Source organism: Nocardiopsis quinghaiensis (assembly GCF_008638365.1).
In the GTDB taxonomy this organism is placed as follows: domain Bacteria; phylum Actinomycetota; class Actinomycetes; order Streptosporangiales; family Streptosporangiaceae; genus Nocardiopsis; species Nocardiopsis quinghaiensis.
Genome location: NZ_VWVU01000006.1, coordinates 168,828 through 226,498, shown reverse-complemented (window position 1 = coordinate 226,498; position 57,671 = coordinate 168,828). Strand labels below are relative to the sequence as shown.

Annotated in this window: 45 protein-coding genes and 1 riboswitch (2 of these 46 cut by a window edge); of the genes, 26 read left to right on the top strand and 19 right to left on the bottom strand. The window is 71.6% G+C overall.

What is annotated here, in order from left to right:
* Positions 1-967, top strand: partial view of a histidinol-phosphate transaminase gene (gene hisC, locus FYX01_RS14945; protein WP_150241729.1) — the 3' portion only. Its footprint begins 116 nt before the window's first position; only the last 967 of its 1,083 coding nucleotides appear in the window; the start codon falls outside the window, past its left edge; its stop codon occupies positions 965-967.
* 270 nt (positions 968-1,237) lie between these two features.
* On the opposite strand, the gene FYX01_RS14940 is transcribed toward hisC, so the two are convergent.
* The 11 genes from FYX01_RS14940 to fbaA form a co-directional block, all read right to left on the bottom strand.
* Complete coding sequence (locus tag FYX01_RS14940) at positions 1,238-2,488, bottom strand: transcriptional regulator (RefSeq protein ID WP_223830471.1); 1,251 nt, start codon at positions 2,486-2,488, stop codon at positions 1,238-1,240.
* 265 nt (positions 2,489-2,753) lie between these two features.
* Entirely contained in the window at positions 2,754-4,049 is a 1,296-nt protein-coding gene (murA, locus tag FYX01_RS14935; protein ID WP_150241921.1) for a UDP-N-acetylglucosamine 1-carboxyvinyltransferase, read from the bottom strand.
* A 378-nt stretch (positions 4,050-4,427) separates the two neighbouring features.
* Positions 4,428-5,333, bottom strand: coding sequence for a phosphoribosylaminoimidazolesuccinocarboxamide synthase (locus FYX01_RS14930; protein WP_150241727.1), 906 nt, complete (start codon positions 5,331-5,333; stop codon positions 4,428-4,430).
* 71 nt (positions 5,334-5,404) lie between these two features.
* A complete protein-coding gene (purD, locus tag FYX01_RS14925) occupies positions 5,405-6,655 on the bottom strand; it encodes a phosphoribosylamine--glycine ligase (protein WP_150241724.1) in 1,251 nt (416 codons plus the stop codon).
* Positions 6,656-6,696: 41 nt separating this feature from the next.
* The gene (locus tag FYX01_RS14920) at positions 6,697-7,980 is read right to left on the bottom strand and encodes an adenylosuccinate synthase (RefSeq protein WP_150241723.1); all 1,284 of its coding nucleotides are present in this window, start codon (positions 7,978-7,980) and stop codon (positions 6,697-6,699) included.
* A gap of 310 nt (positions 7,981-8,290) precedes the next feature.
* Complete coding sequence (locus FYX01_RS14915) at positions 8,291-8,707, bottom strand: DUF3151 domain-containing protein (protein WP_150241721.1); 417 nt, start codon at positions 8,705-8,707, stop codon at positions 8,291-8,293.
* A gap of 49 nt (positions 8,708-8,756) precedes the next feature.
* Entirely contained in the window at positions 8,757-9,416 is a 660-nt protein-coding gene (locus FYX01_RS14910; RefSeq protein ID WP_150241718.1) for a hypothetical protein, read from the bottom strand.
* Positions 9,404-10,717: an ABC transporter permease gene (locus FYX01_RS14905; RefSeq protein WP_223830470.1), complete on the bottom strand. Its 1,314-nt coding sequence runs from the start codon at positions 10,715-10,717 to the stop codon at positions 9,404-9,406. Before FYX01_RS14905 ends, FYX01_RS14910 begins: the two co-directional genes overlap by 13 nt.
* The gene (locus FYX01_RS14900) at positions 10,714-11,475 is read right to left on the bottom strand and encodes an ABC transporter ATP-binding protein (RefSeq protein ID WP_150241716.1); all 762 of its coding nucleotides are present in this window, start codon (positions 11,473-11,475) and stop codon (positions 10,714-10,716) included. Before FYX01_RS14900 ends, FYX01_RS14905 begins: the two co-directional genes overlap by 4 nt.
* Before the next feature lie 57 nt (positions 11,476-11,532).
* The gene (locus tag FYX01_RS14895) at positions 11,533-11,943 is read right to left on the bottom strand and encodes a hypothetical protein (RefSeq protein ID WP_150241714.1); all 411 of its coding nucleotides are present in this window, start codon (positions 11,941-11,943) and stop codon (positions 11,533-11,535) included.
* A gap of 243 nt (positions 11,944-12,186) precedes the next feature.
* Positions 12,187-13,209, bottom strand: coding sequence for a class II fructose-bisphosphate aldolase (fbaA, locus tag FYX01_RS14890; RefSeq protein ID WP_150241712.1), 1,023 nt, complete (start codon positions 13,207-13,209; stop codon positions 12,187-12,189).
* Positions 13,210-13,616: 407 nt separating this feature from the next.
* On the opposite strand from fbaA, the gene FYX01_RS14885 reads away from it, so the two are divergent.
* Entirely contained in the window at positions 13,617-13,994 is a 378-nt protein-coding gene (locus FYX01_RS14885) for a RodZ domain-containing protein (protein WP_150241710.1), read from the top strand.
* Positions 13,995-14,148: 154 nt separating this feature from the next.
* Here FYX01_RS14885 and pyrE read toward each other — a convergent pair whose 3' ends face one another.
* On the bottom strand, positions 14,149-14,682 hold the full coding sequence (gene pyrE, locus FYX01_RS14880; protein WP_150241707.1) for an orotate phosphoribosyltransferase: 534 nt from the start codon (positions 14,680-14,682) through the stop codon (positions 14,149-14,151).
* A gap of 65 nt (positions 14,683-14,747) precedes the next feature.
* On the opposite strand from pyrE, the gene cutA reads away from it, so the two are divergent.
* Both cutA and FYX01_RS14870 read left to right on the top strand, forming a co-directional pair.
* Positions 14,748-15,086 (top strand): divalent-cation tolerance protein CutA, encoded by a 339-nt coding sequence (gene cutA, locus FYX01_RS14875; protein WP_150241705.1) that lies wholly within the window; start codon positions 14,748-14,750, stop codon positions 15,084-15,086.
* Positions 15,083-15,673: a hypothetical protein gene (locus FYX01_RS14870; protein WP_150241703.1), complete on the top strand. Its 591-nt coding sequence runs from the start codon at positions 15,083-15,085 to the stop codon at positions 15,671-15,673. Before cutA ends, FYX01_RS14870 begins: the two co-directional genes overlap by 4 nt.
* Positions 15,674-15,715: 42 nt before the next feature.
* On the opposite strand, the gene FYX01_RS14865 is transcribed toward FYX01_RS14870, so the two are convergent.
* The 3 genes from FYX01_RS14865 to eccCa form a co-directional block, all read right to left on the bottom strand.
* Positions 15,716-16,312 (bottom strand): hypothetical protein, encoded by a 597-nt coding sequence (locus tag FYX01_RS14865; protein ID WP_150241701.1) that lies wholly within the window; start codon positions 16,310-16,312, stop codon positions 15,716-15,718.
* 93 nt (positions 16,313-16,405) lie between these two features.
* A complete protein-coding gene (locus tag FYX01_RS14860) occupies positions 16,406-16,912 on the bottom strand; it encodes an RDD family protein (protein WP_223830469.1) in 507 nt (168 codons plus the stop codon).
* A gap of 420 nt (positions 16,913-17,332) precedes the next feature.
* Positions 17,333-21,331, bottom strand: a complete 3,999-nt coding sequence (gene eccCa, locus FYX01_RS14855) for a type VII secretion protein EccCa (protein WP_150241696.1) — start codon at positions 21,329-21,331, stop codon at positions 17,333-17,335.
* Between the two features lie 666 nt (positions 21,332-21,997).
* Here eccCa and FYX01_RS14850 point away from each other — a divergent pair.
* The 10 genes from FYX01_RS14850 (at position 21,998) to FYX01_RS14810 (ending at position 35,223) form a co-directional block, all read left to right on the top strand.
* Positions 21,998-22,327, top strand: a complete 330-nt coding sequence (locus FYX01_RS14850) for a hypothetical protein (RefSeq protein ID WP_150241694.1) — start codon at positions 21,998-22,000, stop codon at positions 22,325-22,327.
* A 19-nt stretch (positions 22,328-22,346) separates the two neighbouring features.
* Positions 22,347-22,643, top strand: coding sequence for a pore-forming ESAT-6 family protein (locus FYX01_RS14845; protein WP_150241692.1), 297 nt, complete (start codon positions 22,347-22,349; stop codon positions 22,641-22,643).
* A 50-nt stretch (positions 22,644-22,693) separates the two neighbouring features.
* A complete protein-coding gene (locus FYX01_RS14840; RefSeq protein WP_150241689.1) occupies positions 22,694-23,671 on the top strand; it encodes a TNT domain-containing protein in 978 nt (325 codons plus the stop codon).
* A 92-nt stretch (positions 23,672-23,763) separates the two neighbouring features.
* Complete coding sequence (gene eccD, locus FYX01_RS14835) at positions 23,764-25,089, top strand: type VII secretion integral membrane protein EccD (protein ID WP_150241687.1); 1,326 nt, start codon at positions 23,764-23,766, stop codon at positions 25,087-25,089.
* Between the two features lie 10 nt (positions 25,090-25,099).
* Positions 25,100-26,020, top strand: a complete 921-nt coding sequence (locus FYX01_RS14830) for an ATPase (protein ID WP_150241685.1) — start codon at positions 25,100-25,102, stop codon at positions 26,018-26,020.
* Positions 26,021-27,358: 1,338 nt separating this feature from the next.
* Complete coding sequence (locus tag FYX01_RS26185) at positions 27,359-27,526, top strand: hypothetical protein (RefSeq protein WP_223830468.1); 168 nt, start codon at positions 27,359-27,361, stop codon at positions 27,524-27,526.
* Positions 27,527-28,314: 788 nt separating this feature from the next.
* Complete coding sequence (locus FYX01_RS14825; protein ID WP_150241683.1) at positions 28,315-30,057, top strand: NYN domain-containing protein; 1,743 nt, start codon at positions 28,315-28,317, stop codon at positions 30,055-30,057.
* A gap of 27 nt (positions 30,058-30,084) precedes the next feature.
* Positions 30,085-30,657 (top strand): hypothetical protein, encoded by a 573-nt coding sequence (locus tag FYX01_RS14820; RefSeq protein ID WP_150241681.1) that lies wholly within the window; start codon positions 30,085-30,087, stop codon positions 30,655-30,657.
* 421 nt (positions 30,658-31,078) lie between these two features.
* A riboswitch (cobalamin riboswitch) is annotated at positions 31,079-31,259 on the top strand.
* Positions 31,260-31,416: 157 nt separating this feature from the next.
* Positions 31,417-33,960, top strand: a complete 2,544-nt coding sequence (locus FYX01_RS14815; protein ID WP_150241679.1) for a ribonucleoside-diphosphate reductase subunit alpha — start codon at positions 31,417-31,419, stop codon at positions 33,958-33,960.
* Positions 33,961-34,140: 180 nt separating this feature from the next.
* Positions 34,141-35,223: a ribonucleotide-diphosphate reductase subunit beta gene (locus FYX01_RS14810; RefSeq protein WP_150241677.1), complete on the top strand. Its 1,083-nt coding sequence runs from the start codon at positions 34,141-34,143 to the stop codon at positions 35,221-35,223.
* A gap of 138 nt (positions 35,224-35,361) precedes the next feature.
* Here the strand turns inward: FYX01_RS14810 and FYX01_RS14805 are convergent, their stop codons facing one another.
* Positions 35,362-35,682: a CU044_2847 family protein gene (locus FYX01_RS14805; RefSeq protein ID WP_150241917.1), complete on the bottom strand. Its 321-nt coding sequence runs from the start codon at positions 35,680-35,682 to the stop codon at positions 35,362-35,364.
* Positions 35,683-35,763: 81 nt separating this feature from the next.
* Here FYX01_RS14805 and FYX01_RS14800 point away from each other — a divergent pair, with 81 nt between their 5' ends.
* Positions 35,764-36,042: a DUF397 domain-containing protein gene (locus FYX01_RS14800; protein ID WP_317846069.1), complete on the top strand. Its 279-nt coding sequence runs from the start codon at positions 35,764-35,766 to the stop codon at positions 36,040-36,042.
* 44 nt (positions 36,043-36,086) lie between these two features.
* Here the strand turns inward: FYX01_RS14800 and fxsT are convergent, their stop codons facing one another.
* Positions 36,087-39,881, bottom strand: a complete 3,795-nt coding sequence (gene fxsT, locus FYX01_RS14795) for an FxSxx-COOH system tetratricopeptide repeat protein (protein WP_150241672.1) — start codon at positions 39,879-39,881, stop codon at positions 36,087-36,089.
* 303 nt (positions 39,882-40,184) lie between these two features.
* Complete coding sequence (locus FYX01_RS14790; RefSeq protein ID WP_223830467.1) at positions 40,185-42,071, bottom strand: S1 family peptidase; 1,887 nt, start codon at positions 42,069-42,071, stop codon at positions 40,185-40,187.
* A gap of 378 nt (positions 42,072-42,449) precedes the next feature.
* On the opposite strand from FYX01_RS14790, the gene putP reads away from it, so the two are divergent.
* From putP to FYX01_RS14755, 7 genes are all read left to right on the top strand, one after another.
* Positions 42,450-44,018, top strand: coding sequence for a sodium/proline symporter PutP (putP, locus tag FYX01_RS14785; protein ID WP_150241913.1), 1,569 nt, complete (start codon positions 42,450-42,452; stop codon positions 44,016-44,018).
* Positions 44,019-44,169: 151 nt separating this feature from the next.
* The gene (locus tag FYX01_RS14780; protein ID WP_150241670.1) at positions 44,170-44,754 is read left to right on the top strand and encodes a putative glycolipid-binding domain-containing protein; all 585 of its coding nucleotides are present in this window, start codon (positions 44,170-44,172) and stop codon (positions 44,752-44,754) included.
* Between the two features lie 103 nt (positions 44,755-44,857).
* Positions 44,858-45,688: an ammonia-dependent NAD(+) synthetase gene (nadE, locus tag FYX01_RS14775; RefSeq protein ID WP_150241668.1), complete on the top strand. Its 831-nt coding sequence runs from the start codon at positions 44,858-44,860 to the stop codon at positions 45,686-45,688.
* Between the two features lie 456 nt (positions 45,689-46,144).
* On the top strand, positions 46,145-47,482 hold the full coding sequence (locus tag FYX01_RS14770) for an acyltransferase family protein (protein WP_150241665.1): 1,338 nt from the start codon (positions 46,145-46,147) through the stop codon (positions 47,480-47,482).
* A gap of 102 nt (positions 47,483-47,584) precedes the next feature.
* On the top strand, positions 47,585-48,445 hold the full coding sequence (locus tag FYX01_RS14765) for an alpha/beta fold hydrolase (RefSeq protein ID WP_150241663.1): 861 nt from the start codon (positions 47,585-47,587) through the stop codon (positions 48,443-48,445).
* A 404-nt stretch (positions 48,446-48,849) separates the two neighbouring features.
* Complete coding sequence (locus tag FYX01_RS14760) at positions 48,850-50,130, top strand: AGE family epimerase/isomerase (protein ID WP_150241661.1); 1,281 nt, start codon at positions 48,850-48,852, stop codon at positions 50,128-50,130.
* Positions 50,127-51,167 carry a carbohydrate kinase family protein gene (locus tag FYX01_RS14755; RefSeq protein WP_150241659.1) on the top strand — a complete coding sequence of 347 codons (1,041 nt, stop codon included), beginning with the start codon at positions 50,127-50,129 and terminating at the stop codon, positions 51,165-51,167. The genes FYX01_RS14760 and FYX01_RS14755 overlap by 4 nt, the downstream gene beginning before the upstream one ends.
* Before the next feature lie 17 nt (positions 51,168-51,184).
* On the opposite strand, the gene FYX01_RS14750 is transcribed toward FYX01_RS14755, so the two are convergent.
* Positions 51,185-52,357: a carboxylate-amine ligase gene (locus FYX01_RS14750; protein ID WP_150241911.1), complete on the bottom strand. Its 1,173-nt coding sequence runs from the start codon at positions 52,355-52,357 to the stop codon at positions 51,185-51,187.
* A 381-nt stretch (positions 52,358-52,738) separates the two neighbouring features.
* On the opposite strand from FYX01_RS14750, the gene FYX01_RS14745 reads away from it, so the two are divergent.
* From FYX01_RS14745 to FYX01_RS14730, 4 genes are all read left to right on the top strand, one after another.
* Entirely contained in the window at positions 52,739-55,606 is a 2,868-nt protein-coding gene (locus FYX01_RS14745) for a helix-turn-helix transcriptional regulator (protein WP_150241657.1), read from the top strand.
* Between the two features lie 83 nt (positions 55,607-55,689).
* On the top strand, positions 55,690-56,499 hold the full coding sequence (locus FYX01_RS14740; protein WP_150241655.1) for an ABC transporter ATP-binding protein: 810 nt from the start codon (positions 55,690-55,692) through the stop codon (positions 56,497-56,499).
* Complete coding sequence (locus FYX01_RS14735) at positions 56,496-57,215, top strand: ABC transporter ATP-binding protein (protein WP_150241653.1); 720 nt, start codon at positions 56,496-56,498, stop codon at positions 57,213-57,215. Before FYX01_RS14740 ends, FYX01_RS14735 begins: the two co-directional genes overlap by 4 nt.
* A gap of 11 nt (positions 57,216-57,226) precedes the next feature.
* A protein-coding gene (locus FYX01_RS14730; RefSeq protein ID WP_150241651.1) for a branched-chain amino acid ABC transporter permease crosses the window boundary here: on the top strand, positions 57,227-57,671 show its 5' portion. 407 nt of this gene lie beyond the right edge of the window; only the first 445 of its 852 coding nucleotides appear in the window; the start codon lies at positions 57,227-57,229; its stop codon lies off the right edge, out of view.

Here is a 57,671-nt window from a genome sequence, read left to right as displayed (position 1 = left end):
CGAGAGTCCCCACGGGCCGCTCCCGTCGGTGCGCGAGGCCGTCGCCCGGGCCTCGGAGGAACTGAACCGCTACCCGGACCCGGGCTCCGAGGAGCTCGTCTCCGCGCTCGCCCGGCGCCTGGACGTCCCCGAGGAGCACGTCGCCCTCGGCGCCGGTTCGGTGGGCCTGCTCCAGCAGCTGCTCGAAGCGGTCGGTGAGCCCGGAGCCGAGGTCGTCTACGCGTGGCGCTCCTTCGAGGCCTACCCTCTGCTCGTCGAGCTGACGGGGGCCGCCTCCGTCCGGGTGCCGCTCAAGGACGAGACGCACGACCTGGACGCGATCGCGGACGCCGTCACCGAGAACACCCGCATGGTGCTCGTGTGCAACCCGAACAACCCGACCGGTACCGCGGTGCGCGAGGAGGAGCTGGTCGCGTTCCTGGACCGGATCCCGGAGAGCGTCCTGGTGGTCCTGGACGAGGCGTACCACGAGTACGTGCGCGACCCGCGGGTGCCCGACGGCGTCTCCCTGTACCGCGACCGGCCCAACGTCGCCGTGCTGCGCACCTTCTCCAAGGCCTACGGGCTCGCCGCCGTGCGCCTGGGCTTCCTGGTGGGGCATCCGCAGGTGGCCGCCGCCGTCCGCAAGACCCTCGTGCCGTTCGCGGTGAACCATCTCGCCCAGGCGGCCGGGATCGCCTCCCTGGAGGCCGAGGAGGAGCTGTTGGAGCGCGTGGCGGCCACGGTCAAGGAGCGTGAGCGCGTCCGGGACGCGCTCATCGCCTCCGGCTGGACGGTTCCGCCGACCGAGGCCAACTTCGTGTGGCTGCGGGTGGGGGAGGACACGAACGACTTCGCCGCCGAGTGCGCGAAGGAGGGCGTCTCGGTGCGCCCGTTCGCCGGTGAGGGCGCCCGGGTGAGCCTGGGCACCCCCGAGGAGAACGACGTGTTCCTGTCCGTCGCCACCTCCTACGACAAGCGCCGCTAGGACTCCGCCGGACACGCCCCGGGCCCTCCGGCATCCAGGCGGTTTCCCGCGCGGCCCAGGCGTCCACGCGGGGGCCCGGTGCCGGAGGGCCCGTCGTCCACGGGCTGTGGACAACCCCGGCCCACCGCACGCCGGTTCCGCTCCGGACCTCTCCCGGAGCCCGCGCGGCCCTCTACGGCGCAGACGAGAACGGGGGCGCCCCCCCTCGGGAGCGCCCCCGTCCGCCGCGTCCACGCGGCTCGCACAGGTCCACGGCCAACACCGTCGCGGCTACTTACCGGCGGCGTCCTTGTCCAGTTTCTCCACGATCAACCGGTACAGCTGGCGAGGGCGGCCCGGCTGGAGGGTCCGGTTGGGCGGCAGAGGCCACGCCAATCCCTCCTCCACCAGGGTCCGCAGCAGCCGGCGCGCGGTCCGGGAGGTGACACCGAGCATCCGCCCGGCGTTCTCCGCGTCGACGACCAGCGGCCCCTCCTCCTCGGCGATCTTCTCCGAGAGCCGGACCAGTGTCTCGCGCCCCTTGGTCCGCAGCGGCTCGGAGGACTGCCGTGCGGGCGCGCGCTGGGCGGGCACCAGGGAACGGCCCTCACGGTCCACCGCGAAGCTCTGACGCGACGCCTGAGCACGGTTCAGGGCCGCCCTGGCGTGCGCCTCGGCGTCCTGCGTGGTCCGGCCCATGCCGATCCCGACCTCGATCGCGATCCCGAGTTCCGCCTTGATCCGCTCCACGAACGGCGGCTGCCGGAAACCCTCGGTCGCGGTCACGAGTGAACCCCGGGTCGCCGTCACCATGAACGAGTGGTCGTCCAGACGGTGTGCCGTGGCGTTGATCCGGTGCGCCTCCTGGAGCAGCAGCCGGTGCAGCGACAAGCGCAGCTCGTCACGCCAGTACCGGGGGGTCGAACGCCGCGTCGAGTCACGCAGGGTGGGCACGTCCACCACCACGACACCCAGCTGCGCCTCCTCCAACCGGTGGTGCGCCCCCAGCAGACCCGCGGTCTGCAGGGCGCTGCGCACACCCGCGTTGGTCGGTCGCAGCCGGACCACCGGCACCCCGATGGCCTCCAGGCGCTCGGCGACCCCGCGCACGCAGGTGATCGCCATCCTGGTGGCCTTGCGACGCCACAGGCCCTCGTGGAAGGACGTCAGCTGCGCGGTGTTGGTGAGCTCCTCATGCACGTGGATACCGTCCACGGGCAGATCGACCTCGGAGTAGGCCTCGACCACGTCGGCGCGGCTGAGCACGTCCAGACTGGCTCTGGTCGGGTCGTAGCGATCGTCCAGGGTCGCTCGGAGCAGGGCCTCGTGCAGGCTCGCCCCTCCGAGGGGCACGAAGGTGGCGGGCATGGTCAGCACCCCGGCCTTACGTGCGAACTCGTAGGGGACAGGGCTGGCGAACAGGTAGGCGTCGATCGCCGAACCCAGCCTGACCACCTTGTCCGTCGCCTCTTGCTCATCTCGGTACGCGGCGGCGATGAGTCTGGCGTTGAGGGGTCCTGTGGACCCTGGACCCATGAGCATGACCCGCTCGACCACCTCATGGGGCCCTATGACGCCGATCGTCAAATCGCCAGTACGCTGGGCACTCACCTCGGGTTGCTCCCCGCTACCATTCCACGCTCTTCACTATGTGCGCCCACTGGTTTCCCGACCCGATCTCTGTCACGGCATGATTGCCGAGATCGTACCCATTGTGCGGGGCCAAAGAAGATCGTTTTCCATATCAACGCCGAAAGCCCGGGTGGGAGACGGGCCCCCACCCCGGCTTGAACTGCGCTTCGGCTCCCTACGAGACGGTGACGCGCTCCACGTCACCGCCTAGCGCGGCGAGCCGAGACGCGAACTGAGCGTGACCGCGGTCCACCAGATAACCAGGCGCCACGATTGTCTCACCTTCGGCGACCAGTCCGGCGAGGACCAGGGCCGCACCGGTGCGCAGGTCGTGGGCGATGACCTCGGCACCGCGCAGGTTGGTGGTGCCGTGCACGATCGCGCGCGTGCCCTCCACCTCGATCTTGGCACCCATCTTGGTGAGCTCGTCGGCCAGGGCGAACCGGCCGTCGTAGATGGCCTCGTGGATGTAGCTCTCACCATCGGCCAGGGTGGCCAGGGCCATCAGCGGGGACTGCAGGTCGGTGGCGAAGCCCGGGAAGGGCGAGGTGACGGCGTTGATGGGGCGCAGCGGCACCGAGGGGTCGCGCTGGACGTGCAGGACCGCGCCCTCCTGGGAGAAACCCACACCCATCTGCTCGAGTTTCCAGCGGGCCACACCCAGGTGCTCCAGCTGGGCGCCCACGAGGCTCACCTCGCCGCCGGTGGCGGCGACGGTCATCGCGAACACGCCGGCGTCGATGCGGTCGGCCATGATGGTGTGCTCGACGGCCGTGAGCTGCTCGACGCCCTCGACGGTGATGAAGCCCGTGCCGCCGCCGCTGATCTTGGCGCCCATGGCGCTCAGGAACTCGATGACGTCGAGGACCTCGGGCTCCAGGGCCGCGTGCTCGATCACGGTGGTGCCGGGGGCCAGGACCGCGGCCATGATCAGGTTCTCGGTGCCCGTGTGGGACGGGGTGTCCAGGTAGAGGCGGCCACCGCGGAGGTTGCTGGCCTCGACGTTGATGTGGTTGCGCTCGGTGTCCTCGGTGACCTCGGCGCCCAGGCGCGCGAAGCCCCGGTAGTGGAAGTCGAGGTTGCGGCTGCCCAGGTTGCATCCGCCGACGCCCTCGATACGGGCGCGTCCGGTGCGGTGCATCAGCGCGGGGACGAAGAGCACGGAACCGCGGAAACGGGCCGCGATATCGGCGGGCAGAACAGCGAGCTCGGGGTCGTTGAGCCTGGAGGCGTCTATGACGACGGTCCGTTCGGCCTCGTGGAACTCGACCTTGGCGCCCACGTGTTCGGCGAGCTCAAGAGCTCGGTAGACGTCCTCGATGACCGGAACGTTCCGCAACACCGTACGGCCCCTGGCCGCGAGTAGGGCGGCCCCGATCATCGGCAGGACGGCGTTCTTCGCGCCTTGGATGAACGCCGTTCCACTGAGGGGGCGTCCGCCGCGGACGCGGTAACGAACCTCCTGGCCCATGCTCATGTGCTCCTTTGTGAGGCAGATGTGAAAAAAGGTCACCCTCGTCGGGCTTCGCCTGTATTGGACGCGGGTTTCCTCTGGAACGTTGCGACCATCGTGCGTGTGACCTGCGCGGCCAGTGAACCGGTGTTCGCGACGACTCTATAGCACTCGCCTGCGTGTACCGATCCAGAACGTGGTATACCCGCGAATCGCGGGTAGAGTCCCGTCAAACGGCCACAGGGGTATTTCGCCCGGCGGGAAAGACCAGGGCCGCCGCACGCCGCACGCGCGGGCGGTGAACCCGTACCGGCGTTGCGCACAACGTCAACCACCATACGCGCTTCCGGGCACGGAACGATGACCGCGTGCGCCGAATCACCCCGACGCGGTGTTTCACAGGGCGGGCCTGTCCCCGGTCAGACGCTCGTAGATCTCCACGTACCGGTCGAGGGTGCGTTGCACCACGTGCCCGGGCAGCTCCGGCGGCGGGGTCTCCGACGCCCGGTCCCATCCGGCCTCGGGTGAGCGCAGCCAGTCCCGCAGCACCTGCTTGTCGAAGGAGGGTTGCGGCCCTCCGGGGGCCCACGCGTCCGCGGGCCAGTAGCGGGAGGAGTCCGGCGTGAACACCTCGTCGGCCAGCACCAGGTTCCCGTCCTCGTCCCGCCCGTACTCGAACTTGGTGTCGGCGAGGATGATGCCGCGCTCCCGTGCGACCTCCCGGCCGCGCCCGTACACCCGCAGGGTGAGGTCGCGCAGCCCGGCGGCCAGCTCCTCGCCGTGCGCGGCGGCGACGGCCTCGAAGGAGACGTTCTCGTCGTGATCGCCGACCTCGGCCTTGGTCGCCGGGGTGAAGACCGGCTCGGGCAGCTCGGAACCGTCGACCAGTCCGTCGGGGAGTGCGATCCCGCACACGGTGCCGTCCACCCGGTACTCCTCCAGGCCGGATCCGGTGAGGTAGCCGCGGGCCACACACTCCACCGGCACCATGTCCAGCCTGCGGCACACCAGCGTCCTTCCCACCCAGTCGTCGGGGGCGCCCTCGGGCAGGGTGTCGGACACGACGTGGTTGGGCACCAGGTCGCCCAGCTGGTCGAACCACCACAGGGACAGCTGGGTGAGCAGCCGCCCCTTGCCCGGGATCTCGGTGGGCAGCACCCAGTCGTAGGCCGACACCCGGTCGCTGGCGACCATCACCAGCGCGCCGTCGGCCGCGGCGTACAGTTCGCGCACCTTGCCGGTGTGCAGGTGGGTGAGTCCCTCGACCTGGACGGGTTCGGGCCTGACGACGAAACCGCTCACGGTCCCTACCTTTCTGGGAGTTCGATCCTGACCGTCCGCAGGGCAGGGGGCGCTGGGCGCGGTCCCGTCCGCTACAGCTCGGCGGCGGCCCGCTCGGCGATGTCGGTGCGGTGGAACGAGCCGCGCAGCTCGATCCGGGACGCCGCCTCGTAGGCCCGCGAGCGAGCCTGGCGCAGGTCGGCGCCGGTGCCGACCACGTTGAGCACCCGCCCGCCGTTGGACTTGACGCCGTTCGTGCCCTCCCAGGTGGTGCCCGCGTGCAGTACGTACGCGCCGTCCAGCGCGTTCGCCGCGTCCAGCCCGCCGATGACGTCGCCCCTGGCCGGGTCCCCCGGGTAGTTCTCGGCGGCGATCACCACGGTGACCGCGGCGCCCTGCTTCCACTGGAGGGAGCCGATGCTCTTCAGGCCGCCGGTGTCGGTGGCCTGAAGGACCGCGCCGACCGGGGTCGCCAACCGGTCCAGGACCACCTGGGTCTCCGGGTCGCCGAACCGGGCGTTGAACTCCACCACGCGCGGGCCCCGGGAGGTGAGCGCCAGGCCCACGTACAGCAGCCCCTGGTAGCGCTTGCCGCGCCGGTTCATCTCCACCAGGGTCGGCCGCACGACCGACCCCATGATCTCGTCCACCAGGCCCGCCGGGGCCCAGGGCAGCGGCGCGTAGGCGCCCATGCCGCCCGTGTTGGGGCCCTGGTCTCCGTCGTAGGCGCGCTTGAAGTCCTGCGCGGGCAGCAGCGGCAGCGCGTGCAGGCCGTCGCTCAGCACGAAGAGAGACACCTCCGGGCCGTCGAGGAACTCCTCGATGACCACGCGGCCGCACTCGCGGGCGTGCCGCTCGGCGAGCGCGCGCTCCTCGGTCACCACGACACCCTTGCCCGCGGCCAGACCGTCGTTCTTGACCACGTACGGGGTGCCGAACTCGTCCAGCGCCTCGGACACCTGGCCGGCGGTCTTGCACACCCGCGCCTTGGCGGTGGGTACCCCGGCGGCCTCCATGACCTCCTTGGCGAAGGCCTTGGAGCCCTCCAGGCGGGCTGCCTCCTGGTCGGGGCCGAACACCGGGATGCCCCGGTCGCGCAGGGCGTCCGCCACACCGGCGACCAACGGCGCCTCAGGGCCGATCACGACCAGCTCGGCGCGGATGCGCGAGGCCAGTTCGGTCACGGCCAGGCCGTCGGTCACGTTGATGACGTGGTTCTCGGCCAACTCCGAGATGCCGGGGTTGCCGGGGGCGCTGTGGATACTGGTGACACCCGGGTCCAGGGACAGCGCACGGACGAGGGCGTGCTCGCGGCCTCCGCCGCCGAGAACGAGGGCTTTCACTACAGGGGGCCTCTTCGTGTTGAAGGCGGACAGACGGGGGGTCAGACCAGGGAGCGCAGTTCGAGTGTCTCGTCGCGGCCCGGCCCGACACCGATGGCGGAGATCGGGGCCCCCGCCATCTCCTCCAGAGTACGCACGTAGGCCTGCGCGTTCTTGGGGAGTTCGTCGAATTCCCGGACGCCGGTGATGTCCTCCGACCAGCCGTCGAGGTACTCGTAGACCGGCTCGGCGTGGTGGAAGTCGGTCTGGGTCATCGGGATCTCGTCGTGGCGGACCCCGTTGACGTCGTAGGCCACGCACACGGGGATGCGCTCCAGGCCGGTGAGCACATCGAGCTTGGTCAGGAAGAAGTCGGTGATGCCGTTGACCCGGGTGGCGTAGCGCGCGATGGGCGCGTCGAACCAGCCGCAGCGGCGGTTGCGGCCGGTGGTGACGCCGTACTCGCCGCCCTGGGTGCGCAGCCACTCACCCTGCTCGTCGAGCAGCTCGGTGGGGAAGGGGCCCGAGCCCACACGGGTGGTGTAGGCCTTGAGAATGCCCACGACCTTGGTGATGCGGGTGGGGCCGATGCCCGAACCGGCCGCCGCACCGCCCGAGGTGGGGGAGGAGGAGGTCACGAACGGGTAGGTCCCGTGGTCGATGTCCAGCAGAGTGCCCTGGGACCCCTCCAGGTACACGGTCCTGCCCTCGTCGAGCGCCTTGTTGAGGATCAGCGAGGTGTCGGCGACGTAGGGGCGCAGCTGCTCGGCGTAGCCCAGGTACTCCTCGATGATCGGCTCGGCGTCCAGGCCGCGCCGGTTGTACACCTTGGTGAGCAGCTGGTTCTTGTCGTTCAGGGCCAGCTCGATCTTCTTGCGCAGGATCTTGGGGTCGAACATGTCCTGGACGCGTACGCCCTGGCGGGAGACCTTGTCGGCGTAGGTCGGGCCGATGCCGCGGCCGGTGGTGCCGATCCTGCCCTTGCCTAGGAAGCGCTCGCTGACCTTGTCCAGTGCCCGGTGGTAGGGCATGATCAGGTGCGCGTTGGCCGAGATGAGCAGGCGGGACGTGTCCACACCGCGCTCCTGGAGGCCGTGCAGCTCCTCCAGCAGCACACCGGGATCGATGACGACGCCGTTGGCGATGACCGGGACCACGTTCGGGGACAGGATGCCCGAGGGAAGCAGGTGGAGGGCGTACTTCTGCTCGCCGATGACCACCGTGTGCCCGGCGTTGTTGCCGCCCTGGTAACGCACCACGTAGTCCACGCGGTCGCCGACAAGATCGGTCGCCTTGCCCTTGCCCTCGTCGCCCCACTGGGCACCCACGAGCGTGATCGCCGGCATTGGTCTCTACCTCTTCGTTCGACACCTGACCGGGGCTTTTCCGGCCCCGAACATGGAAAACCCCTGGCGCAAGGCTGCGACAGGGGCCGTTGCGTATTGAGGGTACACGACCACCGCATCCGGGTTAAGTGGGACGCTATGGCACCTGGGGCACACGGTTTACTCCTGCTCCCAGTGCACACGGAAAGGTGGTTTTCGCACCCTTTCCGCACGGGGGAGATGGCCGGTTCCCGTGGGCGCCCCGGCATGCGAGGGACCGTCCGGACTCCTCGGAGGGATCCGGACGGCCCCTCGGCCGAGGCCCGGGGCCTCAGCTGTTGAGGGCCTTGTCCGCCTCGGCGCTGGACTCGCGCAGGAAGGTGGCGCAGCGCTCGGCCTCCTCGGTGTCGCCGATCTCCGCGGAGGCCCGGCCCAGGGCGTGCAGCGCGCGCAGGAAGCCCTGGTTGGGCTCGTGCTCCCAGGGGATCGGGCCGTGGCCCTTCCACCCCGAGCGGCGCAGCTGGTCCAGGCCCCGGTGGTAGCCCGTACGGGCGTAGGCGTAGGCGGTCACCGGCTGGCCGTCGGCCAGGGACAGCTCGGCCAGGCGTGCCCACGCGGCGGAGTACTCCGGAAAGCGACCGGCGACCGGCGTGGGGTCCTCGGCCGCGGTGAGCGCCTCGCGGGCCTCGGGGTGGTCGGCCAGGCGCGTCTCGGGCGGCTCGTTCAGCAGGTTCTGGTGCAGGTTCATGCCCCCATCCTGCCACCGGGCGGTACTGCTTCCAGAAGGTCTGCCCGGCTCACTCCGGCTCCTCCCCGCGCTGGTGGGTCCGAGCCGTCGAGCCGCGCGTCACCGCGTGCACCCCCAGTGCGGCCGCCGCCGTGCCCACGGCCAGGGCGGGCACCGCTCCGCCGGGCAGGAGGTCCGGGGCGATCCACCCGTCGCTCCCCGCGTACGCGTACGGGCTCACCCGGTTCAGTCCCGGAACCATGTTGCAGGCCGCGGCACCCAGGAAGATCCCCGCCAGTACCGCCAGACCCGACGGCACCGCGCCCACGAAGGGAGCCAGCAGGTACACGGCGGAGGCCGCCAGCAGGATGTTGGTCACCAGCAGCCACGTGTTCTCCGCAGGGGGAGAGACGACCAGGACGGCGGACCCCGCCGCCACCGGCATGACCACGCCGATCGCGGCCACCGCGGCCGCACGCACGCGGGTCCGCGTACCGCCCAGACGCTCCCACACCCACAGCCGGGGACGGTTGGCCCAGGCACCCGCCATGGCCGCGCACACGCACAGCAGTTCCGCGACGGGGATCCGCTGCTCCTCGTTGGGCCAGTCGAACACCGCAACCGGCACCACGATCCCCAGCGCGGCCATACCGAAGACCGCCGCCACGGCGGCGGCGGCCAGCGCGCCGAGCACCGGCAGCAGCGAGGGCCGCAGGATCACGTTCGCCATGGCAGCTCCTCGGGATCCACCTCACACGACACCAGGCGCTCCCGGTCCTGCCGGATCCACGCGCGGACCTGCTCGGGGTCGGCGTCGGCGAACAGGTCGTTACCGTAGGCATCCCCCTCGAAGGCCTGCGAGGCCAGCCACGCCTTCAGGCCGTAGACGACGGCGGCCCGGCGCTCCTCCGGCTCGGCGTTGTGGTCCAGGCTGGCCACGCTCCCGGAACCGCACCGGTCCACGTCGGGTGCCACCCACTCGGCCGCGGCCGCGGGCACCTGCTGGTACGGATCCCAGCCGGGGTAGACGGGCAGCCAGAGCACGTCCTGACCGGGTCCGTCGAGCACCTCCTCGTCACCGCGGGACAGGCTCTGGTCGCGGACCTCCCGGGGGAGGGCGTCAGTCGGCCCGTAGGCGTCGAACACCGGAGCGGCCAGGCCGGTGACCGCGGTGAGTTCCTCCGCGTGCCCCTCGTGCACGCAGTAGCGGACACCCCCGCGCTCATCGCAGACCGCGGGCCCCGGAGCCCGGGTCACGAGCGGGAACGGACGCAGGTGCGGCAGGACCATGGTCACGGCGACGGCGGCGACGGCCACCCCGTGGACGGCCGAGAACCGTCTCGGGGTCCGCAGCAGCCAGAGGACCGTCCAGGCGACCGCGACCGTCAGCAGCAGGAAGAACCCCAGCCGGTACGGGCCCAGGGCGGCGGCCTCGCGCATGCCCAGGAAGGGGTCGAAGGGCAGTCGGAGCGACAGCGCGGTCCAGGAGTCCGAGACGAAGACCAGGCTGGTGAGAAGGAAGACCGTGCCGACCGCGACGGGCACGGCGAGAAGGCCGCGTGCCACGACACCGCACAGATAGCCCAGCAGGGTGAGGGACACGAACCCCGCCAGGGCGCCCGCGACCGCGGCGGCATCCGGCGACCCCGCGCCTCGCGTGGCGACGGCGCCCGTCAGGGGGAGCAGGCCCACCAGATAGGCCCCCAGGCACCAGCCCACGACCACCACCGCGTGGCGCAGGGGAACGTCCCGCTCCACACGCGGCTGCCAGGGCTGGGCGAACACCAGGGATCTACGGGTGAACCGGCCGGCCACCAGGGCGGCGGCCCCGGCCGCCACCACGGCCGGCAGCCGGGCCTGGGCGCCCACCTGCGAGGAGAGGTACACCCAGTCCAGGGCCCGCCAACCGAGCTGGCCCCACGTTCCCGCGAGGGTCATGGCGAGGATCAGGCCCGCCGGGACCAGGACGAGGACCGGCGGCAGCGGCCAGAAGAGGGGCGAGGCACGCAACCGTGCCGCCGAAGGACTCACGCGCGCTCCCCGATCCGTTCGATCAACCGGTCGTAGGCCCGCTCGAACCCGGAGCCGTAGGCGCTTCCGCCGGAGCTGTCCTCGATCAGCGCCTCCAGTTCGGGGAAGGTGCCGTGGAACTCGATCCGCCCGCCCGCGAGGACACCGACCGTGGTGCACAGGTGCGCGACGTCCTCGATCAGATGGGTCGAGACCAGGACGGTCCGGTCCTGTCCCAGCCGTGCGACGACCTCCCGGACCCGCAGCCGTTGCCCGGGGTCGAGTCCCGCGGTGGGTTCGTCCAGGACCAGGACCCGGGGATCGTGGGCCAGCGCTGCGGCGATGCCGACCCGCTGGCGCTGCCCTCCGGACAGGGTGCGTGTGCGCAGGTCGGCGAGCTCGCCCAGGCCGACCAGGTCCAGCGCCCGCTCGGCCGCACGCCCGCACTCGCGCCTGGCCAGCCCGTGCACCCACGCGGCGTAGGCGACCGTGTCCGTCACGGTCAGCTCCCCGGCCAGGGCGAAGCGCTGGGGGACGAACCCCAGCGCCCGCCGGGCCCCGGAGCGGCCGACCGCGGTGGACAGGTCGTGGCCGCCGAGGAGGAGGCGTCCCCTCCGCACCGGGAGCAGCGTCACGACGAGCGAGAGGAACGTGGTCTTGCCCGAGCCGTTGGGGCCGAGGAGCCCGGTGACACCGGGCTCCACGGTCCAGGTGAGACCGTCCAGCACCTTTCTCCGGCCGGGGTAGCCGAAGTCCAGGTCCTCAGCGGTGATGTGCATGGCCCCGCCTGTTCCCACCCGTCGCATTCCCACGGGGATGCGTGTGTTCTGTTGTGGTCAGCATCGGTTGGCGCGCCCTGAGGACAGTTTGTTTCCGGTGGAGCTCCGCGCCTCGGTGAAATAGGTGCCGTTGCCGTCGCACTTTCCGTTGGCCGCGAAGCTGCTGTTTCCGAAACCGCTGCGACTGGCCTCGGCCACGACCTTGTCGGGCCATGCGGGGCGGTGCTTGCGTACCTGGACGGTGAGGGTCACGGTACCGGCGCACCCCGTGCGGGAGCCGGTTCCGGAGATCGCGTTACCGGAGGTGAAGGGGGTGTTGGCGCCGAGGCCGCACACGTAGGACGAGCGTTCGGCCACGGTTTCGCTCCCGGCCCAGGCCGTTCCGGCCGTCGACGCGCCGACGAGTACGGCACCCGCGGCGAGTACCCAGGCCGCGAGGATTCGGACAGCACTATTCTTGTCTTTCAATTCTCCTCATTCCACTCCGATGGGGTGTGGACTTTCAGGGTAATTCCCGCGCGCCCGCCCAGGAAGCGGGGTTGTGGAAGCTGTGGAAAAGAGGAGAATATGATTTCTGGTGCTTCGAGGTGATTTGTAAGCAAGATGTGTCGGCGCGGCGGCCCGGCCGGTGGGACAAGGCGTCCGGGGAAAACGAGGTGCCCGGCGGCCGAGGCCGCCGGGCACCGACCGCGGACCGCGGTGGGAGTACGACTACTTCATCTTGTTGCCAGCGGACTTCAGGTGCTGGGCGGCCTCCACCACGCGGGCGGCCATGCCGGCCTCGGCGACCTTGCCGTAGGCGCGCGGGTCGTAGACCTTCTTGTTGCCGATCTCCCCGTCGATCTTCAGCACGCCGTCGTAGTTCTTCATGATGTGGTCGACCACGGGACGGGTGTACGCGTACTGCGTGTCGGTGTCGACGTTCATCTTCACCACGCCGTACTCGATGGCCTCGTGGATCTCCTCCATGGTGGAGCCGGAGCCACCGTGGAACACGAAGTCGAACGCCTTGGCCCGACCGTGCTTCTCGGCGACGGCCTCCTGGGCGTTCTTGAGCACCTCCGGGCGCAGCTTCACGAAGCCGGGCTTGTAGGAGCCGTGCACGTTACCGAAGGTCAGGGCCGTCATGTAGTAGCCCTTCTCGCCCAGGCCCAGCACCTCGGCGGTGCGCAGGGCGTCGTTCGGCGTGGTGTACAGCTTCTCGTTGATCTCGCCGACGATGCCGTCCTCCTCGCCGCCGACGACGCCGACCTCGATCTCCAGGATCGTGCGGGCGGCCTTGGACGCGGCCAGCAGCTCCTCGGCGATCTGGAGGTTCTCCTCCAGCTCCACGGCCGAGCCGTCCCACATGTGGGACTGGAACAGCGGCTCCTGGCCCTTGGCCACACGCTCCTTGGAGATCTCCAGCAGCGGGCGGACGAAGCCGTCGAGCTTGTTCTTCGGGCAGTGGTCGGTGTGGAGGGCGATGTTCACCGGGTACTTGTCGGCCACCACGCGGGCGAACTCCGCGAAGGCGACCGAGCCGGTGACCATGTCCTTGACGGTGGCACCGGACAGGAACTCCGCGCCACCGGTGGAAATCTGGACGATGCCGTCGCTTTCGGCCTCGGCGAAACCGCGTAGGGCGGCGTGCAGAGTCTGGCTGGAGGTCACGTTGATCGCCGGGTAGGCGAAGCCCTCGGACTTCGCGCGGCTCAGCATCTCGGTGTAGACCTCGGGGCTGGCGATGGGCATGCTTGACTCTCCCTGGATTCGGCCTGGAGCGAGCGGCCGCCGGACCTGGGCCGACGGCACCCCACGTGCGTTGCCCCGGTGGGGACCGGACTCTGGGGGGTGGCCCTCGGGGGCCGTGCGTCCGGACGTGTCCACCAGGTGTCACCCAAGTATCCCGAATACCCGGAGCCCTTGAAAAGGTCTAGACCAGATTGTCCGGCCTTGTCGGCGCGGACACGGCCGCCGGGGCGGGGGCTCCCGGCTTCGTGGACCCGGAGCGACGGGGTGTGAACCCTCTGTCCTCTTCACGGACGAATTGTGGGGAGTCCTGGGCTTCCAGGCGACTGCTGTCGCTTTTTGCCGTGATACGCGCTACATTCAACGCCGTGGGAAGGCATAGGAATGATCCTCGCGGCGTTGGCCAGGTGATGGCCATCGTCGGGGCCGTCTTGCTCTTGGTGACGCTCTTGGCCCTCGGCGGATTCTTCTTGTACCGATCGCTCCCCAGCACCGACGTGAGTGCCAACGCCTCCGGAACCGCGTCGGAGGGTGAGGAGCCGGAGAACATGGGTGTCCTGTACATCCGTGTCATCGGTGAGTCCAGCGAGGTCTTCGTCCGTGTTCCCGGTGGCGACGTCCTGATGGACCAGAACATGAGCCAGGGCCAATCGGTCAACTACAACCAGGCCGACGAGGGCTTGGAGGTCACCATCGGTGACCCCTCCGCCGTCGAGGTCTTCGTCAACGGCGAGCAGCGCGACATCTCCGACGAGAGCGCCGATCACAGCTTCACGATAGACGGCTAGACGACGTCCGGACACCGGACGGCACGCGGCGACCGCCGGCGGTGACGGAGCCAGCGGGCCCGCCATCGCCCAGGTGCCCTCTGCCGTGGTGGAGCCGTCGGGAGGAGGCCACCGCCGACCGGTCCGCGGACCGGCCGCCCGGTGCTCGGACCCCCTAGACGTCCAGGTCGGACACCCCGTACACCGCCCGGTACTCCAGCCCCTCCTCGGCGATCCGCCCGCGCGCTCCCCGGTCCAGGATCAGCGCGACCGCCACCACCTCGGCGCCCGCCTCGCGCAACGCCTCCACCGCGGTCAGCACCGAGCCGCCCGTGGTCGAGGTGTCCTCCAGGGCCAGGACGCGCCGCCCCCGCACGTCGGCGCCCTCGATCCGCTTCTGCAGGCCGTGCGCCTTGCCCGCCTTGCGCACCACGAAGGCGTCGAGCCTGCGTCCGCGCGCGTGCGCGGCGTGCAGCATGGCGGTGGCCACCGGGTCCGCCCCCAGCGTCAGACCGCCCACCGCGTCGAACTCCAGGTCCGCGACGTTGTCCAACATGACCGAGCCGACCAGCGGCGCGGCCTCCCCGTCCAGGGTGACCCGGCGCAGGTCGACGTAGTAGTCGGCCTCCATGCCCGAGGACAGGGTCACCTTCCCCCGCACGACCGCCTTATCGTTGATCTGACGCAGGAGTTCATCACGTTCGCTCATGATCAGTGAGCCTAGAACACCGGGTGGTACGGAAGGCACCGCGGCACCCGGTCGGAGGGACGGCCATGCCACAGTCCGCGAACACCGTTCGGGTCGAGACCACCGTCGACAGCAGGGACGGCGCCGAACGGGTGGCGCGGTCGGTGGTCGAACACCGCCTGGCGGCCTGTGCCCAGGTGAGCGGGCCGATCACCAGCTTCTACCGCTGGGAGGACCGGATCCAGGCCGACGAGGAGTGGACGGTGGTGATCAAGACCGCCGCCGACCGGCTGGACGACCTCACCGCGCACATCAACGGCGTCCATCCCTACGACGTCCCCGAGGTCGTCGCCGTGCCCGTCACCGGAGGCGGCTCCTCCTACCTGGAGTGGGTGCGCGAGGAGACGCGGGGAGGCTCCGCGTGATCGCCGTCCTGCTCCCCCCGACCCTCGGCGCCCCCACGCGGCTGCCCGCCCTGGCCGACCGGCTGCCCGGCCACGGCCTCACCCCCGTCCACCCCGAGGTGGGCGGTGACGAGCACCCGCCGCACGCGGCCCGCTACATCGCCCGCGCCAGCCTGGAGATCAACCGCCTCGTCGCGCACGACGCCCCGACCGCGCTCGTGGCCGAGGGCGGCGCCGGCCCGCTGCTGGGCGCGGTCGGCGCCGCCCAGCGGTCGGCGCACCGGCCGGTGTTCGGCTATGTGCTGGTGGACGCCTTCCTGCCCCAGCCGGGCAGTCCCACCCGCGTGGACATCGCGAAGTCCCAGAGTCCCGGGAATGCGGATCCTGGGCCGGCGCCCGCGGACGAGCCGCCCGGCTACCGGACCGAGTCGCTGCCGATGGCCTCCGACTGGCCGGACGCCCCGTGCGGCTACCTGCTCACCGACCCCGGCCTGCGCCACGTGGCGCGCCTGGCCGGGCTGCGCGGCTGGAGCGTGCGCGAGGCGGTTCCGGAGGAGGCGTCCGGGGCCCTGGCCGAGCTGCTGGTGGACCTGCGGGGTAGGACCTGAGCACCACGCTCGTGGAGCGCGCGACACGGCGGCGCCGAGCGCCTACGCCGAGCGCGCCGGTGACGTGTCGGCGGAGGCGCCGGCGGCTCTGTTCGTGAGGGCGAGTGAGACCAGGACGCCGGCCAGCATGCCGAGCCCGGGGACCACGCCGCTGACCAGGGGCACCCATTCCGGATACCCGGTGAACGCCATCGCCAGGCCGACGGCGCCGAGCACCGTCATGTAGACGGCGACGCCCAGGATCGAGCGGGCACGCCAGTACCGGGCGAGCGGGAAGAAGTGCAGTCCGACGACGAGGGCGATCCAGGCGACGTTGGCCTGCATGGGCGCGTCCAGGGCGCGCAGCACCTGGACGCCGCCGAACAGCAGGACGAACTCCAGGGCCACGACCACGCCGTAGAAGGGGCCGAACCGCATCCGCGGCCCGTCCCGGACGGGTTCCGCGGCGGAACCGGTGCCGGGGCCCGCTCCGGACCTCCGGGCGAGGGCCACGACCAGCGCGATGACCGCGAGGAGCGCCGCGACCGCGAGGATTCGCAGCACGAGGGCGACGGTGGGATCGAGCGGCGGGCCGGAGTTGGCGAGGACGAAGGCCAGACCGAAACCCGCGCCGATGAGGAAACCCACGAATCGCGTCATATCGCGAAGCTAGCAAGAGGGGGAACCTGACGTCCATGCGGTGGAACCACCCGGACCGGCCCCGAGGCCAGGCCCCTCGTACCGTTCACGCCCCTACCTGCGGACCTGGACGACCACGGTCCCCGCCGCCTTGTCGTGGAGGCACTGCCGCAGTGTCTTGTCGCGCAGGGGCCACAGGACGTTGGTGAGTGACCAGGGCAGGAGCAGGTTGACCGGGTTCACGCCCGGCGCGTAGAGCAGGGCCCGCACGAACGCACGGCCGGCCTTCACCCTTCCGCTGCCGTCGGAGCGCACCACCCACAGCCCCATCATGATCTTGCCGACCGACCGTCCCCACAGACGGACCTGGAGCCATTCCAACACGATGGCCAGCAGGAAGAAGTTGAAGACGGCGGTCACCATGAAGGCGATCTCACCGGGCCCGCCGTCCATGTCGCCGCCGCCTATGGCCACGCTGACGAGGGTTCCCAGCAGCATCATCGCGTACCAGAGACAACCCACGGCGAACGTGTCGACGAACCGGGCGACGAAGCGCACACCCATCTCGGCGCGTCCGACCTCGGGGTGGTGCGGACTCCAACGCCCGGGGTCGGTGAGCACCGGAGGAAGCCAGTTCTGCGGAGGGGGATAGTACCCCTGGTGCCCGTGGGCGTAAGGGGGCTGGTGGGAAAAGCCCTGGGAAGGCGCGGGGTGGGCGGGGGCCGGAGGGGGCGGAAATCCCGGCTGCATTCCGGGATGGCCCTCCGGCCGGGCGGTCGGATACTGCCAACCGGGCTGGGCCGGGGGTGGCGGAGGCGCGAAGCGTGGCTGGTCGCCCTGCTCGAAGGGCTGGGACGGGGGCTGCATGGTGCTCCTCGGTGTCGTCGGGGACGTGCCGTGTGCGACGGCGTCAGAGTACGGAGGGGCGGGGACGGTTCCCGGCACACGTACGGTCCGACGCCGCGGAGACGGAGGTGGTCTGCCGGGGCGCCGGTCCGCGGAGGGCTTCGTCCGTCCGGGCCGGTACCTTCCGCGGACCGGTCACTCCCCCTCGTCACGGGGCTCGCGCAGCGCGGTCTGGACCAGGCGCGGGGAGCCGCCGCGGGTCACCCACTTGCCGCGTCCGGCGGGCTGGTTGGCCGCGTACACCCGGGGCAGCAGCTGGCCCTCGCTGCGGTCTCCGGACATCACCAGGGCGCTCGTGCCGATCTCGCGCATGGCCTGCACCAGAGGGTCGTACATGCCGCGCCCCGCACCGGCCACCCGGCGCGCCACCACGAAGTGAACGCCGATGTCGCGGCCGTTGGGCACGAACGGCACGAAGGGCGCCAGCGGCTTCTGGCCCGCCGTGGTGAGCACGTCGTAGTCGTCCGCGAGCACCACGATGCGCGGGCCCTTGAACGATCCCGGTTCCAGGGAGTCGACGTCCCCGTCCTCGGGCAGGCGCTCCTCCACCTCCTTGGCCACACCGCCCGCCAGCCCCGCGCACACGCGCGGACTGCTCGCGTACCCGCCCATGTACTCGTCGGGCACCACGTTGCGCAGGGTCCGGCGCGGGTCCATCACCGCGAACACGACCTCGTCCGAGGAGTACCGTTCCACCAATCCCTCGGCGACCAGCCGCAGCAGGTTGGTCTTGCCGCACTCCCCGTCTCCCATGACCAACAGGTTCTGGTCGCGTTCGAACAGGTCGAGCAGCACCGGCTCCAGGGCGCGCTCGTCCACGCCGATCGGCACGGCCCCGGGCTCCGACTCCGCCGTGGGCAGGGTGCGGGCCGACAGCCGGTGCGGCAGGATCCGCACCTCCGGGGCTCGCTTGCCCCTCCAGGCCCGGTCCACCGATCGCACGGCCTTCTCCACGGTCTCGCCCAGATTGTCGCTGTCGGCCACCCCGTCGATCCGGGGCAGCGCCACCTGGCCGAACAGCTTGGCGTCGGTGAGGATCCGGCCGGGGGTCTTCGCGCTGATCGTCTCCGACAGCTTGCGGTCGATCGTGGAGTCCGACGAGTCGTTCAGATGCAGCTCCACCTTCTGCCCGAAGTTGGACTGGGCGGCGATGCGCACGTCGTTCCAGCGCAGCATTCCCGCCACCACGTGGACGCCGAACCCGCCGCCGCGCTGCAGCAGCTCGGTGACTATCGGGTCGATGTCCTCGAAGTCCTTGCGCAGCGCGCCGAAGCCGTCCACGCAGAACACCACGTCGGCGCTGGCCAGCTCGGGGACCTCGCCGCGGGCGTGCATCCGGCGCAGCTGGGAGACCGAGTCGATCCCGCGCTCGCGGAACACCTCCTGCCGGTGTTCGAGCATCCCCCGGAGCTCCTCGACGGTGCGGCGCACCCGCTCGGAGTCGTTGCGCGCCGCCACCCCGCCCACGTGCGGCAGCACGGACAGCGACTGCAGGCCGCCGCCCATCAGGTCCAGGCAGTACACGGCCACCTGTTCCGGGGTGTGCGTGAGGGCCAGCGACAGCACCAGCGTGCGCAGCAGGGTCGTCTTGCCGCTCTGCGGGCCGCCGATGACCGCCGCGTGGCCGCCGGAGGCGGTCAGGTCGAGTCTCCACACGCCCTGCCACTGCTTGGCGGCGTCGTCCAGCAGACCCAGCGGGATCCGCATCGGTTCGTGCGTGCCGGGCAGCCGCAGCCCGAGACCGCTCTCCTCCGGCTCGCCCGCCACCTGGTCCAGGGTGGTCCCGGAGGGCAGCGGCGGCAGCCAGATCTCGCGTGTCCGCTCCCCGTGGCGGCCGAACTGGCCCACCATCACGTCCAGCAGGGTCGGCCCCATCGTGCGGGAGGGCATGGGCACGTCCTCGCCGGAGGGCTCGGCCGCCGCGCCCTCGGTCTGCTCCGCGTCGCTGTTGTAGGCGGTGTACAACCGCACCGAGGGAGTGCCGTCGGAGGGCTCCTCCTCGGCCACGGGGCCGCGGTAGGGACCGGACACGTACCCCGCCTTGAAGCGCTGGTAGACGCTGGTGTCCACCTTCAGGTAGCCGAACCCCGGCAGGGACGGCAGGTGGAAGGCGTCCGGGGTGTTGAGGACCGTGCGGCTCTCCTCCTCGGAGAAGGTGCGCAGGCCCAGCCGGTAGGAAAGGTAGGTGTCCAGGCCGCGCAGCTTGCCGCCCTCGATGCGCTGGCTGGACAGCAGCAGGTGCACGCCGATGCTGCGGCCGATCCGGCCGATGGACAGGAACAGTTCGATGAAGTCGGGGCGGGCGGTCAGCAGTTCGCCGAACTCGTCGATGATCACCAGCAGGTGCGGCAGCGGCGGCAGGCTCGGGTCGTGCTCGCGCTTGTAGGTGTAGTCGCCGATGTTGGCCACGTTCCCGGCGTCGCGCAGGACCTGCTGTCGGCGCTGCACCTCGCCGGACAGGCTCGCGTACACGCGCTCGATCAGCGCGGCGTCGTCCTCCAGGTTGGTGATCACCCCGGCCACGTGCGGCATGTCCTCGAACGGGGCGAACGTGGCGCCGCCCTTGTAGTCGACCAGGACCATGCTCACCCGCTCGGGAGGGTGGGAGGCGGCCAGCGCCAGCACGAGGGTGCGCAGCATCTCGCTCTTGCCGGAGCCGGTGGCGCCCACGCACAGGCCGTGCGGTCCCATACCCAGCTGCGCGGACTCCTTGAGGTCCAGGATCACGGGTCGGCCCATGTCGTCCACGCCGACGGGCACCCGCAGGAACGCCCGTTCGCTGCGCGGCGCCCACAGCCGCTGCACGTCCATCGCGCCGGGGTCCTGTACGCCCATCATCGCGGGGAAGTCGACGCTGCCGCCCTCCTGCGCTGTCTCCTCGACCGACTCGGGGGACAGGCGCAGCGGGGCCAGCATGCGGGCCAGGCCGGTGAGGGTGGCGGCGGAGACGTCGTCCACGGTGCCGGTGGTCACCACCGGGTCGGCGCCGCGCAACTCCTCGACGCGGACCCGGTCGCCGCTGACCGTGACACGCACGTTCACGTCGCCGGGTTCGTCGATCTGCCGGGACACCAGGTGCAGCACGGTGACGCCCAGGTCGGCGGGGCCCACGGCGTCGTCGGGGCGTACGAGTTCGGCGGCCACACCACCGTGTGTGTCGTGGACGACCAGCAGCCGACGCATCATCCGGTAGGCCTCGCGTTTGCCCATGCCACGGCGGACCTCGGAGGCGAAGTCGGTGCGCGAGCGCAGTTCGTCGGCGAGCAGCCCTCCCAGCTTGGCGGGGTCGGGGGCGATCAGGCGGACGGCGGCGCCACCCTCGCGCCGCTGCGGGTCCAGGACCTGGGGGAACCAGGGCAGCCACGACCAGTCGTCGGTGTTCTCGGCGGGGTAGGACACGGCGATCCCGGCGTCCTCGGGGGCGTGGAAGGCCCCGAACTGGACGGCCATGGCGCGCACCAGGCGCATCACGTCCTCGCGTTCGCCGATGACGCTGACGTTCCCGGCCATGTCCAGGGGCAGGGTGAGCGGCATCTCGGGGACCGACGCGAACCGGCGGATGGCGGCCTGCGCCTCGGAGAGCATGAACGGGTCGGTGGGGGTCAGAGCGGTGCCCTGCTCGGCGAGCCGGAGGGGGCGGCCCTCGGTCAGGCCGGTGCCCACGCGCACCCGCAGGAAGTCGCGGTGCCTGCGGCGGCGCTCCCACAGCCGGGTGGGGTCGCGGACGATGTCGTACAGGGCCTCGGGGGGCGGGTCGAGCAGGCGGGCGTGGGCGCGGGTGCGCTGTTCCCAGCCGGTGAGCTCCTCGCGCAGCTCCTCCAGGTACTGCAGGTAGAGGTCGCGCTGGTTGCGGCGCTGCCGACCGACCTGGCCGCGCCGCGAGAAGAGCATGGCCAGGGCGGCGAGGAGGGCCACGACCAGGATGACGCCGCCCAGCGCTATGAACGCCGGGTTGCGCATGACCATCATGATGGTCATCGACGCCATCATGCCGACCATCGGCAGGATGGTCATCAGGGGATTGCCCTGCGCCTTGCCGTCGGGGAGGGTCGGCGGGGCCTCCACCTCGTGGGGTTCCTGGGCCGGAGTGGGATGCACGGTTCGTGTCGGCCGGTGCACGACGCGAAGGCTCATCGGCTTTCCTCTCGGCGCAGGGGGCGGGAAGACGAGGGACGCGGGGGACGACGCTGGAGTGCGGGAAAACCCTATCGAAGTCGGTGTCAAAGGGACTTTCCGTTACGGCCGGCCCACACGCCGAGCGGGGGTGTCGTCAGGTGCGACGGTCAGCGGAACGTGTTGGTTCTGTCGCGATGCGTCGGATATCCCCACGTCAGGGGAGGCGGTCCTCATGGAGCACGGTGGGCGGCGGAGCCGTCGGTGAGGTCGGTCGGCAGGTCGTCGGTGAGGCCGGTCCGCGGGGCGCGCGGGGCGACCGCGTCGTGGCTCACGAGGGCTCCCCCGTGGGTGTCGCCGGAGGGGAGACCCCACCGAACCGCGGACGGAGGACACGGCGCGCTCGCCCGGGAAACGGGGAGGGACGGCGTACCCGCCGTGGCCGGATCCGGCCACGTGCTCCGGTCCTGCCAGGGTGCCCCCGGCGGTCCCGCGTCCCGTCGCCCACCGGCGCGGATCGTGCCTGTTTCTCCGTCGGAGGCCACTTGTATGATGCAGATCCTCCCTATCGGCGGAATCGAGTCCGTTGCCCGGCCGCGGCCCCCTCCGAACCATGAACACTCCGCGTGCATCCTCCCCTGCGGGAGGCGACGGCCTCGCGAGGACCCCCGGAAAGCAGGTGAACAGTTGTCACGTTGGGAAATCGGTAGCAACACCCTGAACGCCCTGTCCCAGAACACCGGAACCACCGGTGACGAGCTGAGCAGCCTCATCCAGCAGCTCGTCCAGGCGGCGGAACCCCTGGCCGGCAAGTTCGACGGCGCGGGCAAGGCCGCGTTCGACTCCTTCAAGGCGCGGGCCGACGGCATCGCCGCGGACCTCCGCGCGGGTCTCGGGTCCATCCAGGAAGGCCAGACGGGCATGAACAGCGCCTTCAGCACCGGTGCCGAGACCATGGCCGACGACGCCAACCAGAGGATGGGCTCGGCCAACTTCGACGCCGCCAAGTTCCGCTGACCCCCGGTAAGGAGCACCCGTGAGCAACAACGCCTACGACGTCGGCGCCTCCCAGGAGGCCCAGGGCAACATCAACACGATCACGAACCGCCTCGAAACGCTGATCGGCGAGCACGACACGGACGTCAGCCAGGCCATGGCCGAGTTCGAGGCCACCGGCGTCTCCGAGGAGTACAGCTCCAAGGAGCTCAAGTGGCACAACGCCGGTAACGAGGTCCGCGAGATCATCCGGCTCGTGCGCGAGACGCTGGAGACCAACGACTCCACCGCGCAGGAGGCCCTGAGCCGCGCCAACGCCGCGGTCCAGAACATCTGACCGGTCCCGGGCGGGACGGACGACACCACGAGAGGCAGTGAGGAGCACGGTTGGCACGCGACTACGACAGTCAGCTGCTGGAGTCCGTCGCCGTGCGCCGGCAGCGTCTGCGCGAGGCGGTGCTCTTCGGCGGCCAGCGCACCAGGCGCCGTCTGGACGAGAACTTCGGCAAGGTGGCGATCAGCGCCTGCCTCGCCGCGGTCATCTGCGGCGGTACCGTCGGCTGGTCCTTCGTCAGCAACCAGCTCAGCACCCAGCGGGTCGAGCAGGAGCAGGCGCAGTCCGGCCCGGCGGGCAACGCCGTCCCGCCCATCCCCGGTGACTGGGTCGGCTCCCAGGTCACGTTCGAGGACCTGCGAGGGGAACTGGACGCGGCGGGGGTCCCAGAGAGCCTGTACGTGCTGCCCGGAGAGTCCCGTCCCGCACCCGGGACCATCGACAGCTACTACCTGCTCACCCAGGACGCCGATGGCTATCTGGCCGCGGCCGTCATCGACTTCGACCAGGGCCGTCCCGGCACGGAGTTCACCACCGAGGACCAGGCGGCCCGCTGGCTCTTCCAGGAGTTGGCCACCACCGAGCCCGAGCCGACCGTCCTCACCCAGGCCGAGGAGGGGGAGACCGCCGAGGCCGTGGCGGAGCTGGGCACCGAGGTGCGCGAGAACCTGGAGGAGCGCAGCGGCGGCTCCTACCTGCACGGTCTGGAGGTCGGCGACGTCGTGGACGCCTTCGGCCAGGAGAGTGGCCGCTACCTGTTCCCCGACGGCACCCCCTTCGAGGAACGCGGCCTGCCCGACCACGCCCGCACCGGTCCCGACGGCGAGGACCTCTACCACCGCTACCGGGTCATCCACCCCTTCCAGGTGAGCGCCACCAGCGCTCCCGCGCACGAGGACCACCCCGGCGGGGGCGTCCGCTTCATCCTCGACACGGCCGGGTTCAGCGAGGTTCCCCCGACTCCGACCGTCCGCTGGCTGATCGGCCACGGCTACCTGGAGCGCATCGCCGTGAACGACGTGCCCGGCTAGGGAGCGCCCGAGGCGGCCCGGGGGCGAGGTGCCCGGGCCCGACAGCGGTGGCCCCCGCCACCGGCAGACGCAGCAGCGACGATTGGAAGGCAATGACCGCTTGGAGCCGGGTGACGCTCGTCGGCGAGGAGCGCAGGGTCGACGCGGTCCTGCCCGCGGGCGAACCCGTGGGCGCTCTCATGCCGGAGGTGCTCGACCTCCTCGGTGACCGGGTGGAGAATCCGGCCAGGCTGCGGCACCTGGTGACCGCATCCGGGATCGTTCTGGACGGCGACACCACACTCACGGACCGCCAGGTCGCCGACGGCGCCGTGCTGCGGCTGGTCCGTGCGGAGGACCCGGTGCCCGCCCCGGTGGTGCACGAGGTTCCCGAAGCGGTTTCCATGGCTCTGGACGACCACCAGGGGCGCTGGTCACCGGACGCGGCACGGTGGACCGCCACGGGGTCGCTGGTCGCCCTCACCCTGGGCGCGGGCTGGATCGTGCAGGGGTACTTCTCGGGGACCGGCGGCCTCGTCGGGCTGGCCGTGGTCGCCGCCGTGCTCGTGGCGACGGGCGCGGTGATCGGACCGGCCTGGCGGGAACCCCTGGGCACGGCGCTGGCGATCAGCGGCACCGCGGTCGGCGGGCTGGCGCTGTGGCTGGCCTGCGATCACCTCGGCTGGCCCGAGTGGGTCCGCTGGGGCGGCGGCGCCGCCCTGGTCGCCGGACTGGTCCTGCTGCTCGGCCTCACCTCGAACCTGGGCCGGGGCGGGCTGACCGGCGGCGGCGTCGGGCTCGCCCTGGCCGCCGTGTGGTCGGTGGGTGCGGCGCTGGGCCTGCCCACGTACCAGGTCGCCGCCATCATGGCGGTGGCCTGCGTGATCCTGCTGAGCCTGCTGCTGCGGCTGGCCCTGATGTTCTCGGGACTGGCGGTCCTGGACGACCGGCGCAGCTCAGGAGAGGCGGTGGCCCGGGGCGACGTGCTCACCTCGGTGGCGGGAGCCCACCGGAGCCTGGTGATCGCCACGGTGGCGGTGGGGGTCGCCGCGGCCACCGCGGGGATCGGCCTGGCCACCCGCTTCGACTGGTGGACGGCGGGGCTGTCGGTGGTGCTGGCGCTCGTGGTGGCCAGCCGGGCCCGGCTGTTCCCGCTGATCGCGCAGAAGACGGTACTCGTCGCCGCGAGCCTGGTGGTGCTGGTGGCCTTCCTGTTCTCCTGGGCGAACGCCGTGGCGTGGGGTGTGTGGCCCGCGCTGGGGGTCGCGGTGGCGGTCGCGGCCGTTCCGGCGGTGGTGCTGTCCATCGAGCAGCCCGAGCACGTGCGTGCGCGGCTGCGCGGTGTCACCAGCCGGTTCGAGGCGATCGCCGTCGTCGTGCTGGTACCCCTGGCGATCGGTGCGTTCGGTACTTTCCAGCGGCTCCTCACGACCTTCTGAGCGGGGGACGATGAACACTTCCCAGACCGAGGCCGCGCCCGCGCCGACCTCCGCGAGCCCGGACGGCTCCCGACCGGTTCCCGGCGATGGCTGGGTGCGCCGGGTCGGGCGCGCCGTCCTGCGGCCGTTCCGGCCGGTGGACGGGGTCGCCGAGGCCATCGCGTTGGGGACGCGGTTGCAGCGCCCCACCGCGACCGGCCGTCGGATCGTCGTGGACGACCTGGGATCGGGCGCCGACGCCGCGGTGGTGACCGCCCTGGTCGCCCGTTCCCTGGCCCACTTCCGCCACGACCGGGTGCTGGCCGTGGACGCCACCGCCCGGGGGCCGTCGCTGGCCGAGCGGCTCGGTGCCGACGGGGCCGGCGACCTCGCCGGGGTGGACGCCGCCTCCTTCGACTCGGTACGCGACAGCCTCGGCGAGGTCACCGCGCGCCTGTGGACGGTGCGGGCCGCCTCGGACGGCGCGGGGACCTACATGTCCGGGCTGCTGCCGATCTCCCGCTTCTTCGGGGTGACCCTGGTGGCGGGGGAGTCGGGAGGTTCCTTCGTGGAGGCCGTCGGTGAGGGGACGCACGCCCGGGTGCGGGTGGTCCGCGCGACCCGGGACGCCGCACTGAGGGTCGGCCGGGAGTTGGACGGACTGGTCCGGGACGGACGACAGGAGGAGGCGGGGCGGACCGTGGTGGTCCTCTTCCACGAGCGGCGGCGCGAGGACCCGGAACTGGACGTGGCGCGTACCGTCCGCATCATCTCCGAGAGCGGCGCGGGCGTGATCGTCCTGCCGTACGACCGGCATCTGGCCCAGGGGACGGCCGTGTGTCCGCGGCTGATCGGCGAGGCCACCCACCGGACCGTGCAACTGGTGGCCGCCGAGGCCCTGGACCGGGCCGTCGACGGGGCCGGGCGAGCACGTGCGGAAGGAGGGGAGTAGGCCATGGACCAGCACCAGCGACCCGACCCGGAGGAGGACTCCTCCCGGGAGGCGGAGCAGCCCGACCGGGGAACCCCTCCCGGCGGTCGGCGACCCCTCCGGCAGCCGGGGGCGGGCGCACCGCCCCAGCCCGGTCCGCAGGGGTACGCGGCTCCCAGCGGCCCGCAGCCTGCTGGTGGCCGGACTCCGCCCGGTGGGCAGGACGCCCGACAGCGGGGGACCGCCGCGCCCAGCGGCCCGCAGCCCCCGCAGGCCGGTGCGTGGTTTCCCGAAGGGCCGGTGCACGGCCGGGGCACCCCGCCCGGTGGTGTGCGGGGCGAGGAGTGGCCACCGCGGCAGGGCCCGTTCCCTCCGGCCCCCTACGCCGTCGAGCCGCCCGGGCCGCACGAGCCCACCGGTCCGAACCAGGCGACATGGGCGGGGCCCTCGGGGCCGCAGCGGCCCCCGGCGGCGCCCGGGGACACGCCGCCGCGTGCCTTCGCTCAGGACTCGGTGGCCGAGGCCTTCCTGTCCGGCACACCCATGCCCGCGCCGCAGCCCCAGCAGCCCCCGGAACCTCCCCGGGGCCCGCAGCGTCCCCGGCGGTACGGACCGCCCTCGGGGCCGCAGCAACCCCAGCCGCCGCAGCCGCCGCAGCAGCCGTGGCGGGGGCCGGCCTCCGGCGTGCCCCCGCACCCGAGTGCGGCGGCTGCTCCGCCGGCCGCCCCTCCCGTGGCGCCTCCTCCCGGCGCTCCGCCCGCGCGTCCTCCGGAGCCCCCGCCCCAGGAACCGGCGCGGGGCCAGGAGCCCTCTCCGCCGCCGGAACGCCGGAAGGGGGGCACGCCCGCCCGTGCGTGGTTCGGGACGCCACCGCCCGCCGACACGTCACGTCCTCGGGAGGCTTCCGGGCAGAGCCGTGGACCCCGGAAGGTCGGCCCGCCGCGTCCCGCCGATCCGCCGACCGTCAGCCCGGGGGGCGAGGAGGACGCACACGACCCCGACGCCGAGGAGACGGACGTCTTCCTGGTCCTCAGCGCCGACCGGCGCGCCCGGAAGGAGAGGGAGGAGAAGGAGGAAGGGGAGGGACAGGAGGATCCGGGGGACGAGGACTCCCCGGTGCACCGGAACTCCCCTACACCCGCTCCTGCGGCGGGGGAGGCCGCACCCTCCCCCGCCGCGCCCGAGGGCGGCCCGACGCCGGGGCCGCGTGGCTCCCAGGGTGTTACGGCCGCGCCCCAGACGGGCACCAAGCGTCCGGAACAGTTCCGGGGCACGCTCGGGGAAGGACCCCCCGGCCCCCCGGACGCCTCCGTGCGGTCGGGACTCACGCAGCCGGAGTCCGCACAGCCGGAGTCCGCGGTGTCGGGGGCCCCGGGGATCGAGTCCTGGATCGAGGCGGCGAACGACGGACACACCCCCGTTCCGGGCGGATACGAGCAGCGGATCGCCGCCGTGAAGCGGATCCCGGCCTCCCCCTGGCGGCGCGCCGTCTTCGCCGCCACCGGAGGACGGCTCAACCTCGGTTGAGCCCGTGGCCGGGTGGCGGGACGGGAGGCGGGATCGCTCTCGCACCGCTCCGGTCCCGGACCCCGCTCTCCGGTGGAGTGTCTCCCGACGCCGCCGACGATGACCGTTGCCGGACACCAGACACTCCCGAATCCCCAGATACGGAACAGCCGGATTCGGGACCGGAGGCACTCCCCGAGGAAGGTGTGACCGCTGGGGGAGAAGGGGCCGAAGGAACCGAAGGGAATCCTGACGGCGGCGCGGGTGCGTCGGACAACGATGTGCCCACCAATCCCGGGACGGGTCCCGACGAGGAGGCATCCGGTGGGGAGGAGGCCCCGGACCACGGCGGACCCGCCCGGGGCCCGGCGGCCGACGGGGGCGGCCCGACCGCGGCCCCCCGCCCCCCGGGCACGGCTCCGGCAGGTCACGGGGAGGCCGGCGACGCGTTCACCGGTTCGGCCCGTGGAGCGCGGGGGATCCTCATGCGTTCGGCACGGACGCGGTCCGGTTCGACCCGTTACCCGGCCGGGGAACGGATATCCGAACCCTCTCGGAACAGGACGCCGTAGTGAGCGCGACCGTGGTCCCGGCAGCTCCCATGCGCACCCGGGGCCCGGATTCCACCCGGCTTTTTCGGGACCCCTCCGCGAAGGGTGAGTCCACGATCACCCGGAAGAACCGTCTTCGTGTGGTAAGTCCATGACTCTCTGTGTTGGCAAGGGGCACGCAAAACCATACAGACTTGGCTAGGCTGTGCCCCGGTCATGGACATGGCCCAGAGACAACAGGGAAGGGGGGCGGTGTGAGTGGACCGCTGCGCGTTGTTCGTTGACGCGGGGTACCTTCTCGCGGACGGCGCGATGGCCGTGCACGGAACCCGCAACCGGGACTCCGTCTCCTGGGATTACACCGGTCTCGTCCAGTTCCTCAACGAGGTCGCGCGGGACCGCACCGGTCTGCCGCTCCTCCGCTGCTACTGGTACGAGGCCGTCGCCGACGACCGGCGGACCCAGGAACAGGACGGCATCGCCGACATCCCCGGTATCAAGTTCCGCGCCGCGCGTATAAGGCCGGGACGCCGCGAGGGCGTGGAGAGCTACGTCCAGCGGGACCTCACCACGCTGGCCCGCACCGGCGTCCTGTGCGACGCCGTCCTGGTCAGCGGTGACGAGGACATGGCCCCCGTCGTCGCGGACGTACAGGACATGGGTGTGCGCGTCACCGTCGTGCACATCTCCGTGGAGGGGAACTGGACCATCTCCCGCGCTCTGCGCCGGGAGTGCGACGACCTCATCGAGATCGGCGCGGGACACCTGCGCCCGCACGTCAACCTGCTCTCCAGCGGCGGCTCCGCCCAGGAGACGGCGGCCAAGACCACCACGCCGTTCGCCAACGGCCGCGCCCGCTCGGCGCCCGAGACCCCGAGACAGCCCGTCGCGGCCCAGCCCGGTGGGAACCGGGTCGAACCGGCCGCCTCCTCGGACGCGGGCCTGGAGGCGATGTTCGCCGGGACCGGCGGGCAGCCCGCCCCCCAGGGCAATGCCATGGACCAGCTGCGCGCCATGCGCCGGAGCCTCGCCCAGCAGCGCGGCGGCGACCACCTGGCCGGATCCGGATCGGACGGCCAGCAACACGGCGCCGTCGACGCCAACGGGTTTCCCTCCGGCGGGCAGCCCCCGCCGAACGTGGGGGGCAACGGCGCCTATCCCGGTGCCTCGATGACCGGAGGCCACCCGGCTCCGAACGGTCAGGGGGGATATCCCCACACCGGTGGACACCCGTCGCCGCGCGGCACCGACCAGTCGGGTTACGGGCTGCCGGCGAGACCGGGACAGCCCATGACGGGGCCGCAGCAGTCCTTCGCACACGGGACCGGGTCACAGCAGCCCTTCAGCGGCGGGACCGGGCCGCAGCGCTCCTTCGCGCACGGGACCGGGTCACAGCAGCCCTTCAGCGGCGGGACCGGGCCACAGCAGTCCTTCGCGCACGAGACCGGACCGCAGCGCTCGTTCGCCCAGGAAGGGCAGCACGGGCAGCCGGGGCACACACCACCACAGAGAAACGGACCACCACAGGACCCAAGGTTCGGTGCCGGGGACAACTCCGGCTTCGGGGGTGCGTCCGACGCAAACCCTACCTATGGGACCAGTACGGAAACTGACACCGCCTACCGCGGTGGGGCGGTCTCCTCCTACGGAGGGCCGCCGCCTACTGGTCCCGAGCACGCCGGCCGGTTCAGCACCGGCGACTACCAGGAACCGCGTCCCAGTCCTGGATATCCCCAGCAGACGCATCTCGCCGCGCATACCGTTGACGAAGCGGTGCATGTCGCGCACAGAGAAGGGAACGACTTCGCGGAGTCGATCGCTCGTGAGGCGCCCGCCCTGTGGGTCGAGGCCGTTCTCGCCCGCAGACCCAGGATGCCCTCCGACCTGGAGGCGCGCCTGCTTCAGGGCTCCTCGCTGCCGATCGACCACCTGTTGCGCGACGAGGTTCGGGACGGACTGCGCCAGGGGTTCTGGCAGGCACTGGAGCGCGCCAGACCCTGACCTTGAGCATGGGAGTGCGAGTAGGGGATGGGGGCGATGCGGTTGACCCACGTGACGACGGCAGAACTCGACCGTTTGGAATTCCACGCCGTTCGGTCGGGTGAACACGGACCGGTCGCCGCCCAACTCCTGGACCTGGCCAACCGGGTCGACGCCGGAAGCGAGATCTCCCGCGCGGAGCTGTTCGTGCGCGCGGGAGAGCAGTGGGAGATCGCCCAGGAGTTCGAACGCGCCTGCGCGGCCTACCAGCGGGCGATCGACGACGGAGGGCCCACGGTGATCGACGCGCACGCGCTCAGCGCCGGGGCCCTGCTGCACCTGGACGAGGCCGAACAGGCCCACGCCCACCTCAAGCGCCTGGAGGCGGAGGACCCCCCGGGCCTGCAGACCTACATCCACGTCGCCGAGGCGCTGTACGCCCACGACGACATGGAGGGGGCCGAGCGGTGGGCGACGGTCGGCGCGGACCGCTTCCTCGGCCTGGCCGCCTCGCCCTACGTCCACGACCTCCTGATGGAGCTGCTGCGGATCCGCTTCCGTATCCGCGTCGACCTGGGGCTGGACGAGGACGCCCTGGACCGGCGGCTCGACGAGGGGTGATCCCCGCCGGGACCGGCGCGGCGAGGAGACGGACGAGTGAGCTTTCCGACGCCCACGGGGGGCGTGTGACACGCCCGGACCGGCCGTCCGCGCGGGGCCGTACGTGCGGGGCCTGGCCGGGGCGGCCGTGGGACCGGGTACGCCAGGTTCCGAGGACGTGCCCGAGCCGCCGTGGGCGGGTTTTCGTGGCGTGGGGGGACACCTCGGGGAAGTGGCGGGTACGGGCGGCCCCAGCGACGACCTAGGCTGTGTCGAGTCGCCCCCGAACGGTCCCCGACGAGGCGTGATCCCTCCGGTGAGCGGGCGTGCGCGGGTCCCTCATACCATGCTGTGAGCGCGTGTTCGACAGTCGTCGAAGAACCTGAGAAATCAGTGACACGCCATTATCTTGCGGTGTTCCAACCCTCCATCCCCTAGATGTAGTATCTCTCCCGCTGGTGGTTCACCTCCTGGGGTGAGGCAAGAGGGAATCCGGTGTGAATCCGGGGCTGCCCCGCAGCGGTGAGTGGAGATGAGGCCGCCACAGGCGCCGGGAACCCCGAGGACATCCCGGAGAGGTGACCTCCACAAGCCCGAAGACCTGCCACCGGTGCGCACGTGAGCGTGCGCCGACGACGGGGCTTCGAGGGTGAGCCGCCGCGATCCACCGGTCGACGACCGTACGCACCCGGTGCGCCGGTCCACCGGTGGGTACCGTGCGCCTCGCATCTCGGTCCCCTCCCCGCCGGGACTCTTCTATTGAGGTTTTGGAGCCGCTGTATGACCCTTGACGTCGAAGCCGTGCCCGCATCCGTTCGGTCCGCGCCGAACAACGACGGCAGTCCCCCCGCCGCCGACCGGATCGAGCACGTCGTGGCCGAGGCCTGCGCGCGGCTCACCGGTGTTTCGGCGGAGAAGGTCCTCACCGAGGCCCGTCGCGGCTTCTACCCCGGAATCCCCGACGCCGAGGTGGAGCTGGCCCTGGTCATGGCCGCCCGCAGCTTCGTGGAGGTGGACCCGGACTACTCGTACGTGGCCGCCCGCCTGCTGCTGCACACGCTGCGCCGCGAGGCACTCACCTTCATCAGCGGCTCCCCCGACGCCGCCAGCCAGTCCGAGATGGGCGAGCGCTACGCCCCCTACCTCGCCGACTACGTCAGCCGCGGCATCGACCTCGGCCAGCTCGACCCCGCGCTGGCCGGGTTCGACCTGGACCGCCTGGGCGCCGCGCTGCGTCCCGAGCGCGACGAGCAGTTCACCTTCCTCGGTATCCAGACCCTCTACGACCGCTACTTCCTGCACAGCGACGAGGTCCGCTACGAGCTGCCGCAGGCGTTCTTCATGCGCGTGGCCATGGGCCTGGCCCTCAACGAGGACGACCGCGAGGCCCGCGCCATCGAGTTCTACGAGCTGCTGTCCTCGTTCGACTTCATGGCCTCCACGCCCACCCTGTTCAACTCGGGCACCGTGCGGGCCCAGCTGTCCTCCTGCTTCCTCACCACCGTCGGCGACGACCTGCACGCCATCTTCCACGGCATCAGCAACAACGCGATGCTGTCCAAGTACTCCGGCGGCCTCGGCAACGACTGGACCCCGGTGCGCGGTCTGGGCTCGCACATCCGCGGGACCAACGGCAAGAGCCAGGGCGTCGTCCCGTTCCTGAAGATCGCCAACGACACCGCCGTGGCAGTGAATCAGGGAGGAAAGCGCAAGGGCGCGGTCTGCGCCTACCTGGAGACCTGGCACATCGACATCGAGGAGTTCCTCGACCTCCGCAAGAACACCGGTGACGAGCGCCGCCGCACCCACGACATGAACACCGCGAACTGGGTTCCGGACCTGTTCATGAAGCGCGTGGAGCAGGGCGGCACCTGGACCCTGTTCTCGCCGGACGAGGTCCCCGAGCTGCACGACAAGTACGGCGCCGAGTTCGCCGAGGCCTACGCCCGCTACGAGGCCGAGGCCGAGGCCGGGCGGATCAAGGTCTCCAAGAAGATCCCGGCCGTCGACCTGTGGCGGCGCATGCTCACCATGCTGTTCGAGACCGGGCACCCGTGGATCGCCTTCAAGGACCCGGCCAACCTGCGCTCTCCGCAGCAGCACGTGGGCGTGGTGCACTCCTCCAACCTGTGCACCGAGATCACGCTGAACACCAGCGCCGACGAGGTCGCGGTCTGCAACCTGGGCTCGGTCAACCTGGCCCAGCACGTGGGCCCGGACGGCCTGGACGCCGAGCGCCTGCGCGGCACCGTCCGCACCGCCGTGCGCATGCTCGACAACGTCATCGACGTGAACTTCTACACGATCCCCGAGGCGCGCCGCGCGAACATGCGCCACCGCCCCGTGGGCCTGGGCCTGATGGGCTTCCAGGACGCCCTGTTCAAGCTGCGCACGCCCTTCGCCTCCGAGGGCGCGGTGACGTTCGCCGACGAGAGCATGGAGCTGATCAGCTACTACGCCATCGAGGCCTCCATGGAGCTGGCCTCCGAGCGCGGCGCCTACGAGAGCTTCGAGGGCTCGCTGTGGAGCCGGGGCGTGCTGCCGATCGACTCGCTGCGGCTGCTGGCCGAGGCGCGCGACGGCGACCTGGACATGGACCGGGGCGAGACCCTGGACTGGGACTCGCTGCGCGAGCGCGTCAGGGCCACCGGCATGCGCAACTCCAACGTGATGGCGATCGCCCCGACCGCGACCATCGCCAACATCACCGGTGTGGGCCAGTCGATCGAGCCGGTCTACCGCAACCTGTACGTCAAGTCGAACATGTCCGGCGACTTCACCGTGGTCAACCCCTACCTGGTGCGCGACCTCAAGGCGCGCGGGCTGTGGGACGACGACATGGTCTCCGCGCTGAAGATGCACGACGGCAGCCTCGGCGCCGTCGACCGCGTCCCGGACGACCTCAAGGCCCTGTACGCCACCGCGTTCGAGATCGATCCGGAGTGGCTGGTGGACGCCGGTTCGCGCCGCCAGAAGTGGATCGACCAGGCCCAGTCGCTGAACCTGTACATGGCGGCGCCCAGCGGCAGGAAGCTCGACTCCCTGTACCGCCGTGCGTGGCGCTCCGGCCTCAAGACCACCTACTACCTGCGTTCGCAGAGCGCCACGCACGTGGAGAAGAGCACGCTCAAGGGCACCGACGGCCGCCTCAACGCGGTCGCCGCCACCCCGGCGGCCGGCCCCGCCGCCTCGCCCGCACCGTCCCCGAGCCCGAACCCGGCGCCCGGCACCGGCGGCGCGAGCGCCGCGGAGGAGGACGAGTTCGAGGTCGTCGACGACCAGGCCTGCTCGATCGACGACCCCGAGTGCGAGGCCTGCCAGTAACCCCGCCGTCCCGGTGGCCGGGCGCCCTCCCCGGGTGAACGGCCGCCGGCGGCCGGGCGGTCCGGGAGCGGACCGCCCCCGCCCCTCGCGGGCGACGGCCCTCGGGCCGCGGAGGAGGCTTCGCGGCCCTGCACCAGAAACGACGTGTCCGGTACGGCCGGAGAACGGAAAAGCCCCAGGATGACCGCAGTTTCCGAGAACAGCGCGAGCGCCACCAGCGGCCTCGGCGAGATCGAGCGCGACGCCGAGCGCGTCAACGTCGACGACAAGGCGATGATCAACGCCCGCGCCGACGTCAACCAGCTGCTCCCGCTCAAGTACACGTGGGCGTGGGAGAAGTACCTCGCGGGCTGCAACAACCACTGGATGCCCACCGAGGTCGCCATGCAGGCCGACATCGCGCTGTGGAAGTCCCAGGACGGGCTGAGCGAGGACGAGCGCCTGATGCTCAAGCGCAACCTCGGCTTCTTCGCCACCGCCGAGTCGCTGGTGGCCAACAACATCGTGCTGGCCGTGTACCGGCAGCTCACCAACCCCGAGTGCCGCCAGTACCTGCTGCGCCAGGCCTTCGAGGAGGCGGTGCACACCCACACCTTCCAGTACATCTGCGAGAGCCTCGGCCTGGACGAGGGCGAGCTGTTCAACATGTACCGGGAGGTCCCGTCGATCACGGCCAAGGACGCCTGGGCGCTCAAGTACACCCAGAACCTGGAGAACCCGGAGTTCCGTACGGGCACCCCGGAGGCCGACCAGGCGTTCCTGCGCGACCTGGTGGCCTTCTACGTGATCTTCGAGGGCATGTGGTTCTACACCGGCTTCGCGCAGATCCTGTCGCTGGGCCGCCGCAACAAGATGGTCGGCATCGCCGAGCAGTACCAGTACATCCTGCGCGACGAGTCGATCCACCTGAACTTCGGCATCGACGTGATCAACCAGATCAAGATCGAGAACCCGCACCTGTGGGGCGAGGAGTTCCAGGACGAGGTCCGGCGGATGCTCACCGAGGCCTGCGAGCTGGAGGTGGCCTACGGCCGCGAGACCATGCCGCGCGGCGTGCTCGGCCTGAACTCGGAGCTGTGCGAGAGGTACATGCACTTCATCACCGACCGCCGCGCCGAGCAGATCGGCCTGGCGCCCATCTTCGGTGAGACGGAGAACCCGTTCCCGTGGATGAGCGAGATGATGGACCTGCAGAAGGAGAAGAACTTCTTCGAGACCCGTGTGATCGAGTACCAGACCGGCGGCGGCCTGGACTGGGACTGACGCACCGGACGGGGTCCCCCGCGTCGGCGGAGCGGGGACCCCCTCTTCGGGAGGCTCCCCGGAGCGGGCGCCCCTCCCGCACGGACGGCCCGGGTCGCGGCGCGCGACCCGGGCCGTCGGCCTTGCCCGGCCCTCGCCTCAGTCCTTGGCCGACCAGGTCATCCTGACGTTGAAGGTGGCCTCCGCGCCTCCCTTGACGACCACGGCCCCGGATTCGGCGCTTACGCTCACCCCGAACTCGACCTCCGTCTCCGAGGGGGCGAGGGAGGATTCGGACAGTTCTCGCAGCTGATCGGAAACGGCCTCGGCGACCTTGCGGATCCGGAGCAGGACCGAGTCGAGCCGCCTGTCGCCGGTGGTGTCCTCGGACCTCTTGGAGACGTTGGAGGCTCCCTCCCTCCGGGCGGGAACCGATTCGATACTGACCACGGTGCCGTCATCGGTGACGAAGTCGATCACTTTGTTCACGTTGACCTCAGGGGTTCTCGTAGGGGGTCTTGCCATTCCTGTGGAGGGATTCGGAAAGTAAAATACTGAGAGATGTCCGGAAAAGAGGAGATTCCGCTGCCGTCCGCGCGGAGGAAACGGTGGGACGAACCAGTGATGACCGGGCGAGACGACGCACGTGCCACCTGGAGGGACGGACACGACGGCACCGGATGGCGTAAGTCGTCGAGATCGGGGGAGAGGGGCGAGTGCTGCGAGGCATCCCTGGACGCGTCGGCCGGGGTCCTTCTCCGCGACTCCCTCCATCCGGACGGGAACGTGCTGTGGTTCCGTTCCCGGGAGTGGCTGTCGCTGCTCTCGTCCCTTTCCTGAGTACCGCGCCGTAGGGGCCCGATCCTTTCGGGGGCGCCCCCGTTCTAGTTGCCGACCGGAATGATGTCGGTGTCCAGCCGGGTGAAGTCCGCCATCGTGGTCACGAAGCGGTGATCCGGTCCGAACTGGGCGGCGTACAGGTCGCGCAGGGCCTCCCACTCCTCCTGGACCTCCTCTCCCAGCGCCCGGCGGCTGATCAGCAGGTTGCGTCGGGCGGTGGTCAGGAAGAGGTGGTGTTCCCCCAGGGCCTCCAGGCACAGCTCGACACTCGCCGCGTCCTGGGCCCGGGCCTCCTTGAGCCGTCCCAGCATGAACAGGTCGTTGCCCAGGTTGACCTCGACCGCGGCGAGGGTGATCCGCGCGTCCGGGAAGAGGCCGCGGATCTCCGTCAGGGCGGCGCGGTCGAGGTCGTGGGCCTTCTCGTACTCGCCCGCTGTCCGGAACACGATCGCCGCGTTGGCCCGGGACGCCCACGGGAAGAGGTGGCGGCTGGGGAACCTGTCGTCCATGTGCGCCAGGAGGTCCTCCGCCAGGTCCCGGGCCTCGTCCACCCGGCCGGTGAAGGCCAGGTTCACCATGTGGATGCTGTTGATGTGCAGCGTCGGCCGGGTGTGCGGCCGATAGCGCGCGATGGTGGCTTCGCGTGCCTGGCCGGACAGCTCCAGGGCGATCTCGTGGTTGCCGAGCCTGCGGTTGACCACGGAGAGGAAGACCGGGATGTCCGCGCTGTGGGCGCTGGCGTCCGCCTCGGCGGCCTCGAAGCGCCTCTGGCAGTCCTCCAGGGCCTCCAGGGCCTCCTCCAGGTAGCCGAGGGCCATGAGGCTGAGGCCGATGGACATCTGCGTGCGCAGGGTCGGGATGCCGTTCGCGCCGAACAGGTACTTGCGCTGTTCGAGGGTGCGGCGGTCCAGTTCGAGCGCCTCCCGGAACCGGCCCAGGCGGCGCAGACAGCTCCCGGTGTCGTGTGCGATGACCAGGGTTTTCTCGTCGTCCTCGGTGAAGAGCGCGGTCCTGGTCCGGTGGATCTCCTCGTACATGACCAGGGCCCGCTCGAAGTGGCCCAGGCGGGTGAGGGCGAGGGCGCGGGCCCGGTTGGCGTCCAGGGCCTCCTCGCTCTCCGGGCCCTCCAGCTCCGTCTGCTCCGCGTACATCCGCTCCGCCTCGGCGAGGGCGATCTCGTTGTCGCCCCTGATCCTGAGGATCCCGGTACGGATCAGCTGGACCTGGAACCGCTGCGCGGTGTCGTCGTACCAGGCCTCGATGGCGCGGTCCGCCAGGTCCAGCGCCTCGGCGTCGTTGTCGGTCTCCGTCAGGTACGTGATCACGTTGTGGACCAGCCCGCGGACCTGCGGATCGTGGCTGCGCCAGGCCTCGGAGGCGATCACGTGGCTGAACAGCAGCTGGTACTCGGGCCAGTTCTGCGGGAGCTCGGGGCCGAGCGGGTCGCTCTGCGCCAGGAGGCGGTGGACCAGGTCCCGGTAGCGCACGCGTGTCTCGTCGCCCAGCGTGTTCTGGACCACGGTCTGGAAGGTGACGTGCATCTGGAAGGTGTGGTTGGTCCGGTCGAGCTCGGCGAGGCTGTGCCTGCTCACGTACCGCAGCACCTTCGACAGGGCCATCTCGTTGCCCAGGATCTGCGCCAGCTCGGGGTTGGTGCTCAGGCCCCGGGCCCGGTGGAACAGGGTGCGCGCCAGCGGACGGGGACCGAAGAACGAGCACAGCTGGACGAACTCGCGGACCATCCTCTTGATCGCGCGGTCCCCTCCCGTGCCGCGCCGCAGGTCTTCGAGCTGCATGTTCCAGGCGGCGGCCAGTGGCAGGGGGTAGAGGTCCTCCGGCTCCACGTGTGTGACGAGCTCGTCGAACTTGTCCTCGAGCATGTGGAGGAAGTCCCCGACGTTCATCAGGGAGTCGCGCAGGTAGGCGCCGACCTGCGCCAGAGCGAGGGGGAGGTGTTCCAGCCGCTCGGCTATGCGCAGGGCGTCCGCGTCGTCCTCCAACCCCTGGGGGCAGACCTTGCGGAGCAGGGCGACGCTCTCCTCCGGGGTCAGGCTGGGCACGACCGAGCCCTCGCTGCGTCCGCTCGGAATCCAGCTCTGGTCGCGGGAGGTGATGATGACGTCGCCGGGGCCGTTCGCGGGGAGGCCCGCCTCGTCCAGCCGGTCCAGGTCCGACACGTCGTCGAAGACGAGGAGCCAGGGCCCCACATCGGGATCGGTCTCCAGTACGTCCCGGACGTGCTGGGCGGCCTTCTCCAGGTTGCCGCTCTCCTCGATGAGGCCCAGGTGCCGGGCCAGGCGCATGTAGGACTGCTGGATGTCGGCGGAGCTGTTGGCGGGCACCCACCAGACCAGGTCGTAGTCGTCCCGGTACCGGTGCGCGTACTCGGTGGCGATCTGGGTCTTGCCGATGCCGCCTCCGCCCGACAGCAGGTAGATCCCGCCCGAGGACTCCGCCAACAGGTCGTGGACGCGCCTGAGGATCTCCTCGCGCCCGGTGAAGTTCAGGTTGTGCGGAGGGACGCCGCGGAGCTTGGCCAGGGACCTGCCCCGGACCTGCCTCCTGCGGGGGCGGGGGGCGGTGGGCTCCGAGGCGACGGGCTCGGAGGTCTGCGAGTCGGTCACGGTCGAGCTCGGTTCCTCTCGGGGGACGGTTGGCGTCGGTCGGGATGTGGCGGCACCGAAGGGGGCGCCGGTGCCCTGGGGCACGGAGGAGGGGCCCTGGTCGGGTACTCCGTCCAGGGCGGCGCGCAGGTGGTCGGCGAAGCGCCGGTACTCCCCTGGCATCTCGGACAGTGCCGGGAGCACGGCTCTGGCCAGGTCCTCCTCGCCTTCGAGGGAGGGGACCAGGGGCGCTCCGGTCTCCAGCCGGGAGAGCCACTGGTAGATCCGGGCCGAGTCCTTGAACTCGATGCCGAGCGAGTAGTAGATCGATCGCATCACGCTCAGGTCGCCGAAGCGGCCGAGGAGGTCCCGGCGCACACCGGGCAGGAAGTCCAGGGCGGGGCTGGCGGGGTCGTCCAGGTCGCCCAGCGGGAGGGTCGGGTCCATCAGCGCACCGCCGAACACCTCGGCGATCTCGGTGACGGCGGCGCGCTCGTCGCGGGGCGCGCGCGGGATGTTGCGCTGGATCAGTTCGGCCACCGGGAGGTTCACCGGCGCCTGGGCGAGGCGCACGGCGAGTTCGCGTGCCCCGCGGGAGGCGTGGGAGAGGAAGCGCGACACCGGGGCGGGATCCCAGGGGACGGTGCTGGGCGCGCGGGCGCCGTCGGACGGGAGGACGCACACGTCCGCCTCCCACGCGCCGTTTCGGCCGTTCACCACCGCGTCCCACTCGGTGAGGGCGTCCGGGCCGGACTCCAGGACCGGCAGCACCGACGCGTCCTGGGGGAGGACGGTGTCGTCGGTGTCGTCCTGTGCGCTCACGGGTGACCAGGAGGAGGGGGAGGCGGGACTCGGGCCCGTCATACGCATCGGCTGCGGAGCGAGTGGTCCCCGGGACCAGACGGAGCGGTCGAGGAGGTGGAGGAGGGCGGTCGGCACGCGTGCGGCGAGCGAGGCCGCCCACGAGCGCAGCCTCGGCTGGCGCCAGCCCCGGTCCTGGGCGTCGGTGACGATGACGGCCGCCGCCGCGTCGTGCGGGACGCGGGGGAGCGTGGGGCGGCCGGGATCGAATCGGACGACGGGTGATCCCGCGCGCTCGGCCTCCTCGACCAGTCGCGCGGCGGTGCGTCGGTGCAGGGCCATCAGGGGCGAGGAATCGACAAGGACGACCAGGCGGGACGGCCCGCCTGTCAGGTTGCTGAGAGCATGAAGATACCTGTGAGACAAATCATCCATGATGTCGTGTTTGCCCTTAATGGACCATGGTTTGGTTCTGTGGGCCTGTTCCTACTCTCCTGCGAAGTTTTTTCCTCTCAGGCTGGGAAACCGACCAGACAGATCCTAGCGAAGGCGCTGAGTGGTCGCGGAGGCGACTTGCTGGCACTGGCGGCACTTTCCTGTTCGGAAATGCTCCTGTCAGCGAAGGCGCGGAGTCGGAGGGGAATGGGTGACGGTCCGGAGTCACGATTGTTCGGTGCGTCGAGAAGGCCGCTCCGGCTCGCGACTCTCCCTCCCATGGTCCCTCAGATCGCGAATTGATCAAGAGGAGACCGGCCTGTCGGGGTCTCCTGGGCCCCGGAGAACTTCCTGGAAGAGGGGATCCTCAAATAGGTCATGGATGAGGACTATTTCTCGGCTGTCCGAATTATCCCTTGCCCGGTCGCGCAGATAGCGGGGCAGCCCGGAGATCCTCACGCGCGAGCCGGGCTCCCGGTTGAGGAGTTCGTTGGCGAGGCTGATAACCGCTTTTCTGGGGCCCCTGATAATAGTGGGGATGCCGTGATGCAATGCGGTGTCGTATACATGATGGACGTCTTTGTTGTCGGAGTCCGTCACGCCTATGGTGACGTCCTCGTTGGTGAGGGCGTGCGTCACCTCGCTCACCTCCTGCCGCCAGGTGGTGAGGACGTTGCGGTCCTCCACCAGCGCGCTGATGCGCTGCCTCTCGGAGCGCAGGCGCCAGCGGTCGGGGGGAGTTCCCAGGTAGCCCGGTATCCGCACCCGCTCGCGGACGTGGTAGACGACCTCGTACATGGTGCAGAGCTGGGGCGGGAACTCCAGCAGGTCGCGGTGGGGGGTGGCCTGGCCCAGGTTCAGGTGCAGCAGGTCCTTCGGCAGCAGGAAGCGCAGCCGCAGCGACTCCTCCTTCGGCGTGACCAGCCTCTGCATGGTCGCCTCGCCCATGAGGTCGCCGATCTCGTCGCGGATCTCCGGTTCACTGACCAGCTTCGTGCCCTGCGGCAGCAGGTCGTACCTCTCCTCGTTCATGTGGACGATGCTGTGCGAGAGCTTGTAGCCGCCCGTCACCGGCTCCAGTTCGAAGAGCACCACCGTGTCGGGGGACTCCTCGCCGTGGTCCGGGCGCGCGGTGGGCGCGTCGGGCTCCCTGCTCCTGAGGAGCCGGCGGTCCCGGTCCCGGGTCAGTAGCTCCTCCCAGTCGCGCCCCATCGGAGAGGCCTCCTGCCTGATCCACGACCACATCGTGGGCGGGAGCGGCCGTTGGCGCCTGATCCGCTGGTAGACATGGTGTACCCAGGCCACCCGGGGCGGCGGTTCACCGAAGGGCGGGACCAGGTCCCACAGCGCGGTGAGGACCCGCCAGGCCGTGGACCCCGAACCGTGCCGCCTGAGCTGGCGCTGCTCGTTGGGACGCAACAGCTCGTCCGGCGGGACGTCCTCCAGGGGGATCGAGTCCAGCAGGTCGTGCAGTCTGTCGTAGGTCTGCCTGCCGCACAGCGACTCGTCCGCCAGGCGCTGGACCGAGACGCTGTCACCGCCCTCCCGCGCACCCACGAGCTCCTCCACCGGCAGGATGAACGCGATACCGGAGGGCCGGTCGGGGTCGTTCCACACGTAGTGGTGGTTCTTCTGCATGATGCCCACCAGTTCGCCGGTCTCGGCGCGCACGGCGCAGCCGCTGAACCCGCCGGTGATCTGCACCGGCCGGGACACGGGCGTCTCGACCTGGTGGGTGACGTCGGTGGGCCCGCCCGGCCCCCTGTAGGCCAGTGAGGCCTGGAGGGAGCGCATGCCCTCCGGGTAGCCGGTCGTGGACAGGGCCTGGTCCGGGGACAGGCTCGCGCAGTCCCTCAGCACGGGGAAGGTGGTGTCGGGCTGCCCCGCGCCCGGCAGCCGCAGTACGGCCAGGTCGCGGCTCTCCGGGCCGGCGGACCACAGCTGGGTGTCGACCCTGGCGCTCCACACCCGGTCGTCGAACGACCGGAGGCGCACGGTGGCCTCCGAGCCCGGATGCTCCTCCTTGTCTCCGTCACGGCCGAGCGCGGCGTTGACGACGTGCGCGCATGTGATCAGCAGACCCGGGGACAGGAGTACGGCGCCGCCCACGACGTCGTACTCGTCGAGCACTCGCATCTGCCACGGGGGCTCGTGTGGCTGCAGGCCACGCGGGGTATGGGGGGTGGCCACGTTCGGGGGACCTCTTTCCGATCCGCTCTGTCCAGAACTAGTTCCCTCTCGGACAGCAGGCGAACCAGGAGGAGCCCGGCCGCACCGCCGGCCGACGGAGTCCGTGGCGGTGCCGGGGCACGCGTCCCAGCAGACGTTCCAAGGCCCGATCATGGGTTCTCATGTATGTCCGATCCGACAAACACCGGCGGCGGGCCATGGCCTGGCGGACAATCGTGCCTGGTCAATGACTCGGCGAGGTATCAAAGCGGTGTTGTTCCACGCAAGGGCATTGTGACTTGCCGAACAAGGAGCAATGATCTCCCACAATGTTCGTAACCAGCGCGTAAGGAATAAACCGCGCGCAAGGGAAAGGAGGGGACTGTCTTGGGCGACTCCGTGGTCTGGTCCATCGCGACCTTCGGCGTATACCTCGCCATCATGGTGGCCATCGGCCTCTGGGCCTACAAGCGCACCGTCTCGCAGTCGGACTTCGTGCTCGGGGGGCGACAGCTCAACAGTTGGGTGGCGGGCCGGAGCGCCAACGCCAGCGACTTCAGCGGATGGCTGCTGCTCGGCCTGCCCGGCGCCATCTACGTCTCCGGCCTGGGAGAGGCCTGGATCGCCGTGGGCCTGGCCTGTGGCTTCGCCGGGAGCTGGGTGCTCCTCGCGCCCCGCCTTCGCGTGTACACCGAGCGCGTCACCGACGCGCGCTCCGGCGGGGACTCCGACTCCCTGACGCTCTCCTCCTTCCTGGAGAACCGCTTCAACGACCCCACCCGGCTGCTGCGCGGGGTCTCGGCGCTGCTGATCCTCGTCTTCTACTTCTTCTACGTGGCCTCGGGCCTGGTGGCCATGGCCGCCCTGTTCGACCAGGTCCTCGGCCTGGACCCGGCGCCCGCCATCGCCATCGGCGTGGGCATCGTCGTGCTCTACACCGTGCTCGGCGGCTTCCTCGCCGTGTCCTACACCGACGTGCTCCAGGCCGTGATGATGTGGATCGCCCTGCTGATCGTCCCGGTCATGGCGGTCACCGCGCTCGGCGGCCTCGGCGGCCTGACCGAGGGCGTCTCCGACAAGAGCACCGGCCTGCTGTCGGCCGTCGGCGGCACGGCCCTCGACGCCGAGACCGGCCAGTGGGTGAGCACCGAGACCCTCGGCTGGGTCGTCATCGTCTCCGGACTGGCCTGGGGCCTCGGCTACTTCGGCCAGCCGCACATCCTCTCCCGCTACATGGGCATCCGCTCGGTCCAGGACATCCCCAAGGCCGGGATCGTCAGTGTCTCCTGGGCGGTCACCGCCATGTTCCTGGCCGTGCTGGTCGGTTTCATCGGCATCGCCTACTTCGACGCCCCGCTGGAGAACTCCGAGCAGGTCTTCCCGCTCCTGATCGAGGCCCTGACCCACCCGCTGGTCGCCGGTCTGCTGCTCGCCGCCATCCTCGCGGCCGTCATGAGCACCGCCGACTCCCAGCTGCTGGTCGCCGCGTCGGCGCTCACCGAGGACGGCTACAGGGCCTTCGTGAGCCGCGACGCCCACCCGAGGACGCTGCTGTGGATCAGCCGGGTCACCGTGGTGCTCGTCGCCCTGGCCGCCGCCGCCATCGCCCTGTGGGGCAACCAGTCGGTGATGGACCTGGTCGGCTACGCCTGGGCCGGGTTCGGCGCGGGCTTCGGACCGGTGCTGGTGCTCTCGGTGTTCTGGAAGCGCATGACCTGGTCCGGCGCGCTCGCGGGCATGGTCACGGGAGGTGGCACCGCGATCATGTGGGACGTCCTCGACACCAGCTACTTCGGTACCGGCCTGTACGCCATGGTCCCGGCGGTCATCCTCAGCGTCGCCGCCATCTTCGTCTTCAACGGACTGGCCAAGGTCAGCCCGCAGATGGAGAGCGACTTCGAGCGGGTCGAGGCCGAGGTGCGCGGGGCCAGGTCCGGCCCCGCCACGGGCGAGACCGCGAAGGTCTGACCCCTCCGCCGGACCGAGGAGGTCGAACGCGCGCCGACCGGCGGCCTCCCCTCCTCGGGTCCCGCGTCCCCCGGGGCCCGTACCGCGCACAGGCGGTGCGGGCCCCGGGCCGCTCTGGCGTACCCGCCCCCCGGAACGGTAGAACGGTGACATGTCGTCACTGACGGAACACCCCGCCGTGTGGGCGCGGACCGACGTCCCCGAAGGGCTCGGTCTCGGCACGCTCATCCCCGAACCCGACGGCTACCGGCTGGAGGCCGGGGAGACCGTCGTCGTGGGCGAGGACCGCTTCCTCACCCGGTTCACCGTCCGTACCGACCTGGCGTGGACGACCCGCGGGGTGCGCGCCGAGGTCCTGTCCGCCCAGGGGTTGGAGTCGGTCGTCCTCAGCGCCCGGTGCGGCCACTGGACCGACGCCTACGGGACCCCCCTCCCCGAACTGGTGGGCTGCCTGGACGTGGACGTCGCCGCCACCCCGCTCACCAACACCCTTCCGATCCGCCGCCTCGGACTGCGCCCGGGCGAGTACCGCGACATCGTGGTGGCCTGGATCGACATCCCCTCGCTACGGGTGCGCCGGGTCAGGCAGCGCTACACCCGCCACCCGGCCGAGGACGGACTGGAGCGCTACACCTACCGCGACCCCCTGCACGGCGAGTACCGGTTGTCGGTGGACGGCGACGGCGTGGTCGTCGACTACGAGCGCTTCGCCCGCCGCCTGCGCACGGACACGTGAGCCCTCCCGCCACCCGCCTTCCCCCTCCTCCCCCCGACTCGTCCCGCGCCGCCGGGCAGGCGATAATCAGCGGGCACACGTACCACACCCACGGGGGACCGCAGTGACCGACACCGAGCTGAGCCAGGCCCGTCGCGACATCATCCGCGACCTCGCAGTGCCCGAGCACTTCGACGCGGACGCCGAGACCGAACGGCGCGTGGCCTTCCTCGCCGAGCGGCTGACCACCACCGGTTCCAGGGCGCTGGTCCTGGGCATCAGCGGAGGCGTGGACTCGCTCACCGCGGGCCGCCTGTGCCGCCTGGCCGTGGACCGAGCCCGGGAGGGGGGCCACGAGTGCGAGTACGTCGCCATGCGCCTGCCCTACGGCGAGCAGAAGGACGAGGAGGACGCGGCCCGCTCCGTGGCGTTCACGGCACCGGAACGCTGCCTCACCGTGGACGTCAGGCCCGCCACCGACGCCGTGGCCGCCTCCCTCGCCGACGCCGGGATGGCCTACACCAGCGAATACTCCAGGGACTTCGTCCTCGGCAACGTCAAGGCCAGACAGCGGATGATCGCCCAGTACGCGGTCTCGGGAGGCCTGCGCGGGCTGGTGGTCGGCACCGACCACGCGGCGGAGGCGGTCACCGGGTTCTTCACCAAGTACGGTGACGGCGGTGCGGACCTCGTGCCGCTGACCGGTCTGACCAAGCGCCGGGTGCGCGCGGTCGCCGCCGCGCTCGGAGCCCCCGACGACCTGGTGAACAAGGTGCCCACCGCCGACCTGGAGACGCTCACCCCGCAGAAGCCGGACGAGGAGGCGCTCGGCCTGACCTACGAGCAGATCGACGACTTCCTGGAGGGCCTGCCCGTGTCCGAGCACGTGGAGACCACCCTGGTCGGCCGGTACCGCGCCACCGCCCACAAGCGCGCGCTTCCCATCGCCCCCTGAAATCCTCTCCGGCCCCTCCCCGGGCGGACGAGGTCCCGCGGACCCGCGGTTCCGTGGGACCCGCATCACCGCGCGGACGCGTTCGGGACGCACGTTCTTCCGGGTACCGTATGTGAAACCTTCGCGGGCTCCCCGGGGCGCCGCCCCGCACGAGACCCTCCTTCCTGATCGGCGCCGACCGGGAGGGGCCTACGCCGCCGCGCCCCTGTGCGCGGTGGTGCGTGCACCACCTTCTCCGGGTGGGAGAACCGCCGTGCGAAGAGGGGCGTCAGATCCATGGCGACGACCCCCCGACCAGCCCTAGGGTCGTTCCCGACGCGTCATCATCCGTTGAACCGGCGCGGCCACGCCACCGGGCGCGTTCGAGAACGCGTCGCCACCCCCTGATCCCGACACGGGACCTCCTCGCGCACCGCGCCCGGGACACACGTGTACGGGGAGACCAAGGAGCGACCGATGACCGTGACCGTTGAGAACGAACACGGAGGCGTGTCGTCCGCGTATCCCTCCGGTACCGCCGTAACGACACCCCCCAGGAGCGGCCGGACGCCGCGCCCCGGCGCGGGCAGGGACAGGTTCCTCGACGTCATCCGGCTGTTCGTCATGGCCCTGGTGGTCCTACAGCACTGGTGGCTGCCGGTCCTGGTCCACGAACAGGACACCCTCAACGCGGGGAGCGTCCTGGCCGTCGAGGGAGGCTTCGTCCTGACGTGGGCCGTCCAGGTCATGCCGCTGATCTTCTTCGTCGGTGGTGCGGCCAACCTCATCAGCTGGCGCTCGGCCTCCGGCCGGGGCGTGTCCGCGTCGACCTGGTACGCCAGGCGGCTGCGCAGGCTCGCCTGGCCGGTGGTGCCGCTGGCGGCCGTGTGGATCGTCTCCTCCCACCTGCTGGTCCTGGCCGGAGCCCCGGTCCAACCGGTGCTCGTGGGCGCTGAGGCCGCGGGCATGGTGCTGTGGTTCCTGGCCGTGTACGTGCTGGTGGTCGTGGCGACCCCGGTGCTGGTGGGCGCCCAGGAGCGGTTCGGCTGGTGGGTCCCCGTCGCGCTCCTGGCCGCCGCGGCGGCCGTGGACCTGGTCCGGTTCGGAACCGGCGCGGACTGGGTCGGCTACCTGAACGTGGCGTTCGTGTGGCTGGGCGTGCACCAGCTGGGGTTCCGCTACGCGACGGGGGCGATCCGCCTCCGCTACGCCGTGGGGATGGCGGTGGTCGGTGCGGGCACCGCCCTGGCCCTGGCGCTGGTCGGTCCGTACTCGCTGAACATGACGGGCGTGTTCGCCTCGGAGACCTCGAACGTGTCCCCGCCGACCCTGGTACTCGCCGCCATGGGTGTGTTGCAGGTCGGTGTCGCGGTGCTGCTGCGCGAGCGGATCAGCGCGTGGTCGGAGCGCCCCGGGCCGGCGCGGCTGCTGGACCGGATCTGCCCGCAGCTGATGACGGTCTACCTGTGGCACATGCTGCCGCTCAGCCTCGTGGCGGGCGTGCTGGTGTTCGGGATGGGAATCGACACCCCGGAGCCGATGACGGGCCTGTGGCTGCTGTGGGGCGCGCTGGGCGTCGCGGTGGTGCTGCCCCTGATCGCGCCGCTGGCGCACTGGGCGGTGCGGTTCGAGAACCCGCCGAAGGCGCTGGGCGGCTCCCCCGGCATGGTCCGTGCCCTGGCCGCGGCGGCGCTGGTCGGCGGCGGGATGCTGACGCTGACGGTGTCCGGCCTGGGACTGGGCCTGGCTCCGCTGCTCGGCCTGCTCGCCGTGCTGGCGGGCGTGACGCTGACCCGGGATCCCCGCAACGGCTGACCGGTCCGCGCCCCGGTCCCCACGTTCGCCGCACGCCCCAGGCCCCGCCCGCTTCCGTGAGCCGCGGGGGTGCTGGGGGCGGTATCGGGTAGACCGGGCACCATGGACCCGAAACGCATCGCCTTCGAAGAGCGGGGGAGCGGCCGTCCTCTGGTCCTCCTCCACGGTCTCGGGGACCGGCGCCAGAGCTGGAACGCCGTGATGGCCCGGCTCGCGGCGGACTACCGCGTCCTCTGCGTGGACCTGCCCGGATTCGGCGCCACCCCGGCGCCCGCCCCCGACGAGCCCTACGACGTCCACACCCTGACCGACGACATCCACGCGTTCTGCGAGCTGCACGGCCTGGGCCGGCCGCACATGGCGGGCAACTCGCTCGGCGGGTCGATCGCCCTGGAACTGGGTGTGCGGGGCCTGGCCGCGTCGGTGACGGTGTTCTCCCCCGCCGGGTTCTCCGAGGACCTCGCCAGGCTGGGGATACACGTGGTCGGCGGCCTCTCCCGGTTCGCCACCCGTATACCGATGCCGGTCAAGGAACGCCTCGCCGGCACCGCGCCGGCCAGGGCCGCCGCGCGGATCGCGCTGCGCGGCGACCCCAAGTCGCCCACGGCCAAGGCCACCCGGTTCAGCGTCCGGGGGCTGCGGAAGGGCTCGCCCTTCATCCGGATGGTGTCGCGGATCGCCGAGTACGACTTCAGCGCCCGGCCGATCGAGTGCCCGGTCACCATCGCCTGGGGCGACCGCGACCGGACGCTGCTGCCGTCCAGCGCCGTACACGCCCACCGCAGGGTGCCCAACGCGCGCATGGTCTCGCTGATCGGTAGCGGACACATCCCCATGGCCGACGATCCGGTCACGGTCGCCGAGCACGTCCGGTGGACCTGCCGCGCCGCCGACCTGGGCAGCACCGGGATCGCCGCGCGGAACGCCGCGGGGAGGGACCGGCGCCCGGAATCCAGGACCTGATCCCGGCCCGGGCCCCCACGGGCGCCGTGATCCTGTCCTTGCCGGCACGTTCGGCGCCGGGCCTCGCTACGAGTACAAGGTCACCGGGGGTGGGGTCCCTGTCCCCGGCGTCACACCGGAAGCGGTTTCGGGCAGTCCCTCAACAGCTGAAGCCGGCGTCGGAGCCGATCACCCGTCCGGTGGCCCACCCGGCCCCGTCGGCGGTCGGCCACGCCCACAGCTCGGCCGGAACGCCCGGCGGCCCCGCCCCTCCCACCTGCGCGCGGGCCCGTCCCGCCCGTGCCAGGGGCACTGCGTTCCGGTGGCGGCGGGGTGTCCTGCCGATCCGGGTCCCCGGGCTACCGCCGTGTCGAGGCCGCGGGATAGCGTGGACCCGCGAACCGACGCCTTGAGGAGGCAGTGGATTGACAGCATCGACACACCCGGCCCCGGGGAGCCCCGAGTGGCTGCGCGAGGAGGAGCGGCGCCTGTGCGGTTTCGCCGCCGGGTCCGCGGTCTCCGACGGCTTCGGGTGGCTCGACGCGGACGGACGGGTGGAGGACCGGCCCGTCGCCGCCTGGATCACCGCGCGGATGACGCACGTGTTCTCCCTCGCGCACCTGCGCGGCGCGGCTGACGCCGGACGACTGGCCGACCACGGTGTCGCGGCCCTGGCGAAGGGGCCCCTGCACGACGCCGACGCGGGCGGATGGTTCGACCAGGTACCCGCGGTATCCGGTCCGGACGCTTCGCGGGAGCGCTCCCATGAGCTCCCGCGCAAGTCCGCCTACGAGCACGCGTTCGTGGTCCTGGCCGCCTCCACCGCCACCGCCGCCGGACGGCCCGGAGCCCGTGACCTGCTCGACGAGGCGCTGCGCGTCATGGACGCCCGTTTCTGGGAGGAGTCCGCCGGGGCCCTCCGGGAGAGCTGGGACAGCCGCTGGACCGCCACCGAGGAGTACCGGGGCGCCAACAGCAACATGCACGCCGTGGAGGCCTTCCTCGCCGCCGCCGACGCCACCGGCGACCACCTGTGGACCCGACGCGCGCTCTCCGTCGCCGAACGGCTGATCCACGGCGTGGCCGCCGCACACGACTGGCGCCTGCCCGAGCACTTCACCCCCGGGTGGAAGCCGGTCCCGGACTACAACCGGGACCAGCCCGACCACCCCTTCCGGCCCTTCGGCAGCACCACCGGCCACCTGCTCGAATGGGCACGGCTCCTGGTCCACCTGGAGATCGCGCTCACCCGGGCCGGAGGGCCCGTCCCCTCCTGGCTGCGCACCGACGCCGAGTCGCTGTTCGCCAACGCCGTCCGCCGGGGCTGGGCCGTCGACGGCGCCGACGGGTTCGTCTACACCCTCGACTGGGAGGACCGCCCGGTCGTGCGCGAGCGCATGCACTGGGTGGTGGCCGAGGCCACCATGGCCGCCTGGGCGCTGGGCGAGCACACGGGGGAGTCCTCCTACACCGACCTGTACGACCGCTGGTGGGCCTACGCCGACCGCCACCACGTGGACCGCGAACGCGGTAGCTGGCACCACGAACTGGACTCCGGCAACCGGCCCGCCGGGGGCGTGTGGTCGGGCAAGCCGGACGTCTACCACGCCTACCAGGCGACGCTCCTGCCCCAGGTCGGCCTGTCGACCTCCCTCGCGGCCGCGCTGCCGCCCGCGTCGGAACACACCTCCGGAGGGGACGCGTGACCACCCAGAACACACAGGACATCCAGGACCCCGCGGGGGAACGGGCCGGAGGGCGGGACCCTCGGCTCGTCGTGATCGGCGAGAACGTCATGGACCTGCTGCCGACCGGGCACGGCGCCGACGTGCTGCGGGCGGCGCCCGGCGGCGGCCCCGCCAACACGGCGGTCGCGGCGGCCCGGCTGGGTACCCCCACCCGCCTGCTCGCGCGCATCGGCGCGGACGGCTTCGGCGCGCTGATCCGCGAGCGCCTGCTCGGCGAGGGCCTGGACCCCGCGGGGCTGCTCGCCGCGGAGGAGCCGACGGCGCTCGCCCTGGCCACGCTCGGCCCGGACGGGTCGGCCCGCTACGACTTCCGCATGGACGACGCCGCCGACTGGCGCTGGCGCCCCGGGGAGCTGCCCGGGGAGCTGGAGCCGGGCGTGCGCGCGGTGCACGCCGCGTCGATCGCGCTGTTCCGGGAGCCCGGCGCCACCATGATCGAGGCGCTGCTGCGCCGGGAGCACGGGCGCGGGCGGGTGACGCTCACGCTGGACCCCAACATCCGCCAGGGCGTCATCGGCGATCCCGCTGACGCCCGGGCGCTGGCCCTGCGGCACGCCGCGCAGGCGCACCTGGTGAAGGCGAGCGACGAGGACCTGGCGTTCCTCTACCCGGACCTGTCCCCGGTACGGGCGGCCCGTGCCGTCGCCGCGCTGGGGCCGACGCTGGTGGTGGTGACCATGGGCGGTGACGGCGCCCTCGCGCTCTCCCACGGCAAGGAGGTGTCGGTGGCCGCGCCCAGGGCCGAGGTGGCCGACACCGTGGGCGCCGGGGACTCCTTCATGGGCGCCCTGCTGAACTGGCTGGACCGCCACGGTCTGCTGGGGGAGGACCCCCGGGCGCGGCTGGCCGGGCTGGACGAGGCCGCCCTGGAGGACCTGCTGGGGTTCGCGGTCTCCGTCGCCGCGGTCACGGTGACCCGGGAGGGCGCGGACCCGCCCACCATGGAAGAGCTGGCGGGCCGCGGCGGGGAGCCGGAGGAGCTCGTGGAGCGGTAGACCCGTGCGGTCCCACCTCAGGCCAGGCCCTCGCGGGTCTCGGTGACGAGGTGGTCCACCACGTCGGTCAGGCTGCCCCGGCGGGCGTGCGCGGCGCGCTGCCGCGCCGAGCCCGTCCCGGACGCGCGTACGCGGTCCAGCAGCGAGGCGGTCAGGTCCGCGTCGCCGTTGGAGAGCAGTCCGGGGAGCGCGGCGTGCAGCAGCCGGTCGGCGGCCAGCGCCCCCGTCAGCGCCTCGCCGGTCAGCGGGTCGGGCACCACGCCCTCCAGCCCGTCCCGGGCGGCCCGCCACACGGCGGCGCGTATCGCGTGGTCGGGGATGTCCGGCGCGGGGACCCCCTGGCGGACGTCGGCGAGCGCGCGGGCCGCCAGGCCGCGGGTGAGGCAGGCGAGCAGCAGCGCCTCCTCCGCGGTGGCGGCCACGTCACCCACCCTGATCTCCAACGTGGGCAGGTGGTCGGAGGGGCGGATGTCCCAGTAGACCATGTGCTGGTCCAGGATCGCCCCGGTGTCGGCGAGCGCCCGCACGATCCGGTCGTGCTCGGCCGGGGAGCGCAGCAGAGGGGGCGGTCCGGCGGAGGGCAGGCGGTTCCAGGTGATCGCCCGCCAACTGGAGTACCCGGTGTCGCGGCCGGCGTGGAACGGCGAGTTCGCCGACACCGCCAGCAGGAACGGCAGCCACCGGCGCAGGTGGTCGCTCACCGCCACGGCGGTTCCCCGGTCCGGGATGCCCACGTGCACGTGGCAGCCGCACACGATGAGCGCCTCCCGCAGGGCGCCCACGTGCGCGGCGATCTCGGTGTAGCGGCGGTCCTCGCTCACCAGCGCGGAGGCGGGATCGCCCAGGACCGGGGTGCCGGAGGCGACGACGGAGAGCCCGGCCGCACCGGCGGAGCGGTCGAACTCCTCGCGGGCCGTGCGCAGGAAGCGCAGGGCCTCGTCGGCCCCGTCGCACACCGGGGTGTTGACCTCCACCTGCGCGCGGCTGAACTCCCCGGTCGGACGGCCGCTCGCCAGCCGGGTGTCGGCGAGCACCTCGGACCCTCGGGACAGGAGGCCGCGGGTGCCGGGGTCGACGACGAAGAACTCCTCCTCGACACCGAACGTGGGCGGTGCCGTACGGTTCTCTGCACGGGTGTCGACGGGCATCGGCCGCCGCTCCTCTCGTGCTGTTGTGGAGCGGTTCTCCATGGGCATGGGTCCCTCCTGCGGTCGGGGCCCCCACCGAGGTGTCATCGGACGGACATCCCCGGAAGGGCAGCCGCGACAGTGTCCTGGAGAAGGCAAAAAAGCTATCTATGTACTCTTTTGTCCTGTTTGTCGGTGTCGCGGGTGTGTCGTTGCGCGCACGTTGCATCTTGGTAACCGACCCCTGGGTCCGGGGAAGCCCGGCAACGGGTTCGCGACTGCTCCCAGGAGTGACCCCCATCACTCTCTCGGGTGGCGGAAACGCAGGTGGACGCCGGGATCCCGCGCCCGCGCACACGTTCCGCCTACCCCCGGAGTACCCCCTTCGGGACGCGTCCGAACAGATCCGTGCGACTCCGTGTGGGTATCCGTGAAACGACCAGTGTGCCTGTCCGCACCTGCCGCTACGGGGTATCGCTGTGCGAATGTGAGCACGTGACTGGCAGGAACACGGAACCCCCCAGAGTCCGCCTCCGAGGTCGTGACACGGAGCAGCGGATCCTCACCGATGCCCTGGACGGGGCGAGGTCCCGCCAAGGCATGTCCCTGCTCGTCTCCGGTGGTCCCGGGCGGGGCAAGACCGCCCTCCTGGATGACGCCCGTGTGTCCGCAGGCGGTTTCACCGTGCTCCACGCGGGTGGGATCGCCGACGAGGCGGCCCTGCCCTTCGCCGGACTCCAGCGCCTCCTGCGCCCCCTCGCCGACGTGGCCGAACGGCTCCCCGACCCCTGGCGCGACCCGCTGCGCGACGCCCTCACCCGGGGCACGGTCGCCGACGCCGACCGCCTCTCCCTCTACACCGGGCTGCTCGAACTGTTCTCCCGCACCGCCGCCGACCTCGACCGGCCCCTGCTGCTGTGCGTGGACGACGCCGACCGGCTCGACACCCCCTCCCTGGACGCGCTCTCCTTCGCCGCACGCCGCCTCGGCGGGATCCCCGTCGTCGTCGTGTTCACCGCGTGCGAGGGCCACGGCAAGCCCTTCGGGCCCCGGCTGCCCGACACCGCCGCCGAACCCACGCCCGACGCACTCATCCCCGGCATCGCCGAACACCTCCTCCCGCCCCTGGAGGAGCGGGCGGTGCACGACATCCTCACCGACAGGGCGCCGGTCACCCTTCCCGCCGCCGTGCGCTCGGTCCTGGTCCGCGCCGCCCACGGCAACCCCGCCGCCGTCCTCGGCTTCCTGCGGGGCCTGTCCCGCGCCCAACTCCTCGGCGAGGAGCCCCTTCCCGACCCGCCGCGCCTGCCCGGCCGCCTGCGCGCCGAACTCCTGACCCCCTACCGCGAGCTGCCTGAGCAGGGCCGCCACCTCCTCCTGCTCACCTCGCTCAGCGAGGTTCCCCGACTCCACGTGCTGCTGGAGGCCTTCGGAGACCCCGAAGCGACCGTCACCGCCCTCGAACCCGCCGAGGAACGCGGTCTGGTGCGTGTGGAGGGCGACACCGTCGTCTTCACGGACCCCCTGACGCGCGAGGCCATCGCCCAGGACGCCCCCGCCGGGCGGTTGCGCGCGGCCCACCGCGCCCTGGCCGGGGTGTGCGACCCCGAGCTCTCGCCCGTGGAGTTCGCCCGCCACACCGCCGCGGGCACCAGTACCCCCGACGCCGCGCTCGCCGACGCGGTGGCCGGAGCCTCCCACCGCGCCAAGCGACTCGCGGGCCGCCTCGCGGCCTCCCACGCCTTCGAACGCGCCGCCGACCTCTCGCCCGAGTCCGACGAGCGCGCGTGCCGCCTGACCACCGCCTCCTACGAGGCCTACATGGCCGGGAACTCCGAACGCGCCACCCGCCTGCTGGCCAGGGCGCGGCCCCTCGCCGTGTCCGACCGGCGCCGTGTGACGGCCGACTACATCGACGCCCAGCTCGCCATGCGCGGCGGGAACGCCCTGGACGTCGCCGAGCGCCTGCTGGCCGTCGGCCGGGACATCATTCCGCACGACCGCTCCCTGGCCCTGCGCGCCCTGGTGCGCTCGGCCGACTCCGCCTCCCTGGCCGGGGACGCTGCCCTCCACGGCCGCGCCGCCGAGCTCGCGCTCCCCCTGGTCCGCCCGGACGACCCGGAGCCCATGCGCATGGTCGCCGCCTTCCTGGAGGGGTGCGCCGTCTCCTTCCGGGGCGACTACCCCGGCTCCACCCCGCTGCTGCGCGAGGCCACCGGGCTGGCCGAGGTCGCCAAGCCCTCCGAGCTGATCTGGTCGGGCATCAGCGGCCTGCGCCTGGGCGACGCGCCGTTCGTCCGGTCGGTGACCTCCCGCGCGGTCGAGGTCGGCCGCCTCCGGGGCGAGCAGGCCACCATGCCGGCCGCCCTGGGCTTCCTGGTCTTCTCCGAGTTCTGGAGCGGGCGCTTCCCCTCGGCGGCCGGGACCGCGCTCACCGGCCTGCGGGTCTCCCGGGAGAGCGGACAGACCGTCTGGGCCACCCAGCACCTGGCGTCGCTGGCGATGATCGCCGCCATCCAGGGCGACGTGGACACCTGCCGTATCCGGGCCCGCGCGGTCGCCGCCCAGGCGAGCGAGAACAGCATCGGCCTGGCCGCCGCGCTGGCCGCGTGGGCACTGGCCGTCCTGGAACTGTCCCGGGGCAACGCCGCCGAGGCGTTCTTCCGGCTGCGCGCCCTGGTGCACGCCACCCCCGGTCACGGCCACCCCACGATGCGACTGCTCACCGCGCCGCACTTCGTGGAGGCGGCGGCCCGCATGGGCGAGACCGAGTGGGCGCGCACGTCCCTGGCCGGGTACCAGCGCTGGGCCGAGGCGGTGGGAAGCCCCAGCGCCCTGGCCCTGGCCGCCCGCGGTTCCGGCCTGCTGGCCACGGGCGATGAGGCCGCCGACCACTTCGAAAGCGCCCTGGCCCTGCACCGGGCCTGTGGTGACGACGACGTCGAGCACGCGCGCACCCAGCTGCTGTTCGGCTCCCACCTGCGCCGGATCCGCCTGCCCGGGCGGGCCCGGGAACACCTGTACAACGCGCTGGAGACCTTCGAGCGCTTCGGAGCACGGCTGTGGGTGCGACAGACCCGCGCCGAGCTGCGCGCGATCGGGACCGCCGAACGCGGCCCCGATCCCTCCTCCACGAGTGAGCTGACCGCGCAACAGCAGCAGATCGCCCGGCTGGTCGCCGAAGGGGCGACCAACCGGGAGGTTGCGGCACACATGTTCATCAGCCCGCGCACGGTCGAACACCATCTGCGCGGCATCTTCCGCAAGCTCAACATCAGGTCCCGCGTGGACCTGGCCCGCATGTTCAACTGACCCCGGTGGGGACGAGGGGGCCGGTGGCGTCGGCAACTCTCTCATACCAACTGGTCGGTACGGATTCCGCGAGAAAGGCAGTGATGACAACGACCGCAACGGAGCACCTTCTGAGAGCGGACGGAGTGACCGTGCGCTTCGGGGGCCTCACCGCGCTCGACGACGTCGGGCTCCAGGTCGCGCCCGGATCCGTCGTCGGGCTCATCGGTCCCAACGGCGCGGGCAAGACCACCCTGTTCAACGTCCTGTCCGGCGTCCTGCGCCCCACGGCGGGCACCATCACCTGGAAGGACGCCCCGCCGCCCGGCCGTCGGACCCACCACCTCGCCCGCGCGGGGATCGCCCGCACCTTCCAGGGCCTCAACCTCTTCCCGATGATGACGGTCCTGGACAACGTCGTCGCCGGGGCCGACCGCCTCGCCACCGGGGGGCCGTTCTCCCTGATCACCGGCCTGGGACGGCACCACCGCGACGAACGCGAACTCCGTGCACGCGCCCTGGCCGCACTGGAGCGCTTCGGCGTGGCCGAGCACGCCCACCGGCTGCCCGGCACCCTGCCCTACGGCCTGCAGAAGCAGGTTGCCCTCGCCCGGGCCTGCGTCGGCGAGCCCGAGGTCCTCCTGCTCGACGAACCCGCCAGCGGCCTGTCCGGTGAGCAGATCGACACCCTGGCCGACCAGATCCGCGGCTTCAGCCAGGACATGGCCGTCGTCCTGGTCGAGCACCACATGGACCTGGTCATGCAGGTCTGCGACCACATCGTCGTGCTCAACTTCGGCCGTGTCATCTCCACCGGGACCCCCCAGGAGGTCCAGGCCGACCCACAGGTCACCGCGGCCTACCTCGGCACACCGGCCGACACCCCCGGCGACGCGAACGGAGCCGCCCGATGACAGCCCAGCCCATCCTGTCCGTGGAGGAGGTCAGCGCCTCCTACGGCGCCGTCCGAGCCCTGGACCGCGTCTCCCTGAACGTCGCGGCCAAGGGCCTGTGCGCCGTCCTCGGCGCCAACGGCGCGGGCAAGACCACCCTGCTGCGCACCCTCACCGGGCTCCACCCGGCCACCTCCGGGCGCGTCCTGCTCGACGGCGAGGACATCACCCGCCTGCCCGCCGAGAAGGTCATCACCCGCGGCCTCGCCCACGTCCCCGAGGGCGGCGGCGTCATCGTCGAGCTCACCGTCGAGGAGAACCTGCGACTGGGCGGGCTGTGGCGCTCCGACCGCCGCGACAGGTCCACCCTGAACGAGGTCCTGGAGCTCTTCCCGCCCCTGGCCGAACGGCGCGGCAAGTCCGCCAGCACCCTCTCCGGCGGCGAACGCCAGATGCTCGCCATCGGCCGCGCCCTCATGGCCCGGCCCAAGGTGCTGCTGCTGGACGAGCCCTCGCTCGGCCTGGCGCCCCTGATCACCAAGCAGATCTTCACCCTTCTGCGAGACCTGCGCGACCGCACCGGGCTCACCGTCGTCCTGGTCGAGCAGAACGCCGCCGGGGCCCTGTCGATCACCGAGACCGGGTTCGTCCTCAACCAGGGGCGCGTCGCCGCGGAGGGAGCGTCCGCCGACCTGCTCTCCGACGACCGCACGCGCCACGCCTACCTCGGCTTCTGAGGGGATCTTCCATGGACCACTTCATCAACCTGACCCTGAACGGGTTGGCGTCCGGGGCGACCTACGCGGCGCTGGCGCTGTCCCTGGTCATCATCTACCAGGCCACCCGCCTGGTGAACTTCGCCCAGCCCGCACTCGCCCTGATCGCGGTCTACACCGCCTACACCGTCACCCAGCTCACCGGCTCGTACTGGATCGGCTTCGCCGCCGCCCTCACCGCGGGCCTGGTCTCCGGAGCCCTCGTCGAGCGGTTCATCATCCGGCCCATCGCCCGCACCTCCCAGCTCAACGCCATCATCGTCACCCTCGGCCTCCTCCTGGTCGTCCAGGGGCTGGTCGGCGTCGTCTGGGGCAACGAGCAGCACGGGTTCGGGTACGCGTTCAGCTACGTGGGCCGCTTCTCGCCCGCCAACGTGTTCGCCCTGGGGTCCGTCGGTGTCGTCGCACTCCTGCTGT

Excerpts from the sequence above, each read along its gene's own strand:
- FYX01_RS14940 (WP_223830471.1), bottom strand. The coding sequence starts at position 2,488 with ATGCTCATGGGTCCAGGGTCCACAGGACCCCTCAACGCCAGACTCATC.
- murA (WP_150241921.1), bottom strand. The coding sequence starts at position 4,049 with ATGGGCCAGGAGGTTCGTTACCGCGTCCGCGGCGGACGCCCCCTCAGT.
- FYX01_RS14920 (WP_150241723.1), bottom strand. The coding sequence starts at position 7,980 with ATGCCGGCGATCACGCTCGTGGGTGCCCAGTGGGGCGACGAGGGCAAG.
- FYX01_RS14915 (WP_150241721.1), bottom strand. The coding sequence starts at position 8,707 with ATGAACCTGCACCAGAACCTGCTGAACGAGCCGCCCGAGACGCGCCTG.
- FYX01_RS14910 (WP_150241718.1), bottom strand. The coding sequence starts at position 9,416 with ATGGCGAACGTGATCCTGCGGCCCTCGCTGCTGCCGGTGCTCGGCGCG.
- FYX01_RS14900 (WP_150241716.1), bottom strand. The coding sequence starts at position 11,475 with ATGCACATCACCGCTGAGGACCTGGACTTCGGCTACCCCGGCCGGAGA.
- fbaA (WP_150241712.1), bottom strand. The coding sequence starts at position 13,209 with ATGCCCATCGCCAGCCCCGAGGTCTACACCGAGATGCTGAGCCGCGCG.
- FYX01_RS14885 (WP_150241710.1), top strand. The coding sequence starts at position 13,617 with ATGGCCATCGTCGGGGCCGTCTTGCTCTTGGTGACGCTCTTGGCCCTC.
- pyrE (WP_150241707.1), bottom strand. The coding sequence starts at position 14,682 with ATGAGCGAACGTGATGAACTCCTGCGTCAGATCAACGATAAGGCGGTC.
- cutA (WP_150241705.1), top strand. The coding sequence starts at position 14,748 with ATGCCACAGTCCGCGAACACCGTTCGGGTCGAGACCACCGTCGACAGC.
- FYX01_RS14865 (WP_150241701.1), bottom strand. The coding sequence starts at position 16,312 with ATGACGCGATTCGTGGGTTTCCTCATCGGCGCGGGTTTCGGTCTGGCC.
- eccCa (WP_150241696.1), bottom strand. The coding sequence starts at position 21,331 with ATGAGCCTTCGCGTCGTGCACCGGCCGACACGAACCGTGCATCCCACT.
- eccD (WP_150241687.1), top strand. The coding sequence starts at position 23,764 with ATGACCGCTTGGAGCCGGGTGACGCTCGTCGGCGAGGAGCGCAGGGTC.
- FYX01_RS14830 (WP_150241685.1), top strand. The coding sequence starts at position 25,100 with ATGAACACTTCCCAGACCGAGGCCGCGCCCGCGCCGACCTCCGCGAGC.
- FYX01_RS14820 (WP_150241681.1), top strand. The coding sequence starts at position 30,085 with ATGGGGGCGATGCGGTTGACCCACGTGACGACGGCAGAACTCGACCGT.
- FYX01_RS14815 (WP_150241679.1), top strand. The coding sequence starts at position 31,417 with ATGACCCTTGACGTCGAAGCCGTGCCCGCATCCGTTCGGTCCGCGCCG.
- FYX01_RS14810 (WP_150241677.1), top strand. The coding sequence starts at position 34,141 with ATGACCGCAGTTTCCGAGAACAGCGCGAGCGCCACCAGCGGCCTCGGC.
- FYX01_RS14800 (WP_317846069.1), top strand. The coding sequence starts at position 35,764 with ATGTCCGGAAAAGAGGAGATTCCGCTGCCGTCCGCGCGGAGGAAACGG.
- fxsT (WP_150241672.1), bottom strand. The coding sequence starts at position 39,881 with ATGGATGATTTGTCTCACAGGTATCTTCATGCTCTCAGCAACCTGACA.
- FYX01_RS14780 (WP_150241670.1), top strand. The coding sequence starts at position 44,170 with ATGTCGTCACTGACGGAACACCCCGCCGTGTGGGCGCGGACCGACGTC.
- FYX01_RS14770 (WP_150241665.1), top strand. The coding sequence starts at position 46,145 with ATGACCGTGACCGTTGAGAACGAACACGGAGGCGTGTCGTCCGCGTAT.
- FYX01_RS14765 (WP_150241663.1), top strand. The coding sequence starts at position 47,585 with ATGGACCCGAAACGCATCGCCTTCGAAGAGCGGGGGAGCGGCCGTCCT.
- FYX01_RS14750 (WP_150241911.1), bottom strand. The coding sequence starts at position 52,357 with ATGGAGAACCGCTCCACAACAGCACGAGAGGAGCGGCGGCCGATGCCC.
- FYX01_RS14740 (WP_150241655.1), top strand. The coding sequence starts at position 55,690 with ATGACAACGACCGCAACGGAGCACCTTCTGAGAGCGGACGGAGTGACC.
- FYX01_RS14735 (WP_150241653.1), top strand. The coding sequence starts at position 56,496 with ATGACAGCCCAGCCCATCCTGTCCGTGGAGGAGGTCAGCGCCTCCTAC.